Origin of the sequence: Rhodococcus sp. OK611 (assembly GCF_003050885.1) — a bacterium.
GTDB lineage: Bacteria > Actinomycetota > Actinomycetes > Mycobacteriales > Mycobacteriaceae > Rhodococcus_G > Rhodococcus_G oryzae.
This window is the reverse complement of record NZ_QAOZ01000021.1, coordinates 1-55,912: the sequence shown is the minus strand read 5'-3', so window position 1 is coordinate 55,912 and position 55,912 is coordinate 1. Positions and strand designations below refer to the sequence as shown.

Below are 55,912 nucleotides of genomic sequence, written 5' to 3'. Positions count from 1 at the left end.
CGTCGGCTTCTCCGTCCGGCACCTGATGGTCAGCAAGGTCCGCGGACGCTTCCAGGAGTTCTCGGGCGCCATCACCGTCGCCGAGGACGGCGCCCCGTCGGTCACCGCCGAGATCCAGGTCGCCTCCATCACCACCGACAACGAGCAGCGCGACAACCACCTGCGCGCGGCCGACTTCTTCGACGCCGAGCAGTTCCCGACCGCCACCTTCACCTCCACCGGCGTGCGCGCCAAGGGCGAGGACTTCGTGGTCGACGGCGATTTCACCCTGCACGGCGTGACCCGCCCGGTCGAGCTCAAGCTCGAGTTCAACGGCGTCAACCCGGGCATGGGCCACGGACCGGTCGCCGGCTTCGAGGCCAGCACCGTCATCAACCGCAGGGACTTCGGCATCAGCATCGACATGCCGCTCGAGGGCGGCGGCGCCGTTGTGGGCGACAAGATCACCATCACCCTGGAGATCGAGGCCGGCCTGCAGGCCTGATCCCCCACGCGCAACAACGCCCCCGTCGCGACCCACCTCCTGGGGTCGCGACGGGGGCGTTCTCGAGTGGTTAGCTGCCCGCTGCCATGTCGAGCACGGCGAGGTGGCTGAACAGCATGCTGGTACCGATCGGGTTGCCGCCACCGGGGTAGACGGTGCCGCTCGGCGCGGCCATCGTGTTGCCCGCGGCGTACAGGCCGGCGATCGGGTTGCCCGACTGGTCGAGCACCCGCGCCGCGGTGTCGGTGCGCAGCCCGCCCTTGGTGCCGAGGTCGGAGATGCCGAACGCGGCCGCATGGAACGGCCCCTGATCGATCGTGACCAGCGGCGGCTCGCCGCCCGAGAACGCCCGGTCGTAGGCCTCGTCGCCGCGGCCGAAGTCCTCGTCGACGCCCTTGGGTACGAACTCGTTGAACCGCGCGACGGTGGCGGCCAGGTTCTCGGCGGGGACGCCGATCTTCTCGGCGAGCTCCTCGAGGGTGTCAGCGGTGTGCCACAGGCCCGCCGCCTGGTACTTCTCCGCCTCGACCATGGAGACGTTGGTGGCCTTGACCGGAGGAACCTCACCCTCCTTGTTGTCGTAGACCATCCAATACGGCAGCGTGACCGTGCCGTCCTCGAGCTGCCGGATCACGTCGCGACCGAGGCGGTCGTACGGCGCGGACTCGTTGACGAACCGCTTACCGTCCTGGTTGACGAAGATGCCGCCGGTGAACCACAGCGCGAACGCGGAGCGGCCATCCGGGTGGGTCATGCCCGGCGACCACCAGGCCTCGCCCATCAGGTCGGTGTCGGCGCCTGCCGCGATGCCGGCCTCGTGTGCCTTGCCCAGGTTGGCCCACGGGCCCATCGTGTCGCGGGCCTCACCGGGCACCCCGAACTTCTGCCGCAGCTCGTCGTTGCCCTCGAAGCCGCCGGCCGCGAGCACGACACCCTTGCGGGTGCGGATCGCGACGCGCTCGCCGTCGCGCTCGACGATTCCGCCGACCACGGCGCCGTCCTCGACCACCAGCTCGACCAGCGTGGTGTTCAGGTTCAGGGTGGCGTTCGGGTACTTCTCGATGGCCTTGAGGAACCGGGCGATCAGCGCGCGGCCGCCGATGAAGTAGTCGTCGGGCGCGGGGGTGCCGAGCCGGTCGACGTCCAGCGGTCCGCGGACCAGCTCGCGCAGCTCGGGGGCCTCCGACACCGGCAGCACCGACGGCATGGTGTGCCGCTGGCCGTCGAGGCGGGCCTTGGGGGCCTTGCCGAAGTAGTCGGGCCACGGCAGCATCTCGAACTTGAGGTTCTCGTCCTGCTCCAGGTACTCGATGAGCGGGCCGCCGCCGCGGACGTACGCGTCCTGCAGGTCACGAGGGGTGCGATCGCCGACGACTGCGTGGTAGTACTCGAGCGCGTCGTCGATGGTGTCGTCGGTGCCCGCGCGCCTGAGCACCGGGTTGCACGGGAACCACACCCCGCCGCCGCCGGAGTACGCCGTGGTGCCGCCGAACTTGTCGGTTGCCTCCACCAGGATCACGTCCAGGCCCTCGCGGGCCGCGGTGTAGGCGCCGGTGACGCCGCCGCCACCCGACCCGACCACCAGCACGTCACACGTCTCGTTCCACTGAACCATTCTCTGCACCTCTCACACCGCCGCCCGCCAGGGCGGCATTCGTCGGCTCGACCGGACCGTCTTGGTATGCCCAAGGTAGGCGGCGGCGAGACCTGCATCACATCAACGTCCCAGTCAGAGGGAACATCCCGGTTCGGCGCCTGGGGATCCGCGGCTTACCCTGGATCCGTGAACAAGCGCCCGCCCGTCCTGGCCGTCCTGGCCGTCGACATAGTCCTGGTGGTCGTGTTCTGCGCGATCGGCCGACGGAGCCACGACGAGGCGAACGCGCTCGCCGGGCTGGCGACCACGGCGTGGCCGTTCCTCGGCGGGCTGGCGGCCGGCTGGCTGGCCAACGAGGCGCTGTACCGCAACAAGTCGTTCCCGGCCTCGGTGGTTCCGGCCGGGGTGATCATCTGGCTGAGCACGGTGGTGGTCGGGATGATCCTTCGGGTCATCGGCGGTCAGGGCACCGCGTTCAGCTTCATCATCGTCGCGACCAGCGTGTTGGCGGCCTTCCTGCTCGGCTGGCGCGCGATCTACGCCGCGGTCCGGAAGCGCTCGGCCGCCGCCTAACGAGTTGGCGTCGAGTCCCACCCCGCACCACCCACTCATGAGAAAGTTTGGCGATGAGCGAAATCACTTCGCCACCCCGTGATCCCAAGGCCGACCGCGGCTTCTTCGGCCAGCCAGTGGCGCTCGCGAACCTGTTCGGCGTCGAGATGTGGGAGCGGTTCTCGTTCTACGGGATGCAGGGCATCCTCATCTACTACCTGTACTACTCGGTGGCCGACGGCGGGCTCGGCATCTCCCAGGCCGCCGCGACCAGCATCGTCGGCGCGTACGGCGGCACCGTCTACCTCTCCACCATCCTCGGTGGCTGGATCGCGGACCGCATCCTTGGGTCCGAGCGCACCCTCTTCTACAGCGCGGTCCTGGTCATGTGCGGCCACATCGCCCTGGCCGTGATCCCGGGCCTGGTGGGCGTCGGGGTCGGCCTGATCGCGATCGCCGTCGGCAGCGGCGGACTCAAGGCGAACGCCACCTCCCTGGTCGGCGACCTGTACGCCGAGAACGACGACCGCCGCGACGCCGGGTTCTCGATCTTCTACATGGGCATCAATCTGGGCGCGCTGGTCGGCCCGCTGCTGACCGGGTGGGCACAGAAGGAGTGGGGCTTCCATGTCGGCTTCGCGCTCGCCGCGATCGGCATGGCGCTGGGCCTGATCCAGTACACGCTCGGCCGCAAGCGGCTCGCCGGGATCGGCGAGCGGCCGCTGAACCCGATGCCGCACGCGCAGCGGCTGCGGTACGCGGCCCTCGGCGCCGTCGCGATCCTCGGGATCCTCGTGCTCTGCCTGATCGGGCTCATCACCACCGACAACCTCTCCGACGTGGTCGTCGGCCTGACGATCGTCGCGTCGATCACCTATTTCCTGGTGATCCTGACCAGCAAGAAGATCACGAGCACCGAGCGCAGCCGCGTCATCGCCTTCATCCCGATGTTCCTGGCCAGCGCCGCGTTCTGGTCCCTGTTCCAGCAGCAGTTCACCGTCGTCGCGATCTACTCCGACAAGCGCCTGGACCGCAACCTGTTCGGCTGGGACTTCCCGGCCTCCTGGGTGCAGTCGATCAACCCGGTCTTCATCATCATCTTCGCGGGCGTGTTCGCGGCGATCTGGACGAAGCTCGGCCCCCGCCAGCCATCCTCACCGCTCAAGTTCGCGGCGGGCACCATCATCATGGGCCTGGCCTTTCTCGCGTTCCTGCCGTTCGCGGGCGGCGGGCCGAACAGCACCCCCCTGTTGGGACTGATGTTCATCCTGCTGCTGTTCACCTTCGCCGAGTTGTTCCTCTCCCCCGTCGGGCTCTCACTGTCGACCAAGTTGGCGCCCAAGGCATTCCACACCCAGATGGTCGCGCTGTTCTTCCTCTCCGTGGCGCTGGGCTCGTCGATGGCGGGCACCCTGGCGAAGTACTACAACGAGAACGACGAGGTGCCGTACTTCACCTGGGTCGGCGCGGCCTCGATCGCGGTCGGCGTCGTGATGATCCTGCTCTCGCCCTGGATCAGCCGGATGATGCGCGGGGTGCACTAGCACCCTCCGGCGGCAGCACCCTTGTGCATGGTGTCGCATCGGGCGGACGATGGTTGGGAGCCATGAGGGGTGGCTCGACCGCAGGTTCGTCCCAATCAAAAGGTGTGAGCACAATGTCCACCAAGATCACGAAAACCCTCGCTGCGACCGCAATCGCCCTGACAGTCGGAGTCTTCGCGGCCCCTGCCGCCTCCGCGAGCGACACCGTGGCCGCTACCCCCGCCCTTGGCTCGGTTGCCCTCTGCTTCAGCGTCCCGCTCGGGTCCGCCGCACTCGTCTGGTGCATCTGAGCCGCGCCGCGAGACGCCCCTGTCGAGCGATCCAGGGGCTAGATCAGCCGTAGAACCGCCGACCCGAACACACCCGTCGGCCGCATCGCCGTCACCGCGGGATCTGGGCCTGAATCGGTCGTAGGAACCGTCCGGCCGCATCGACCGCGGGGGCCGAGCTGTCCGCCCCCGCGACGAACACCGCGAAGGCCACATCGCCGTCGATGCCGACGAACCAGCCGTGCGCGGGGGCGTCACCGACCTCGGCGGTGCCGGTCTTGCCGCGCAGGTCGGCGATGTCCGCGAGCTGGGTGGCGGTGCCCCCTGTAACCGTTTCTCGCATCATGGTCCGCAACTGCTCGGTGACCTGCGGGGGCGCAGGGGCGGGAGTCGTGTTCGCGACGCCCGGCATCCCCGCGACCAGCATCGGCGCGGGCGTGGAGCCCTTGGCGATGGAGGCCGCCACGAGCGCCATCCCGAACGGCGTCGCCGTCACCTGCCCCTGTCCGATCGCGGATTCGACACGCTGCGCCGGGGTGTCCGCGGGCGGCACGCTGCCGGTGACCGTGGTCAGCCCCGGCGTCACGTAGTCCACACCGAGACCGAACTGCAGGGCGGCATGGGGCAGCGCGGTCGGCGGCAGCGCGACCGCGAGCGCGCCCATGGTGGTGTTGCAGGAACGGGCGAACGCGGTGTGCAGCGGCACCGAACCGAGGTCGAAGTTGTCGTCGTTGGGGATGGTGCGGCCCTCGATGTTTGCGCTGCCCGGGCACGGCAGCACAGTGTCGGGGGTGACCGAACCCGATTGCAGCGCTGCGGAAGTGGTGACCGTCTTGAAGGTCGACCCCGGCGGGTACAGGCCGGTCAGCGCGATCGGGCCCTGCGCGGTGGCGGCCGGGTTCTGCGCCACCGCGAGTACCGCCCCCGTGGACGGCCGCAGTGCCACGATCGCGGACTGTTGCGGGAGATCGGCGATGGCCGCCTGGGCTGCGCCCTGGATCGTGGGGTCGAGGGTGGTGGCGATGTCGGGCTGAACCGTGCCGTCTTCACCGGCCAGCCGCTGCGCGGATCCGTTGGCGGACACCAGCTGTACCGCCCAGCCGGCGGAGGCATCCTGGCCCTGCTGCCACAGCTCCCGGAGCCCGTCGAGGGTCGGTGAGGTCATGGCCTTGTCCGCGGTCAGCAGCCGGGCCTGCTTCACCAACTGCACACCGGGGATCGCGGCGAGCCGATCGGCGATCGGCTGGAAGTCCGCGTCCCGCAGCGTGATCGCGGTGACGGTCTTGCCCTGGGATCCGGCCAGGTCCGCCTGCAGCGAGGCCGGGGTGACCGTGGGGGCCACCGGCCCGACCAACTGAGCGACCGCGGCGGCGGTACCGGCCGGGTCTGGGATCGTCGCCGGGTCGAGATTGACCAGGGTGACGGTCTGCTCGGTCATCAGCGGGCGACCTGCGGCGTCGAGCACCTGCGGGGAGCCACCGGCGAGTGTGGTGTAGCGCAGCGTGCTGTCCGCCGTCAGCCCCGGCGCCAGCAGTTGCGGGTCCCATGGGATCTTGCCGCCGTCGGCGACGGCCTGGCCGCCGCCGGTCGTGGTGTAGCTCCAGGACTGTGCCGAGTCGGACTCGGTGGCCGCCGCGGTGGTCGTCGCCCCGGCGCTGGGGATCGTGGTGGATTCCGCCTCGGGTTCGGGTTCGGCGCCGAGGGTCCAGTCCGCGTCGAGGGTGAAGGTGCCCGCGTCGCTGTCGGTGCCCGCGACCACGAAGGTCGCATCCCGGGCGGCGAGGCCGTCGAACATCTGGGTGATCGCGGCCGCCGCGGCCGCCGGGTCGCTGGTGAGGTCCGCGGCCGCCTGCGCGTTCCGCTGGGTGAGCGCGTCGGCGAACTGCTGCGCCGCGATCTCCGTTTCCGACTCGGTCTGCCCGATGGTGCATCCGCCCAGCACCAGCGCCGACACCGCGATCCCCGCCACACTCAGCTTCATCCGCATGGCCTCGAGGTTAGGCGGCCCCGCCGCCGGCGCGCAGTTTTCGCACCTCGCGCGGCCGAGGCGGCGCCGATCCTGGGGTGGCGAGGATCCATTCCCTGGGTGGCCTGCGCCGCACCCTTGGGTCGCTTCTGGGTGATGCCCGGACTGGGCAGAGTTGTCCCTGTCACCGACGCACCTCACCCCCATCACCCCAGGAGATACTGAATGTTCAACGCCCGTCGCACCTTTGCCGTCGTCGCTATCGCAGCCCTTCCGATCCTGAGCGCCTTCGGGGCGGCGTCCGTCGCCAATGCCGAGCCCAGCACCCCCATCGGTCCCAACGGTCCGACGGGGCCGTGCCCGATCGTCAACACCGACGATCAGGGCAACGAAACGGTGATCAACAAGAAGCCCGGCGATGTCAGCCACGGCCTGGTCTGCGGCGCGGACGGCGAATGGCACATGCCGGCGAAGGCAGGCGGCGCCGCCGGTGGTCCCGGGAAGATCCAGACGCAGCCGGGGCTGTCGCAGGGCTAGGAGATCGTTCGCCCCCGCCCCGATCTGGCAAGGACCCCGCATCGATACCGATGCGGGGTCCTTGGCGTCGGGCGACCTCTAGCGCATCCTCAGAAACAGGCGTATGACTGTAATCAAGTAATCATCGCAACCTTAGAGGTGAGCTCGATGGGATACACGGGACACGGCGGCCGCAGGTTCGGGCGGCCCGGCGGCTGGCAGCAGGCGGACACCCCCGACGCGAGCGACGCGAGCGAGTGGTTCGCCGGACGACTACCCGAGGACTGGTTCACCGGACCGGCCGCGGTGGTGGTGGACCGCGAGGAGATCGTCGTCACCGGCGAGCTGCCCGCACCGGAGGAGAACTCCCAGGCAGCCGTCGACGGCCGGATCTCCCGGTTCCGGGAGACCACAAGGGCGGACCGGATGCGGATCGCCGACGAGGCCGAGGCCCGCTACGGGCGCAAGGTGGCCTGGGGCGTCACCGTGGGCGAGCGGCACGTGCTGTTCACCCACCTGGCGGTACCGGTGATGACCCGGCTGCGCCAGCCCGAGCGCCGGGTGCTCGACACCCTGGTCGATGCCGGGGTGGCCCGGTCAAGGGCGGACGCGCTGACCTGGGCGGTCAAGCTCGCGGGTGAGCACAGCGAACAATGGCTCGCCGAGCTGCGCGAGGCGATGGGCCGGGTCGACGAGCTGCGGTCCGAGGGGCCGAACATCTGAGGCGCCGCTCATAATTCCCTTGCCGAACGACCGGTGTCGTCCTATCGTGGTGGCCGTCTTGTTGTCGACGATCGGAGAAGGGCCCTTGCTCATTCAGAGGTAGTGAACGCATCGCGTCGCGTGCTCGTGCACGCCGTCGCCCCGCACCCACCTCTAGGAGCACCCATGGCCCAGCCCTATCTCGCCCTGTCCGATCTCACCTTCAGTTGGCCCGACGGCGACCCCGTCTTCGATGGCCTCGACGCCGCGTTCGGCAGCGGCACAACCGGGCTCGTCGGCCTGAACGGCGCAGGCAAATCCACGCTGCTCCGGCTGATCGCCGGCGAGCTGGCCCCCGACCGCGGTTCGGTGACCGTGCACGGGTCGTTGGCGTACCTGCGCCAGGACCTGGCCCTCGACCCGAACCGACGGGTGGACGCCATTCTCGGCATCGAGTCTGCGCGAAAGGCACTGCACCGCATCGAATCCGGTGCGGGAACGGACGAGGACTTCGCCGTCGCCGCCGGACACTGGGACATCGAGGAACGCGCCGTCGCCACCCTGGACCGACTGGGGCTCGCACACATCGCCCCCTCGACGGAGGCGCTCGGCCGGACCGTCGGCACGCTGTCGGGCGGGGAGACGATGTTGCTCGGCCTCACCGCCGCGCTGCTCGGCGACCCGCAGGTGCTGCTGCTCGACGAGCCGACCAACAACCTCGACCTGGCCGCGAAGGCCCGGTTGTATACGGCGGTCGGACAGTTCCCCGGCACTGCGATCGTCGTCAGCCACGACCGCGAGATGCTCGAGCGGATGGACTCCATCGCCGAGCTGCGCCGCGGGGAGGTGCGGATGTTCGGCGGCAACTTCAGTGCCTACCGGGCCACCGTCGACGCCGAGCAGGAGGCGGCCCGCGCGGCCGTCCGCGACGCCCGCAGCGACGTGCGCAAGCAGGGCCGCGAGCTCGTCGAGGCGCAGACCAAGATCGCGCGCAGGGTGCGGTACGGGAAGAAGATGGAGGGCAGTGTCCCGCGGATCCTGGCCGGCGAGCGCAAGCGCCAGGCCCAGGTGTCGGCGGGCAAGCTCCGCGGCAGCCACATCGACAAGCTGGAGGAGGCCAGGCAGACGCTCACCGAGGCCGAGGAGCTGATCCGCGACGACCGCGAGATCCGAATCGACCTGCCGGACACCGCCGTCCACCCGGGCCAGCAGGTGATCGAGCTCGAGGACGTCACGCTGGCCTGCGGTCCCACGGTGTCGCTCACCGTGTCCGGGCCGGAGCGAATCGCGTTGGTCGGACGGAACGGGATCGGCAAGACCACCCTGCTGCGCGCGATCGCCGATGCGGGCCCGCGGGTGCCATGGCGGTCCCTTCCGCAGCGGCTCGACATCTTCGACGGCGACCGCACGGTGGCGCAGAACGTTGCCGATGCCGCACCGCACGCGACGCCGGAGCAGATCCGGGCGCGGCTGGCCCGGTTCCTGTTTCGCGGCGACGCGGCCGACACGCGGGCCTCGGCGCTGTCCGGCGGGGAACAGCTGCGCGCGGCGCTGGCGATGATCCTGCTCGCCGAGCCTGCGCCGCGACTGCTGATGCTCGACGAACCGACCAACAACCTCGACCTGCCCAGCCTCGCGCACCTCACGTCGGCGCTGGCCGAGTTCCGCGGCGCGCTCGTGGTCGCCAGCCACGACCTGCCGTTCCTCCGGGAGTTCGGGGCGACCCGGTGGCTCGAACTCACCGAGGACGGGCTGCACGAGGTGGATCCGCGTTAATCTCGGAGTCGGCCGGCCACACCGCCTGCCTGCCGTGCCTGCAACCCCGATCCGAGGGCACCCGATGACCGACGACGCACGCATCCACGCCTTCCGCGACGACGCCATCGGCGACCTCGACGCCACCGGCATCGCGGAGCTGATCGCCTCCGGGCAGTTGTCCTCCCACGAGGCGGTGATGGCGTCAGTCGAACGCGCCGAGTCGGTCCGGGACTCGCTCAACGCGATTGCCTTCCCCGACTTCGATCGGGCCCTGACCCGGTCCGCTGGGCCGCACACGGGCGTCTTCGCGGGTGTCCCGACGATCGTCAAGGACAACGTCGACGTCGCGGGCCTGCCGACGAATCACGGCAGCGCGGCGTTCGTGGCACGGCCCGCCCGCGCGGACAGCGACTTCGCCAGGCAGTTCCTGTCCACCGGCGCGGTAGCGATCGGCAAGAGCAGGCTGCCGGAGTTCGGGTTCAGCGCCTCGAACGAGTACGCGACGGCCGAGCCCGTGCACAACCCGTGGAATCCGGCGTTCTCCTCGGGAGCCTCCTCCGGGGGATCCGCGGCGTTGGTCGCGTCCGGGGTACTCCCGTTCGCGCATGCCAACGACGGCGGCGGATCGATCCGGATCCCCGCGGCCGCCTGCGGCCTCGTCGGCCTCAAGCCGACCAGGGGGCGCACTGTCGCGGATCCGGCGGACCGGTCGATGCCGATCCGCATCGTCGCCCAGGGCATGCTGTCGCGGTCGGTCCGGGACACCGCGCGGTTCTATGCCGCGGCCGAAAGCTATTACCGCAACCCGAAACTCCCACCCATCCGGCTCGTCGAGGGCCCCGGCCGCACCCGCCTACGCATCGGCGTGATCATCGATTCGATCACCGGCATCCCGACCGACGACGAGACCCGGGCCTCCGTCACCGCGACCGCGAATCTGCTCGACGAGCTCGGCCACCATGTCGAGGAGGCGCCACTGCCGGTCGATCGGTCGTTCGTCGAGGACTTCTCGAACTACTGGGGGTTCCTGTCGTTCGCGATCTGTGCGGGCGGAAAGCGGATGCTCGGCCCGGACTTCGACAAGTCCAAGACCGACAATCTCACCCGCGGGCTGGATGCGATGTACCGCAAGAACATCGCGAAGACGCCGCAGGTGCTGTACCGGCTGCGGCGCACCCATCGGCAGTACGCGGAGGTGTTCCAGAAGTACGACGTGCTGCTCTCGCCCGTCCTCGCGCACACCACCCCGAAGCTCGGATACCTGTCTCCGGCACAGAGTTTCGAGGAACTGTTCACCAAGCTGGTGAACTACACCGCGTTCACCCCGCTGAACAACGCGTCCGGCGGACCCGCCATCTCGCTGCCGCTGCACGAGACCGCTGCGGGGCTGCCGCTTGCCTCGCATTTCTCGGCCGACCACGGCGACGAGCGGACCCTGCTCGAGCTCGCGTTCGAGCTGGAGGAGGCCCGTCCGTGGCGGCGGATCCAGGACTGACACCGACCGACGGGGCGCGGCTCACTCCCGCCGCAGCGGCTGGGTGGTGCACCGGAACGACCCGCCGAAGCCGCGGGTGATCGCGAAGTCCACGTATTCGACGGTGACGCCGTGCGCGGCGATCCGGTCACCAATGTGTCGGAAGGCCGGATCGGTGACGTAGACCTCCGGACTGATGGGCAGACCGTTGGTGCCGAGGTCGATACCGTCTCTCTCGCTGATCTCGATCCGCTCCCAGCCGCGCAGCGCGGCGGGCAGGCCGTCGAGGAGTGCGTCCGGGCACGCGACCAGCAAGCCCTCCCGGATCAGGCCGAGGGCACAGTCGAGGTGCAGGAAGTTCGGCGCGAGCCGGACGGTTTCCACGGTGTAGCCCAGTGGGGTGAGCAGCTTCTCCAGCCAGCGGATCCCGAGGGCGTTGGACGCCAGCCCGGAGCTGCCGACGAAGACGCTCTTGTCGTACACGAGCACGTCGCCACCCTCGAGGAAGGGCCCGGTGCCCAGGTCGCCCGGCGCCCCGTCGGGAACCGCAGGCTGCGGCAGCGCCAGGTAGGAACAGCGCCCCTCGAGCGCCCTGGCGGTGAGGAGGTCGCGGCTGGGCAGCACCTCGCGTCGGCGGTGGGGCAGCCTCAGGTTCCCCTCGATGACGATGTCTCCGATGGTGAACCAGGGGTCGCGGACGAAGAAGTTCGCGTAGCCCTTGGAGCCCCCGGCCGCCTTCTCGGTGTCGGTCAGCATCCGCGGCCGCAGGACCTCCACACCGTGGCGTTCGAACACCGAGCACAGGTTCTCGCGTTCGGCTTCCCAGAGCCGCTGGCGGTCGGGATAGACATCACCGTGATCGCGACCGAGCATGCGCTCGAGGATCGGCAGCGCCTCGGGAGCGAGGAACGACGCCTCGCTGTCCGACATCTCGTCCGGAGCGCGGAACTGCGACCGGGCGACGGCGACCGTCCGGAGCGGCGCGAACTCACTGCGCACCATGACTCGGCCATGGTCGGCCACTGCTGCGGTCGACTCCGTGACGGCTTCCATCGAGTCCCTCCACCCTCAGACATCGTGACCGGTACCGATGCTAGTTGGCCGCGGCGGCCTGGCACCCTGGTCGGGTGAACTCGTACTGGGCGCAGTGGTCGGCCTACCTCCCCATCGCCATCGCCGCCGCCATGGTCCTCTTCGGTCCGTTGTGGTCGTTGACCCGGCACGCGGTGACGCTCGTACACGAGGCCGGGCACGCGATCGCCGCTGTCGTGACGGGCCGACGGCTCACCGGGATCCGGCTGCACTCGGACACCTCGGGCCTCACGCTCTCGCGCGGCAAGCCACGCGGCCCCGGCATGGTGCTCACCGCTGCGGCCGGCTTCCTGGCGCCCTCGCTGCTCGGACTGGCAGGCGCGCTCCTGATCGCGGCAGGCCAGCTCCCGGTACTGCTGTGGGGCGCGGTCGCGCTGATCGTCGCGATGGTGCCGTTCATCCGCAACGTCTTCGGGCTGCTGGTGCTGGTGGTCTGCGGATCGGCGATCGGCGTCGTCGCGTACTACGGATCCCCCACGCTGCAGCTGCATTTCGCGTACACCGCGATCTGGCTGCTGCTGTTCGGCAACCTGCACACCATCGTCGAGGCCGCCCGCACCCGTTCCGGCCGTTCGGATCTCGACCAGCTGCGGTCACTGAGCCACCTGCCGCGGTTCGTGTGGGTGCTGCTGCTGGTGGCCGTCGCTGTCGGGACCGGGGTGCTGGCGTGGCGGGCGCAGTATCTCGGCTAGCAGCCGTCCCCGCACACCTTCTGGCGAGAACGCACACCCTTTGTACGTCCACAAGGGGTGCGACCTTGCCAAAGAGTGTGCGACGCCGACCCCGCGCTCACTCCGCCGCCTCGTACGGCCGCATCGTGTAGTCGTCGAGCGGGAAGCTCCTCGCCTCCCGGAACGCGTTGACCGTCGAGGTCGGGCGCAGGATCGCCGCCTCCCCGTGCTGGTTGAAGTAGTAGCTGCGCGCGGTCTGGCAGCTGCCGCCGTAGAACACCGAGTCGTCCAGCTTCTCGGTCATCCGGTCCAGGAAGCCGGCATTCGCCTGCTCGGTCACCTCGAAGACGTCGGCGCCGCGCCGCCGCAGCTCACCGAACAGCCGGTTCATGTGCGCCATCTGCGACTCGATGGTGGTGAAGTACGAAAGCCCGCTGTAGGAGTACGGGCTGGCCAGGCTCAGGAAGTTTGGGAAGTGCGGCACCGCCACCCCCTCGTACGCCTGGAACCGATTGTCCCGCCACCACTTACCGAGGTTGCGCTCCTCCCGACCGATCACCTCGATGGCCGGGAAGTTCACGTCCCACAGGTTGAAGCCGGTCGCAAGGACCAGCGTGTCGATCTCGGTCTTGCGTCCGTCCGCGGTGACGATGCCGTCGGGCTCGATGCGCTCGATCGAGTCCGTCTCGAGGTGCACGTGCGGCTTGGTGAAGGTGCTGTAGTAGCTGTTGGAGAAGGTCGGCCGCTTGCAGCCGAAGTCGTAGTCCGGGGTCAGCTGACGGCGCAGCTTCGGGTCACGGACCTTCGCGCGCAGGAAGATTCGCGAGACCGCCGCGGCGCCCTTGTTCAGCAGCTTGGTCTGCCGGTAGTGCAGCACGGCGCTCACCATCACCGCCTCGAGGATCCCCGAGCTCACCCCGCGGGCCGCGCGCTGGACCGCGGGCACCCGGGCGAACAGCCGCTGCACCGGACCCGGGATGGGGGTGTCCACCTTCGGCAGCACCCAGATCGGGGTCCGCTGGTACACCGTCAGGGCGGCGGCCTTGCGGGCCACCTCGGGGATGAGCTGGACCGCGGTCGCCCCTGTGCCGATGATCGCGGTGCGCGTACCCCTCAGGTCGTAGCTGTCGTCCCATGCCGTCGTGTGGATGACCTTGCCCTCGAACGAATCGATGCCGGGGATGTCGGGCTTGTGCGGCTGCGACAGGAACCCGGTCGCGGTGAGCAGGTATTTCGCGGTGACCAGTTCGCCGCCCTCGATCGCGACCTCCCACCGCTGCGCGTCCTCGTCCCAGCGGGCACCCTCGACGACCGCACCGAAGCGCATGTGGCGGCGCAGGTCGTACTTGTCCGCGACGTGCTCGGCGTACCGCTTGAGCTCGGCGCCCGGCGCGAACAGCCGCGACCAGTGCGGGTTCGGCTCGAAGGAGTAGGAGTACGTCACGGAGGCGATGTCGACGGCGAGACCCGGGTAGCGGTTCACGTGCCAGGTGCCGCCGAGGTCGTCCTCGCGTTCGAGGATCGCGAGGTCGGCCAGGCCGAGCCGCTTGAGCTGGATAGCGGCACCCATGCCGCCGAATCCGGCACCGACGATCACCGCGTCGTACTGCACGTTCTGGTCCACAGGTCCAACCCCTTCGCCGATGTGCGTTACAGCCAGTATCACGCACTTTCCGCGGCGGCAACACCCCCCTTCGGCTGCACACGGGTTCCAAAACCCTCCTCGCGGTGGTATGCCGGAACAATGACCGCGACGATCGACGACCTCGACCGGGCACTCGACGCGACGGGCACGCTGGTAGCCGGCGTCGCCGACGACCAGTGGTCCGCACCCACACCCTGCACCGGGTGGTCCATCCGCGACGTCGTCAACCACGTGACGGCAGGCAACCACCTGTTTGCCTCGTCCCTGCGGGGCAAACCGCTGCCCGTCACCGTCGTGGGCGCGCCACCCGACCTGCTCGGTCCGGACCCCGCGGGCTCCTTTCACGCCTCTGCCGACGCACTGGTGCAGGCATTCGCCCTGCCGGGGGTGCTGGACCGGGAGATCACCCTGCCGATGGGTCAGGTTCCGGCCGTGCAGGCCCTGAACATGCGCATCACCGAGATGCTCGCGCACGGCTGGGATCTCGCTCGCGCGTCGGGGCAGACGCCGCGCTACCCCGACTCGGTGATCGAGGACCAGATCGCCTTCAGCCGGGTACTGCTGCCGAATCTCCCGGCAGGACGTACCCCGTTCGCACCGTCACGGCCGGTGCCCGAGGACGCTTCGCCCCTCGACCGACTGGCCGCGCTCCTCGGCCGGACTCCATGACCCGTCGGCCGTTCGGCAGCCCTTGTTACGTTCATTTGAACAACTGAGCAATTGTTGAGATGGCTGGTTATGCTCCGCCCGTGAACAGCCCGAACGACGCCGTCCTCGCGATGCACATGAGCGACGGCCTGGTGGACGCGCCGACCTCGCTGCTGTTCGGGTTCGTCGCGGTCGCGGGCATCACCGTGGCCGCATGGAAGGCCCGAACCGAACTCGACGAGCGGACCGCGCCGATGGCCGGCCTGGTGGCCGCGTTCATATTCGCGGTGCAGATGGTGAACTTCCCGATCCTGCCCGGTGCCAGCGGCCACCTGCTCGGCGGCGCCCTGGCGGCCATCCTGGTCGGCCCCTACACCGGCGCGTTGTGCGTGGCCATCGTGCTCGTGGTGCAGGCGCTGCTCTTCGCGGACGGCGGCATCACCGCGCTCGGCACCAACATCACGAACATGGCACTGATCGGCGTCGGGGTCGGCTACGCGGCGGCCGTCGCCCTGCGGCCCCTGCGCCGCCGGTTCGGCGATGCCGGCCTCGCCGCACTGGCTTTCGTTGCCGCGCTGGCGAACACGCTGGCGGCCGCGTCCGGGTTCCTGCTCGAGTACGCGCTCGGCGGCGCCGGGGAGACGACGCTCGACACCGTCGCCTGGTACATGCTCGGCACCCACACCCTGATCGGGGTCGGCGAAGGCCTGATAACCGCGCTCACCGTGGTCGCCGTCGCCAGGGCCCGGCCCGACCTGGTGTACCTGCTGCGCACCGCGCCCCGACCGACCACGGAGGTACCGGCATGACATCCCGAAGGTCCTGGTTCCTGGCCGGTTTCGCCGTCGTCGCCCTGTTGATCGCCGGCGTCGTCAGCTACCTCGCCAGCTCGAGTCCCGACGGCCTGGACTCCACCACCCTGCGCGGCTGCACCGTCATCGAGACGGCGGCGGGCGAGGAGCTGACCGGCACCTGCATCGCGCAGCACGCCGGGGAGCACCACCTCGCCGACGGACCACTCGCGGACTACACCGTCGCGGGCAACGACAACCTGTCCGGAATCGCCGGGATCCTGGGCGCCACCGCGACGTTCGCGGTCGCGGGCGGCCTGTTCTGGCTGATCGCCCGCTCGGGCCGCACCCGCAGGACCTGACGATGGGCGCCGGTCACGCCCACCCGCTGTACCGCGCGGACGACTCCCCCGTGCACCGGTTGCCGGTCGAGGTGAAGATCGTCGCGGCGACGGTGGGGGTCTTCGCGGTGGTCGCGACGCCGCGCGAACAGATGTGGGCCTTCGGCCTGTATGCCCTTGTCCTGCTGGCAGTGTGGCAGATCGCCCGGATCCCGCTGCGCTGGATCGCGCCACGGATGCTGATCGAGGCGCCGTTCGTCGTGCTCGCGGCGCTGCTCCCGTTCGGAGAGGGCGCCGAGCGCGTGCGATGGGCGGGACTGTCGCTGTCGGTCGCCGGCCTGTACGCGGCGTGGGGCATCCTGATCAAGGGCACCCTCGGGGTCCTCACCTCGCTGACCCTCGCGGCCACCACCCGGACCGCGGACCTGCCGCTGGGACTGACCCGACTGCGGGTGCCCGCCCTCGTCACCACGGTCGTCGTCCTGATGCTGCGCTACGTGGATCTGCTTGCCGCGGAGGCGAATCGGATGCGGATCGCGCGAATCTCCCGCGGTGACGATCCCCGCACCCTGCGACAGATCGGCGCCACCGCACGCGGGGTGGGTGGGCTGTTCCTCCGGACCTACGAGCGCGGCGAGCGGGTCCACCTGGCCATGGCATCGCGCGGGTTCACCGGCGCCATGCCCGATCTCGGTGCACCCGCGGCCACCGCGCGCGGCTGGCTGCTCGGCCTCACCCCCGCCGTCGGCGCGGTCGCCGTCTGCCTGACGGCCCTGGCGGTGGCCGGATGAGCCCGACGGCGGCGGTGCGGGTGCGCGACCTGGGCTTCGCCTACCCCGACGGCCGGATCGCGCTGCGCGGCATCGACCTGGAAGTCGCTGTCGGCGAGCGGATTGCGCTGCTCGGCCCCAACGGCGCAGGCAAGACCACCCTCATGCTGCAGTTGAACGGGGTGCTCTCCCCCACCGCGGGCCACGTCGAGATCGGCGGCAACCGGGTCGAGCGGGGCACCCTGCGCGAGGCCAGGCGTCGGGTCGGGATCGTCTTCCAGGACCCGGACGATCAGCTGTTCATGCCGACGGTCGCGCAGGACGTCGCGTTCGGTCCGGCGAACTTCGGCGTCACCGGCGACGAGCTGCGCGCGCGGGTGTCCGATGCGCTGGCGGCGGTCGGCATGAGCGAGCACGCCGATCGGTCACCGTCGCACCTGTCCGGCGGGCAACGTCGGCGGGCCGCCCTGGCCACGGTGCTGGCGTGCAGGCCGGACGTGCTGGTACTCGACGAGCCGTCCGCGAATCTCGACCCGGTGGCCCGCCGCGAGCTGGCCGAGGTGCTGCTCGGGCTGGACACCACCCTGATGCTGGTCACCCACGACCTGCCCTACGCCGCGCAGCTGTGCGACCGCGCGGTGATCATCGACGACGGCGGGCTGGTGGCGGACGGCCCGGTGCTCGAGCTGCTCGCGGACGCGGAGCTGCTGGGCCGACACCGGCTGGAGTTGCCGTGGGGGTTCGAGGTCCCGCACGGCTGACGGCGCCCGGATTGCCGAGTGTGCACCTACCGGCTCGCCCTCTCGGGCGATGCCCCGGCAGGTGCACACTCGGCGGAGTTAGTTAGTGCGCGATCTATTCGTGTACGCTCTACTGCATGTCCACCGTCGAACAGTCACCGGCGACCGGGGTCGACCCGCTCGCCCTCGACCGCCAGGTCTGCTTCGCGCTGGCCGTCGCCAATCGCGCGGTGCTCTCGGTGTACCGCCCGCTGCTCGAGCCGATGGGCCTGACGCACCCGCAGTACCTGGTGATGCTCGCCCTCTGGGGCGAGGCGCCGATGTCGGTGAAGGCGATCGGCAGCGCCCTGCAGCTCGATTCCCCTACGCTCTCGCCGCTACTCAAGCGGCTCGAGGGGTCGGGCCTGATCACCAGGTCCCGCAGCAGCGAGGACGAGCGGCAACTGGTCGTCGACCTGACCGAGGCCGGGCGGGCCATGCGCGCCCAGGCGGAGCTGATTCCGCCCGCGGTGGTCGAGCGCCTCGGCGTCGGCCTACCCGAGCTCGAGGAGCTGCACGACGTTCTCACCCGGATCAACCGGGCCGCACTCAAGGCAGGAGCACTGAATCAATGAGCGCCACCCGACCGAACCCGATTCAGTGGATCGCGTACGCCTGCGGCGCCAAGCTGCCCGCCTCCATGAACGACTGGGTGCTCAACGACATCACCGGCGACCACTACGTCGCCCGGCACCTCGTCCGCGCGATGGTGCCGTTCATCCCGCTGTTCGTGATCTTCATGCTCTTCCCGGGGCCGCTGTGGCTGCGGGGGTCGATGGTCCTGCTCGGGATCCTGCTGGCGTTGTTCTACTCGGTCGTCTACATCCACCAGAACCGCGCGCGGCGCCTGCAGAAGAACGGCCTGCCCATGGACCTGGACAACCCGCGCCGCAAGGCTGCCCGCGAGGCCGAGGAGGACGCCTACCGCCGCCTGTGGGCTCGGTAGGCGCCCGGCGGGTTATGCGCCGGACTCCACCGATCGGCCGGAGTTGATCCACGCGTCCGTGCCACCCGCGACGTTCACCGCGTTGATGCCCGCGGCCCCCAGCAGGGAGGCGCCGTGCGCACTCCGGCCGCCCATCGCGCAGATCACGTAGACGGTCGGCGCGGCAGGCACCTCGTCGATGCGGGACACCAGCTCGCCGAGCGGGATCAGCCGGACCCCCGGCACGTGCCCGCGGGCGTACTCATCCGCTTCGCGCACGTCGATGACCGGCGCGCCGGCGGCCAGGGCGGCGTCGAGCGCCACGAGATCCACTTCCTGCATGAGGTTCCTCTCCTCGTCGAATGCCCAGATCATACCCAAGGGGGTATTGAGGGAGAGGTCAGTAGCGCGCGACCGCCCCGTCCACCGCGCGCTGCAGGCCTGCTGCCACCAGCCGCGCGATATCGGCGGGCTTCTCCGGGATCTCGGTGACCGGATTGTCGAGGTACACGCTCGCCCGGGTCTCCTTGCCGGGCACCGGACCGTAGCTGATCCCCATGTAGACCAGCACCGGGCGGACCCCGAGCTTCACCGCCCGGCTCATGATGTGGCCGATCCCGCTGCCGACCTTCTGCAGCCGGGTCGGATCCTCCAAGTTGCACGTCCCCTCCGGGAAGATTGCCAGGTCATCGCCCCGCCGCATCCGCTCGGCGCAGACGTCCATCATCCGCTGCCCGGCCGCGTTGACCGCGCGCATCCCGTGGTTCTTGCCCCGGAAGACGGGGATCCCGCCCATCAGGTCCACCCGCTCGCGCCGCTTCGGCTCGAGGAACAGTTCGTCCTTAGCCAGCACCCGGGTCCGGCCGATCGCCGGGCGCAGCGCGCTGGCCGACGCCGCGGCGGCCACCGTGTACGGATCGCTCTGACTCAGGTGGTTGACGGCGAGAACCAGCCGGGAATCCGACCGCACAAGGGCCCGGACCTGCTCCTTCGCCCCATCCGCGTATGTCACCCTCGGCCGGAACTTCAGCGCGAGCAGCCCGTAGGCGGCCTTCGCGCCCAGGCGGTTCTGCTGGTGACGCAGGTAGAAGTCGTAGACCTCGTCGCAGTTGTCAAGGGCAACCTCGGGCTTGTCCATGTCCACACTGTACGGAGATAACGGGTACCGCGCCCGATAGAGCGATACCCTTGTATGACAACAGAATTCAGCCCTGAATTGAGGAGAACCGAACTGAACGCACGTCCGGATGGCCACGCCGGGGTGCGCCGAACTAGCATCATGGAATGAGCATCGCCTTCGTTCAGTCCACGTGGCACCGACCCATCGTCGACCGAGCACGAGACGCCTTCGTCGCGCAGTGGCGGACACTGGGCCACACCTCCGGCGAGATCGAGTTCTTCGAGACCCCCGGCGCCTTTGAGATCCCTTTGCACGCATTGCGGCTCGCCCGTACCGGCCGGTTCCAGGCCATCGTCGCCGCCGGACTTGTGGTCGACGGCGGCATCTACCGGCACGAGTTCGTGGCCTCCGCGGTCATCGACGGACTGATGCGGGTCCAGCTCGACACCGACGTCCCGGTCTTCTCCGCCGTGCTCACCCCGCACCACTTCCACGAGCACGAGGATCACGCCGTCTTCTTCGCCAACCACTTCGACAAGAAGGGCGCAGAGGTCGCTCAGGCCTGCTCCCTCACCCTCGCCTCGCTGGACACGATCAAGTAGTCAGTCCGCCGAGGAACTCGAGCATCGCCGAGTTCACCTCGGCGGGCTTTTCCATCTGCACGAAGTGCCCGGCGTCCGGGATCACGTGGGTGGAGACCAGCCCAGGAACCAGCCGACCCATGGCCGCGAACGGGTCGCTGCCCATCATCTCGAGCACCGGGTCCTTGGCGCCGGCGATGAAGGTGACCGGAATGTCCACCGGCTTCGCGTGCAGCGACTCGTTCTGCGCCCAGACGGCATCCTCGGCGCGGTACCAGTTGAGGCCGCCGGTGAACCCGGTCCGCTCGAATTCCGTTACGTAATAGTCGAATTCGCCCTCGTCGAGCCATCTCCACGGCAGGGCGGGCGGCTCAGGGAGCACATCGAGGTAGCCATTGCCCTCGGAGGGGAACTCCCAGCAGTCGAGGTAACGGTTCGCACCGCTGAGCGCGTGGAAGATCTTGGCGAGGAACGCCCTGGTGTTGTCGCCGAGCTCCCGGTCCGCGACGCCCGGCTCCTGGAAGTAGTGCACGTGCGCGAAGTGCTTGGACGCCAGGTACTCGAACCCGACACTCGGCTGCACCGGCAGTCGAGGCGCGCGGGGGACGCTCAGCTGCATCAGCGCGGACACCCGATCGGGCGCCCAGGCCGGCAGATCCCAGGTCAGGTGGGCGCCGAAATCGTGGCCCGCGAACACCGCCCGCTCGATGCCGAGCGCGTCGAGGAGGCCGACCAGGTCACCGACCGTGTGCGGCCGGTCGTACTCGGAAACCTGCGCGGGCGCGCTCGTCCGTCCGTACCCGCGCATGTCCGGGGCGATGACGCGATAGCCCGCGACGGACAGCGCCGCGATCTGGTGACGCCAGCTGAACCAGAGGCCAGGGAACCCGTGGCAGAGCACCACCGGCTCGCCCTCGCCCTGCTCCACGAAATGCAGGTCGATCCCGTTGACCGCGACGGTCCGGTGCGTCGGCTGCCCCATGCTCATTCCTCCTCGCCGTCGTCGGCAATTCGCCACCCTAGCGGGCGACTGCCCTCGACAGTGGCGATCGAAGGGGAACGCCGGTCACCCGGTTACGGCGCGGGCGGCGTCAGCTTGACGACGGTGCCGAGAAAACTGGTGGCGTACAGCGCGTTCGGGTCCCAGCCGGGCCCCGACCCGAACCGGACCGACGAGACCAGCGGCAGGCCGGCGGCGATGGTGCACTGCGCGCCGGTGGCCGGGTCGAGTCGCACGACCGTCCCCGCCACGTTCAAGGCGACGTAGACCGGTCCGTCTGGCCCGACCGTGAGATCGTCGGCAGAGTTGATCGGGCCGACCCCCGGCAGGTCGAACCGCCGCGGCGACGCGTCCGGGTGGTCGATGTCGACGGCGGCGACGGTGGTGACCGGATTGAAGGTCGTTGCGACATACAGTCGCCGGGTGGTCTCGTCGTAGGCCACTCCGTTGGTCGAACTCAAGCTGGGCGCGAACCCGGACGGGAGCTCGGCACTCCCGGGCACACGGATGAGTCCCGTCGACTGCCCGATGTCCCGGCTGACCACGAAGTCCCCGTCGGGGAGCTGCGCGAGCCCGTTGGGCATGGTCAACGCGGTCTCGACCGTGGTGACGGCGCCCGTGTCCAGGTCGAGCGCGTCGATCGTGCCGTCACTACGACCGAGAAGTCCCGAGACGAACCCGTTCCCGGTGGTGAAGTAGGCGGTGTCGCCCACGACCACGATCGCGCCCGGCGCCTTCACCTCGGGGACCGCGGTGGTGCGGGATCCGTTCGCCTCGAGTCGCCGGATCGCGCCGTCCGACCCGGTCAGCGACGACTCGGACAACAGCATTCCGCCGCGCCCGTCGAATGCGAGGTTCTCGAGCGTCCCGTATCCCTCGGCCACCCGCTCGGTCGTCCACGGGACGCAGCCGGGTGCCGCCGCGGCGACGGCAGGACCGGAGACCGCGACCAGACCCGCGGCGACTCCGGTCCCCGCTGCCGCGGCCAACCGCGCGGCGATTCCTGCAACCTTCATCCGATCTCCCCCGTCTCGAAGCCAGCTGCGGTGGACCGACGGCCCGTGACGAACCCTAGGCGCCGAGTGGCTTTCCGAACAGGAGGGACGGGCACGAGCCAGTCGGGGTTGGATTGCTCGGTGTACAGGACGTGCGCAGCTCCGCCGCGTGCCCGGTGGGCATCGATCCACCGGAGTAGCCGATCATCCCGACCCTCGTCGACCCGCCGTCCAGCCCCATCGGCGCGAAGTCCTCGGCCATCTGGAAAGACAGCAGGGGTCTCGGCGTTCCACCCTCTACGTCGCCGCGGGGTTCGAAAGAAATCCCGGTGAACTCGGCCCACACCGCGTCCACCGGCCTACGGTAGAAGGGCGTGCTTGTCCCGGCAGAGCGTCACGTCGATGAGTTCCAAGACCGGTTGCTCCGCAACCGGGAGAGGAAGCGAGGCCCGGAGTTGAGCGTGAAGCTGCAGGACGAATCGATCGGCGACCTGTTCGATACGGGCTTGTTCATCGACGGAACCTGGGTCCGCTCCAGTTCCGGCGACACCCGCGATTGCCTCAATCCGGCCGACGGTTCGGTGGTCGCCACGGTCGACGAGGCCGTGCCAGAGGACGCCACCCGCGCCATCGCGGCGGCGCGCGCGGCCTTCGACGAGGGCACCTGGCCCCGGACACCCGTCGCGGAGCGCACCGCATTGCTCGCCACCATCGCCGACCTGCTCGAGCGCGACAAAGAGAAGTTGGCCCGGATCGAAACCCTCGACACCGGGAAGACCTTGGCGGAGAGCAGGATCGACATCGACGACGTGGTGTCGGTCTGCCGGTACTACGCGCGGCTCGCCGCGATCGAGTCGGATCGGCTGGTCGATGTCGGTCGGCCCGACGTGATCAGCCGGGTGGTGCACGAGCCGATCGGCGTCTGCGTCCTGATCGCACCCTGGAACTACCCGCTGCTACAGATCTCGTGGAAGATCGCGCCCGCACTGGCCGCCGGCTGCACGATGGTCGTCAAACCGAGCGAGGTCACCCCGCTCAGCACCATCGCCTTCGTCAAACTCATCGAGGAGGCCGGGGTGCCGCGGGGCGTGGTGAACCTCGTGCAGGGCAGCGGCGCCGTCCTCGGCGGCGCGCTGACCGACACCCCGGACGTCGATTTCATCTCGTTCACGGGCGGACTGGTCACGGGACGGGTCATTCTCGAGACAGCCGCCAAGCATGTCACCAAGGTCGCGGTGGAGCTCGGCGGGAAGAACCCGCACATCGTCTTCGCCGACGCCGACGGTGACGACTCGGTCGACCAGGTGCTCACCGGGGTCTTCCTCCACTCCGGGCAGGTCTGCTCCGCGGGCACCCGCCTCATCGTCGAGGACTCGATTGCCGACCGCTTCGTAGCGGCTCTCGCCGCGCGAGCCGAGAAGATCCGGATGGGCGACAGCCTCGATCCCGCCAGCCGAACCGGGCCGCTGGTGTCCATGGCGCATCGGGAGAAGATCGAACGCTATGTGGCTCTTGGCATCTCCGAGGGCGCCGAACTGGTGACCGGCGGATCCCGCCCTTCGGACCCGGACCTGGAGCGGGGCAGCTTCTACCTGCCCACGATCTTCGACCGCTGCGACCGGAACATGCGCATCGTGCAGGAGGAGACCTTCGGCCCCATCCTCACCGTCGAGCGGTTCACCACGGAGGAGGAAGCCCTCCGGCTCGGCAACGACACCGAGTACGGACTGGCCGCGGGGGTCCGGACCGCCGACAGCGCCAGGGGCGAACGCATGGTTCGCGGCCTGCGCCACGGCACGGTGTGGCTCAACGACTTCGGCTACTACACCGCAGCAGCCGAATGGGGCGGCTTCAAGAGATCGGGAAACGGGCGCGAACTGGGCCCCGCCGGACTGTCCGAGTATCAGGAGATCAAGCACATCTGGCACAACACCGCGCCGACTGCGGCGGGTTGGTTCGACAACGACTGACCGAACCCGGGGAGGCGCACGGACATGACCACTCAGCGCGACATCGCGGTTGGAGACAGCGGACTCGGCGATTTCGGTTACAAGGAGTCCCTCGACCGGAGCCTCGGCAAATTCGCCAGCTTCGCCGCCGGGGTCAGCTACATCTCCATCCTCACCGGCACCTTCCAACTGTTCTATTTCGGGTTCGGAAACGCGGGACCCGCGTATCTGTGGTCGTGGCCGATGGTCTTCATCGGCCAGCTGGCCGTCGCGCTGTGCTTCATGGAACTGGCGGCCAAGTACCCGGTGGCGGGTTCCGTGTACAACTGGGCGAAGATCCTGGGCAGCCGGATCGTGGGATGGACGTCCGGCTGGCTGATGCTCACCGCCTCGATCGTGACGCTCTCGGCCGTGGTCCTCGCGTTGCAGCTCAACCTGCCGAGGATATGGAGCGGCTTCCAGATCGTCGGCGACGGCACCGGCGAGTACGACTTCGCCACGAACGCGGTCATTCTCGGCACCGTCATGATCGCGTTCACCACCTTCGTCAACGCCTACGGCGTCAGGTTGATGGCGAGGATCAACAGCGCGGGCGTCTTCATCGAGCTGATCGCCGCCGTCCTCATCGCGGTGATCCTTGCGGCGAACATCACCAGGGGCCCGGAGGTGTTCTTCTCCACCCATGGGTACGGCGCGGGCGAGAGCGGCGGATATCTCGGGGCCTTCCTCGTCGCCTCCCTGGCGTCGGGCTACGTGATGTACGGCTTCGACACCGCGAGTTCCCTTGGCGAGGAGACCGTCGAACCGCGCCGGACCGCACCCAAGGCGATCTTCCGCGCGATCCTGGCTTCCTTCGTGATCGGTGGAGCGATCCTGGTGTTCGCCGTCATGGCGGCGCCCGATCTCGACGATCCGCTGCTCGGCAGCCCCGAGGGCAGCCTCCAGTACATCGTCGAGCAGGTGATGTGGGGCCCGCTGGGCACGATATTCCTCATCTGCATCGTGATCGCGATAACCGTGTGCTCCCTCGCCGTGCACGCCGCTGCGATCCGGCTGACGTTCGCCATGGCTCGCGACAACGCGCTGCCGTTCGGGGAGAAGCTGGCCCGGGTGCATCCCAAGCACCAGACGCCCGTGGTCCCCGCGATCGCGATCGGCGTGCTCGCGGCCCTGATCCTCGTGGTGAACATCGGCCAACCGCAGATCTTCACCGTGCTGACCTCGATCGCCATCATCATGATCTACCTCGCCTACCTGATGGTCACCGGACCGCTGCTGAAGAAGCGATTGAAGGGCGAATGGCCGCCGCCGGATCTGCGGGAGGGCGGCTACTTCACCATGGGCAGGTGGGGCCTGCCCGTGAACATCCTCGCCGTGGTCTGGGGCGTGGGGATGGCGCTGAACCTGGCCTGGCCGCGCCCCGAGGTGTACGGGACGCCCTGGTACAACACCTGGGGCGCCTTCGTCTACATCGGTGCGATCCTGTGCCTCGGCCTGCTCTGGTACGCGCTGAAGGGTCGGCACCACCTCGGCACCCTGGCCTCACACGCGGCCGCCTCGCGCACCACGGCACCGGAGGGCGAACCATCGTGACAGACACCGTCTTCGACTATGTGATCGCGGGTGGAGGCACCGCGGGATGCGTGCTCGCCGCCAGGCTCAGCGAGGATCCGGCCGTGACGGTCTGCCTTCTCGAGGCAGGCCCGTCGGACGTGAACGACCGCAACATCCTCGAACTCTCGCAGTGGATGCACCTCCTCGACTCCGGGTACGACTGGGACTACCCGGTCGAACCGCAGGAGAAGGGCAACAGCTTCATGCGACACGCCAGGGCCCGTGTCCTCGGCGGGTGCTCGTCACACAATTCGTGCATCGCGTTCTGGCCGCCGGCGGAGGGTCTCGACGAGTGGGAGGCGATGGGCGCCACCGGATGGGGTGCCGAGAGCACGCTGCCGTTCGTGGCCCGGGTGGAGAACAGCGATGTCCCCGGCCTGCAGCACGGTCACAGCGGCCCGGTACGGCTACGCGATGTCCCGCCGAACGATCCGTGCGGCGCCGCCGTACTGGAGTCGGCAGCCAAGGCCGGACTACCCACCGTCCAATTCAACAGGGGTGCAACGGTACTCAACGGAGCAGGCTGGTTCCAGATCAACGCCGGCGAGAACGGCAATCGCATGTCGAGCTCGCATGCCTATCTCCATCCCATCCTGGGGACGCGGAACAATCTCGAGGTCAGAACCAACTGCTGGGTCAGCGAACTGCTGATCGACGACAGTCTGACGGCCACCGGGGTGCGGTACCAACGTCCGGATCTCACGGGCTATGACACCGCGACCGCCCGCCGCGAGGTGATCGTCACTGCCGGTGCGATCGATACACCGAAGCTGTTGATGCTCTCGGGAATCGGGCCCTCGGTGCATCTACGCGAGATCGGGATCGACGTGCGGGTCGACTCGCCCGGTGTCGGCGGCAACCTCGATGACCATGTCGAAGGCCTGGTGTTCTGGGAGGCGTCGAGGCCCATGGTGACGACGTCATCGCAGTGGTGGGAGATCGGCCTCTTCGCCACCACGACCCCCGGGCTGACGCAGCCGGATCTGATGATGCACTACGGCAGCGTGCCCTTCGACATGAACACGCTGCGGTGGGGATATCCCACCACCGACAACGGATTCTGCCTCACGCCGAACGTGACGCAAGGACGATCCCGCGGCACGGTCCGGCTCCGTTCCCGCGACTTCCGGGACCGACCGAAGGTGGATCCGCGATACTTCACCGATCCCGAGGGCCACGACGAGACCGTGATGCTGGCGGGCATTCGGTTGGCGCGCAAGATCGCCGAGCAAGACCCCCTACGGGGCTGGGTGGCACGGGAACTTGCGCCCGGGCCCGCCGCGGTGAGTGACGAGGAACTGCTCGACTACGTCCACAAGACGCACAACACCGTCTACCACCCGGCAGGAACCGCACGGATGGGATCGATCGAGGACCCGCTCGCCGTGCTCGATCCGCAGCTGCGGGTGAAGGGCATACAGCGCCTGCGGGTGGTCGACGCGTCGGCGATGCCGAAGCTGCCTGCCGTCAACCCGAACATCACGGTCATGACCATGGCGGAGAAGTGCGCGGATCTCATTCGCAACCCCCCGGGGTGACGGCGTGGACCTCCAGCTCGACACCGCGACCTTCCTCTCGAAACACCCACCGTTCCAGTACCTGACGCCGGGTGAGCTCAGCGAATTGGCGGGAGCGGCCGTTCTCGATGAATATCCAACGGGTGCAGTGATTCTCGGCTCGATACAGCGGCCAGCTGATGTGATCTGGGTGGTGCGGAGCGGACAGGTCACGCTTCTGCACCCGCACGACGACGGGATCACCGGTGTCCCCATGGACACCGTCTATCCGGGTGGCGTGTTCGGCTACTCGGCGCTACTCACCGGCTCCGACGTCGCCTTCACCGCCAGGGCGAGCCAACCCACCACGGTGTACCGCCTGCCGGGGGAGCTCGTGCGGCCGCTGTTCGCCAGGCCCGCAGGCCTGGCCTTCCTCGCGGAGGCTGCGGAGAAGGCCACCGGCGCGACTCCCGTACCGGTCGAACAGATCCCGTCCCGACGCGCCGTTGGCGATCTGGTGCGGGGCGAACCGGTCCTCACCACGCCGGGGACCTCCGTGCGCGACGCCGTCCGGCAGATGAGCGAACGCCGCAGCTCATACATCCTGATCCCGTTGCCGGGTGGCGACCTCGGGATCTTCACGGACCGGGACCTGAGGACCAAGGTGGTGGCCGCCGGGGTGGACCTGAGCACCCCGGTGGCGGAGGTGATGAGTACGCCTGCCCAGACCGTCACGGAGGACAGGTTGGCCGCCACCGTGTTGATGGACATGCTCGAGAGCGGCCTACGGCACATGCCGGTACTCACGATCCGTGGCGCGGTGTTGGGTGTCCTCGAGGAGGCGGACCTGCTCGCCGCGGCCACCCGCAAGAGTTTTGTGCTGCGCCGATCGATCGCGCTGTCACCGAGCCCCGCTGCGCTGCAAGAAGTCTGCTCTGGGATCCCCGATCTGGTGGTGGACCTGTTCCGCGGCGGCACCGAGGCATCGGCGACCAGCGGGATCCTCTCGGTGGTCATCGACAGCGTCGTTCGACGCGCGGTGGAGTTCGCATTGGCGGACGACGAGGACCTGCCGCGGATGGGGTTCGCCTGGCTCTCGCTCGGCAGCATCGCGCGTCGCGAGGCGATGCCGTCATCCGACATCGAGAGCGCACAGTCCTGGGTGCCCGAGTTGTCTCCCCAGTCGGGACGTCTCATGGGGATGGCGGCGACCGTGCATGCCATCCTCGACGACTGCGGGCTTCCCGCCGACGCGAACGGTGCGGTCGCGAGCACACCGAGGTTCGCGCGGTCGGTCGCCGACTGGCGCCGCACCGCGGCACGGTGGTTGGACGATCCACTGCAGGACCGCGGGCTCGTCATGTCGGCGCTGCTGCTCGACGGGCGCGTGGTGTGGGGTGAGCGCTCGCTGCACACCGTCCCGACGGCCTACCGGAACATGCGGACCGACCATCCCGACGCCCTGCGACTGCAGCTGCGTGATGCGTTGGCCGGGCGCGCACGCACCCGCTCGCTCCGGGACGTGCTCTCGCGACGCGGGGGCACCTTCGACCTCAAGACACACGCGCTGACACCGATCGTCAACCTCGCCCGGTGGGGTGGCATGACAGTGGGGGTCACCGCCGCCTCGACGCCGGGTCGGTTGCGGGCCGCGGCGGGGAACGGCCTACTCACAGAACGGGATACGACGATCCTCACCGAGGTGTTCACGCTGCTCCAGCGGCTGCGGTTGACCCACCAGGTGGATCAGATCACCGCGGGTCTCGCCCCTGGCGACATCGTCACCATGCCGGAGCTGTCGCCCCTGAACCGGAGTCTGCTCGGCGACGGCGTGCGCGAGATCGCGGCCGTGCAGCGCAGGGTGGGGTACCTGGCATCCGACTCCGGAGTGCCCCTGCGCCGGTGACCACGGCTCTCATCCCTTGAGGCGCGAGCCCAGCCACTCGACCACGTCGTCGAGCACCTGCTCTCGCTCCGGCTCGTTGAACACCTCGTGGAACAGGCCGTCGTACTCGGTGTACGTCAGATCCTGGGAGCCAACGATGTCCGCGATCATCCGGCTGCCGTTCACGTTCGCCAGCCCGTCCTCGCTGCCGTGCAGCAGCAGCAACGGAACCTGCAGTGTCGGCAGCCGGTTGGGCAGCGACTCGGCATTGACGATCATCCCGCGGGCGATACCGGCGGGAACCCTGCCGTGGTGCACCAGCGGGTCGGAGTTGTAGGCGGCCACCACCGCAGGATCACGGGAGACCAGATTGGCGTCCAGCGACTCGACGGGTACCCGCGGCGCGTACCGACCGAGGAATTTGCCGACCTCGACCACCACCTTGGGCACCCCGGTCGTCACGTCCACCGCCGGGGCGGACAGGATCAGCCCGGCCAGGTCGCCGGGGTGATCGAGCGCGTAGGTCAGCGCGATCGCGCCACCCATGCTGTGGCCGAGCAGGTACCGGTCGAGCCCGGGATGCTCGGCGGTTGCGATCCCGAACAGCCGCCCCAGGTCATCGGTGAAGTCCGACCAGTCCTTGAGCTCGACGCGCTTGCCGCCCGAGCGACCGTGACCGCGATGGTCGGGCGCGTACACCACTAGGCCCAGTCCCAGCAGGCGTTCGACGACATGGTCGTAGCGGCGGGCGTGCTCACCGAATCCGTGCGCGAGAACCAGGACCGCGCGCGGCTCGCCGTCCGGCGTCCAGACGTCGTAGTCGATCCGGGTGCCGTATTTGCTGGTGAACGAGGACTCGGTGTGGGCCACGGATCCGAGTCTAGTGTCTCGTGCCCGAAGTCCATCGATGGTTGCCGGGGATCCACGTGGATGCATCGCCAGGCGGAGGAGTCCCAGGTAGCGGGGTTCTACCTGGGACTCCGACAACGCAGCGAGGCGCCGCGTGGGCCACGGCAACCGCGAGAAGACTTCGGGCGCGGGGCACTCGGTGGCAGACTCGGATGGGCATCGACGATTCCGGGGAGCATTCACCGAGGGAGCCACGATGACCGAGACGACGGCGACCGACGCGTGGCCCGCGCTGCGCCTCGACGACTGGACCGACACCCGCGACACCCTGCACATGTGGACGCAGATCGTCGGGAAGATCCGGCTCCAGCACGCGCCGCTGCTCAACCACTGGTGGCAGGTGACGCTGTACGTCACCGCCAGGGGGCTGACCACCTCGGCCATCCCGTGCGGCTCCCGGCTCCTCGAGATCGAGTTCGACTTCTGCGACCACGAGCTGCGCATGCGCACCAGTGACGGCGGTGCGCGCCGGATCGCGCTCGAGCCGAAGTCGGTGGCCGAGTTCTACGCCCAGACCGTGGCGGCACTCGGGGAACTGGGGGTCGAGGTGCGGATCCAGGCCGCCCCCAACGAGGTCGTGACGGCGATCCCCTTCGCGGAGGACGAGGTCCACGCCTCGTACGACGCCGCGGCCGCGAACCTGTTCTGGCGACAGCTGGTCCAGGCCGACCGGGTGCTGACCCGGTTCCGCTCACACTTCGTCGGCAAGTGCTCGCCGGTGCACTTCTTCTGGGGCGCGATGGATCTGGCCTGCACCCGGTTCTCCGGGCGCGGCGCGCCCGTCCACCCCGGCGGGGCCCCGAACTGTGCGGACTGGGTGATGGTCGAGGGCTATTCCCGCGAGCTGAGCAGCTGCGGGTTCTGGCCCGGCGGCGGCGAGGAGGGCGGCTTCTACTCCTACGCCTACCCGGCGCCGGACGGTTTCGCCGACCATCCGGTCGGCCCCGCTCAGGCGCGCTACAGCGCCGAGCTGGGCGAGTTCGTGCTGCCGTACGAGGCCGTACGCACCGCCGCCGACCCGGACGCCGCGCTGATGGAGTTCCTGCAGAGCACCTACGAGGCCGCCGCGTCGCTGGGCAACTGGGACCGGTCCGCGCTCGAATCCGACCCGGCCCGTTTGGCTCGGCAGAACTGAGCCGCGCCTGTCAGGCCGCCGGACCCGACGGGCGCCGCCGCAGCGACCACACCAGCGCACCCGCGAGCGCCGCGGTGGTCGCCGCGAACAAGATCGCGAGGTTCCTGGCGGTGAACAGTTCGACCGCGCCGTCGGATCCGCTTGTCTGGACCACCGCGACCGGCGCGCTGAGCACGGTCGAGATCCGATCCTGCTGCGCGGCATTGCGGGCGGGAATCGAGTTGACCCCCTTCGTCAGCTGCTCCCCGATCTGCGTCGAAACGGACTTGAGCTGGCTGACGCCGGTGAGGATCTGGTCCTTGGTGGTACCCAGCAGCGCGGGCGCCTGCTCCGCGATGGGGCCGATCCCGGCCTGGAGCTGGTTGCCGGCATCGGTGAGCTGCGCGGACACGTCCTGCAGCTGGCCGAGCCCGCTGCGCAGCGCGCCGCCCAGGTCGGTGTCGGGCCCGGCGTCGGCGCTCAGCAGCCCGGTGATCGCCGTCAGCTGACCGGACACCAGCGCGAGATCGGTCTTGGTCTGCTCCAGCGTCCGCACCATCTCGGGCTGGAGCCCGGTGGCACGCAGGGCCGCGGCCGCGGCGTCGAGACCGCCTTGTAGCTGCTGGGTGGAGCGGGTGACGTCACCGAGGGTGACGCCGAGTTCGGTCAATCGACCGGACACCTCGGTCGCGGGGCCCACAGCGCCGTCCACCATCGTCGAGACCTGCCCGGCGACGTCGACGAGCTGGTTGGCGCCGTCGTTCGCCGTGGCCAGGAGCGGCAACACCTGGTCGGCCTGACCGAGCAGCTGCTGGACCTGCTTGTCCGCGGCGGTGGTCGCGGCCGTCAGCAGCTGGGACGGCAAGAGCGTCTGCTGCAACTGCGCCCGTGCCGAGGCGATCCCGGCCAGGACGTCCTTGATGCCCTGCGCCCCGGTCTGATCCGAGACGGTCGCCATCAACGCCGACATCGACTCCGTGTCCGCCGGCGAGCCGTCGCCGTTGTAGTGCACCGCGAGTTCCGCCTGCCGGGGCGCATTGGTGGAGAGCGAGTTCACCGAGTCGGAGAAATCCGCCGGGATCGTGACGGAAGCCAGGTACGTGTCGGCCGATCCCTCATCGGCCGATACCGTCGCCCATTCGAAGTCACCCGATTCCTGCAGTGCCGCGACGACCTGGTCGCCCGCATTCATCGGCTTGCCGTCGACTACCGCGCCCGCGTCCTCGTTGACGATCGCGACGGTTCGCGTCGACTCCCCCTCCGGTGCAACCAGGAAATAGACCCCGACGGCGGCGGCGAGGAGCGCCGTCACCGAGGCGATCACCCACGGCCCACGTCTCGAACTCGCATGTGCGGCAACCATAGGCCCGGACCGTACAGGCAGTCTCTGGCACCAGGGTGGCGCGAGTGTGAGAAGACTGTGAGGAAAGGGCGCTCAGCCGACGTCGTAGACGACCGCGACCGACACCGTGAGCTCCTGGCTGCCCGGCTCGATCGGCGTCGAGGGGGCTCGGTCGAAGGCGGCTCCGGGGTACGGGGCCGGCCCGGTGGCGGGCACCTCGGTGATCGAGCGGACCTCGCCGAGGCCGACCCCGGCGGCCTCCGCGATCTGCCTCGCCTGGGCCTGCGCCTGCTGCACCGCGTCGGCCCTGGCCTGCGCGCGCAGGTCGCTGTCGTCGGCGATGGAGAAGGAGGTCTGCTGGACCCGGACGGCATCGCCCGCCGCGGCCGCGGCGGCGTCGATCAGCCCGCCCGCCGCGCTGACATCGTGCACGGTCGCGGTCACCTGGTTCGTCACCTGATAGCCGGTGATCGCCGAGGAGTTCGGGTCATATGTCGGCTGCACGGACAGCCCGCTGGTCTGGATGTCCTCCGCCCGCACCCCCTTCTCCTTCAGGGTGTCGATGAGGGCGTTCGCCCTGTTCGCGTTGTCCTGGAGGGCGCCGGCCGCGTCCGGTGCCTGCGTCTGCACGCCGAGCACCACGCTCATGGTGTCCGGCGTCCCGCTGACCTTCCCGGTGGCCTGGGTGCTGATCCCCGGGGGAGCACCGGTCCCCGCCTGCGCGTCAGACCCATCTGTGCAGCCGGCGGCGAGCAGTCCGACGGCGGACACCGCCAGTGCCGCGGCGACGGTGCGTGTTCGTTTGGCGGCCACGCACCCACTATGGCCGATCCCCACGGGGGAACCGGCGGGTTTCGCGTCGCCGCGCCGTGCGCCACGAGAAACAGGTACGTGCCCCCGTGTTTCCACCGTGGTCCCGCGGGCCGCCCGAGGGAACAGTGTGATCCACACCACTGCCGAGCACGTCGAGGTTCCGATGACGCACCACCAGCCCCCGCCCCCGCGCATCCTCCATCCCGATCCGCGCCCCACACTGACCTCGCTGGACTCCGAGCTCGACGGGCGTTCCCTCGCCTACGGCGTCGCGGGCGAGGGCCCGCCGCTGGTCTTCCTGCACGGATGGGGCTCGAGCCATCGCACGTACCGGCAGTCACTGGAACGGCTCGCCCGCAACGGCTCGCGCGTGTTCGCGCCCTCGCTCCCGGGGTTCGGCGGGACGGCCGAGCTCCCATGCGGTGAGCGGCACCCCGCCGGTCACGCCCGGTGGCTGGGCCGATTCATCGACTCCGTCGGCGTCAACGAACCGGTCACCCTCGTCGGGCACTCCTTCGGTGGCGGCGTCGCCATCCAGACCGCCCACGACCTCCCCGACCACGTGGCCCGCCTCGTTCTTGTCAACTCGATCGGCGGCGGCGTCGGCCCCCGCGCCGCGGAGAACGGGCACGCGATCCGGGCGGGACTGCCGCACGAATGGCGCGCCACGACCGGCGGCGGCGACCAGACACTCCAACTCGACCGCCTGGCGGAACGCGGTCTTCCGGTGACGCTGCTCTGGGCTCGCGGCGATCAGGTGATCCCGAGGGCAGGCCTCGAGTCGCTGCGCACGGCGCTTCGTCGTCCGCCGGTGTTCACGGTCGCCGGCTCCCATGAATGGCCGGTCGGCGACCCGCACGGCTTCGGACACGCCATGAGGACCGTGCTGGCGTGGCCGCCGAGGGTCGCGGCATGACCGCGCAGGGCACGGCGCAGGCCCACCCGTCCTCGCTGATGATCAATCGCTGCGTGCGCTGCGCAGCACTGCTCGCGCCGCTGATGGCATCCTGCCCGTCCTGCCAGGGCTCCGAACTCCGCTCGGTACCGTCCTCCGGCGCCGGGTCGATCGTGTCGTGGAAGGTGGCCGACCATCGGCCGGACGAGGCGCGCGGGGACTCCGCGCCCTCGGCCGTCGGGATCGTCGAGCTCGACGACGGCCCGCGGATCTACACGTGGATCGACGGCGAGGTCCCGGCAGGAACCGACCGGGACGTCCGCGTCGAGTTCCGGCCCACAGCGGAGGACGGCCGGTTCCCGGTGTTTGCCGTCCGGCAGGCCTCCTGACCGGCTCGCGCGGCGGACGGCCGCGCCGGGAATACCTCCACCCCGCGGGTGTTGAGTCAGATGCACTAGTTGAACAGTCAACTAACTGAGTCGGAGGAGCACCCCATGCCTGCCGTGACCGTCGACAACATCCTCGCCCTGCCCCGCATCACCGAGACCGCGCCCGAATCCGCCGCAAGGCCGGTGCTGGCGGTGACCACCGCCCCCGTCGGCTACGAGGGCGAGGGCTTCCCGGTGCGCCGCGCGTTCGCCGGCGTCGACCTCAAGCACCTCGACCCGTTCATCCACATGGACCAGATGGGCGAGGTGAACTACGCGCCCGGTGAGCCCAAGGGCACCCCGTGGCACCCGCACCGCGGCTTCGAGACCGTCACCTACATGATCGACGGGATCATGGAGCACCAGGACTCCAACGGTGGCGGCGGCACGATCGGCGGCGGCGACACCCAGTGGATGACCGCGGGTGGCGGCATCCTGCACATCGAGACCCCACCCGAACACCTCGTGATCAGCGGGGGCCTGTTCCACGGCGTGCAGCTGTGGGTGAACCTGCCCCGCGACAACAAGATGGCCGCGCCCCGCTACCAGGACATCACCGGCAACAAGGTCGCGCTGCTGTCCTCGCCGGACGGCGGCGCCCTGGTCCGCGTCATCGCGGGCGAGGTCGACGGCCACCAGGGCCCCGGCTCCACCTACACCCCGATCAGCCTGGTGCACGCGACCATCGCCCCGGGCGCGCGACTGAACCTGCCCTGGAACCCCGAGTTCAACGCGCTCGCGTACGTCCTCGCGGGCGAGGGCACGGTCGGCGCCGAGCGCAGGCCGGTGCGGATGGGCCAGACCACGGTGTTCGGGCGCGGCGACACGCTGACCGTCGCGGCCGCGGACACCCAGGACTCCCGGACCGAGTCCCTCGAGGTCTTCATCCTCGGCGGCAAGCCGATCCGCGAACCCGTCGCGATGGCCGGGCCGTTCGTGATGAACACCAAGGCGGAGGTCATCCAGGCGTTCGAGGACTTTCAGGCCGGACGGCTGGGCTCGATCCCCGCCGCCCACGAGACGCTGGCATAGCGATGTCGTCGATGGCGGTCCAACGCGCGGGCGACCGCGCGCACCAGCGCTACGGCTGGCTCGAGTCCTGGAGAGCTTCCCCTTCGCGGGCAACTTCGACCTGGCCGCGAACGCGCACGGGCTGCTGGCTGTCAACAACGAGGACATCGTCGACGCCGGGTCCGGATTCGACATGCACCAGCACCGGGACGCGGAGATCGTCACCTGGGTGCTCAGCGGATCCCTGGTCCACCAGGACTCCGAGGGGCACCCGGGGGTGGTCCTCCCCCAAGCACTCCGTGCAGGGGGTACCCCCACCCGGACTCGCGCAGCGGATGAGCGCGGGCCGCGGCATCCTGCACTCCGAGCGCAACGACCGCTGGCGGGCGGACGGCACCCGGGGCACCGAGCCGGTGCACGTGGTGCAGATGTGGATCCCGCCGGACGAGTTCGGCATCGAGCCGAGCTACCAGGAACTACCCATCGACGCGGAGCTCGACAGCGGCCGGCTGGTCGCGGTGGCGTCGGGGCTGCCCCGGCACCGCGATCACGCCGCGATCGGGCTGAACAACCGGCACGCGGGGCTACACGCCGCCAGATTGCGAACTGGACAGTCGGTAACAGTGCCGGACGCGCCGTACGTCCACGTGTTCGTCGCGCGCGGATCCGGCGATACCGAAGGGTTCGGCCGCCCGACCAAGGGGATTCATTGCGGCTCACCGGGATCGGCGGCCAGCAGTACACCGCGGCCGAATCCACCGAGCTGCTGATCTGGGAGATGCATGCCGCGCTCAGGTGAGTCCGCGACAAGGACCGCGGAACAGGGTTGACAGCAACACTTTTCAAGGAGATCGAGCATGATCGACGTCCCGGTTCGCGCCCACCGAAACGGGTCCGTCGTGCAACGGTCCCGCATCGGAGCCGACAACTGTGCACCGTGTCCTTGACGCCCTCGTACTCTGGAAACCCGAAGCACCACAAAGGAGGACGCCCATGACGGCACCCACCACACCGCACGTCGACATCCACCGCGCGGGCGATCGGATGAAGACCCGGATCTCCTGGCTCGACTCGAAGCACTCCTTCTCGTTCGGGCAGCACTACGACCCGGACAACACCCATCACGGCGTACTGATGGTCAATAACGACGACATCGTGATGCCGGGCCAGGGCTTCGACACCCATCCGCACCGGGACATGGAGATCGTCACCTGGGTGCTGCGGGGATCGCTGGTGCATCAGGACTCGATCGGGCATTCCGGCGTCATCTACCCGGGCCTGGCTCAGCGGATGAGCGCCGGCACCGGCATCCTGCACTCGGAGAAGAACGACTCCTGGCGCCTGGCCGGATCCCAGCACGACGAGCACGCCGAGCCGGTTCGATTCATCCAGATGTGGGTGCTGCCCGACGAGCCGGGCATCAGCCCCGGCTACGAGCAACTCGAGATCGACGACGAGCTGATGCGCGGCGGGCTGGTACCGGTGGCCTCCGGCATGCCCGCACACCGCAACCAGTCGGCCATCACGATCGCGAACCGGGGCGCCGCGCTGCATGTGGCGCGCCTGCAGCCGGGCGGCTCCGTACAGCTCCCCGAGGCCCCCTACCTGCATCTTTTCGTCGCCCAGGGCGAGGTGTCACTGGAGGGCGCGGGGATCCTGTCCGAGGGTGACGCGGTCCGGCTCACCGCGTCGGGCGGTCAGCGATTGTCCGCCGACGCCCCGGCCGAGGTGCTGGTCTGGGAGATGCACGGCCGCCTCGGCGGCTGATCGGCGCGCCGGTCGGTGCAGGCCGCTCACCGGGACCGCGCGGCCGATCGTCGCGGCCCCGGTGATAGAGAAGACGCATGACCACCACGGAGAACCAGCGGCTCGACCGGCTCAACGAGCTGATGGGCGTGCAGGCCGTCGAACTCGCCCCCGGCCTGATCCGGTTCCGACAGGAAGTCGGCCCGCGGTTCCACGATCATCGCGGTCGGACGATCCTCGGGTCGATCGGGGTGCTGGCCGACAACGTGCCAGGCCGTGCGATCGGGAACGCGGTCCCCGAGGGAACCCAGGTCGTGTTGTCACAGGTGGTGGCCGCGCTCGCCGGCCCACTGCCCCCGACCGGCACCATCGAGGCGAGGGGCAAGGCGGTCCGGATCGACAGCGCGGCGGGCACCGGACTGGCCACCGGCGACATGCGCGGACCCGACGGCGAGGTGCTCGTGGCGTTGCAGACCCGCGGGATGGTGGTCACCCGAGAGGCCGCCAACGCCGAGGCCGTGCTCCGGGGTGACGCCCTGCCCGTCGAGGCCGCCGAACCGGTCGCGGACGCCGCCGAGCTCGCCGACCGCCCCGGGCTGGAGATCGTGGAGAGCATCGGACGCGGCGCGCTGGCACGGGGCCCGCTCGCCGGACTGCTGGGCATGGGGCTGACCGAGGTCGCCCGGGGGCGCGTGATCGGCGAGTTCGCGCCGCGGAGCTGGATGAGCAACCCGCTCGGATCCATTCAGGGCGGGGTGCTCATCACCGCGGCCGACCTGATCACGGGTCTGGCCGCACAGACCCTCACCGCCCCCGGTCAGAGCTACGAGGCGCTCGACCTGAGGATCGACTTCGTCCGTTCCCCCGCGTCCGACGGCCCTCCGATCCGCGCCGAGGCCGAGGTACTCCGGGCCGGGCGGCGGCTGGCGCTGATCGAGTCGCGACTCGTCGATCCCTCCGGACGCTTGCTCGCGCGGGCGGCGGCCAGCGTCCAGCTGCGCTGACCGGGGTCGCGGCAATACGGTCTATCGAACCTCCAACACGACTAGTCTGCGGGTGACTTGGCTTTTCCGGTGCCCATGGGTGAATCCGAGGAGAGACGATGACGAATCAGCCGCCGAACGGAACCCCGCCGCCGGAAGACCAGCGGCCGCCGAACCCCCCGGAGGGAACCCCGCCGCCGGAAGGCCAGCCGCCGTACCCCGGTCCGCCGCAGGGCCAGCCGCCGTACCCCGGTCAGCCGCAGGGCGGCGGACCCCAGTACCCGGGCCAGCCGCCGTACCCCGGTCAGCCCTATCCGGGTCAGCCGTACCCGGGTCAGCCCTACCCAGGTCAGCCGTATGCGGCGCAGCCGTACCCACAGCCGCCCGCGCAGCCCCGCAACGGCGCGGGCATCACCGCGCTCGTCCTCGGCATCTTCTCGGTGCTGACCGTGTGGACCATCATCGGCGGCATCCTGCTCGGGGCCGTCGCGATCATCGTCGGCCTCGTGGGCCGATCGCTGTACAAGAAGCGGCAGGCCACCAACGGCGGGGTGTCCCTCGCGGGCATCCTGCTCGGCCTCGCCGGGCTGATCATCTCGATCGTCCTGGTCGTGGTCGGGGTCGGTCTGTTCAACCATGTCGGCGGCAGGGACTTCGTCGACTGTATGCGGGACGCGGGTAACAACCGGGCCGCCCAGCAGCGGTGCGAGGACGAGTTCCGCAGCAACCTCGAGGATCGTTTCTCGGTCACGTTCGAGGCGCCGACCATGGTCCCGCCGCGCTGATCGCAACCGGCACCCAGGCACCTCGCAGCCCGCTGCCAGGGTGCTCACAGCCACCCGGTCGACGATGGGAAAACCATCTACACCGAGCGGAGATCAACGTGAACGAGGACATCGAGCGCAGCCGCGCCCGCGTCAGCCGACGGGGCGGGTGGGAGTGTTCCCGGCGGTCCCGGCGGCAACGCGACGGACTACTCCGACGGCTCGTACAGCAAGGGTGACAGCGAGTCGGCCACCACCGACGACGGCACCTACCTGCGCGGAGCGCAGACCACCGACGCCGACGGCATCGCGAGGTTCACCACGATCTTCCCCGGCTGGTACCAGGGCCGCACCACGCACATCCACCTCAAGGTGCACGTGGACAAGGCCACCGTGCTCACCTCGCAGCTCTCCTTCGAGGAGGCGCTCATCGACGAGGTGAACGCGTCGGCGCCCTACAACGAGCACACCGGGCGGGAGAACAACGTCGACAACGCAGGCGACGGCATCTTCGATGAGTCCGGCATGGTGACGGCCGTCCGGGACGGAGACGGATACCTCGGCGCCATCAACATCGGGGTGTAGCGCCGCGCACCCGTGCGCGTGTTTCACCCCACCTGGGTACAACTCACGCACGGTCGGCGGGGTCGCGGTAGAAATAGAGGCATGACGACGCCCGCTTCCGGAATCGACCTCACCCACCTCGACCAGGGCATCCGCGCGCAGGACGACCTGTTCGTCCATGTCAACGGCAAATGGCTGGACGACTACGTGATCCCCGCCGACCGAGCGGTGGACGGTGCCTTCCGCACGCTCTACGACCAGGCCGAGGTCGACGTGCGGGCGATCATCACCGAGTCCGCGGAGGCCCGCGGCGCGGAGGGCACCGATTCGCAGCGCATCGGCGACCTCTACAGCTCGTTCATGGACGCCGACGCCGTCGAGCGGGCCGGGCTGGAACCGATCGCGGGCGAGCTCGCCGCGATCGACGCGGTGAGCGACCTGTCCGCGCTCGCGGGACTGCTCGGTGAGCTGCAGCGCACCGGCGTCTCCGGGGCGATCGGAAACTACGTCGACACCGATGCCAAGGACTCCACGCGCTACCTCGTGCACCTGACCCAGTCCGGGATCGGGCTGCCCGACGAGTCCTACTACCGCGAGGATTCCTACGCCGAGACCCGCGCTGCCTACCTCGACCACGTGCAGAAGATGCTCACCCTCGCAGGCAGGCCCGACCCGGTCACCGACGCGCAGACGATCCTCGACCTGGAGACCCAGATCGCCGCCGGCCACTGGGACGTGGTGCGCAGGCGCGACGCCGAACTCAGCTACAACCTGGTCACCATGGCCGACCTGTCCGCCGAGAATGATGGATTCGACTGGGCCGCTTGGGTGTCCGGCCTCGGCGGCACACCTGATACCTTCGCGGAGCTGGTGGTCCGCCAGCCCAGCTTCCTGACCGCGCTGACCGCACTCTGGACGCAGCGCCCCCTCTCCGAGTGGAAGGCGTGGGCTGCCTGGAAGGTGATCCACTCGCGGGCCGAATACCTGACCGCGGACCTGGTCGCGGAGGACTTCGCGTTCTACGGCACCACCCTGTCCGGTACCGAGGAGAACCGCGAACGCTGGAAGCGCGGCGTCTCACTGGTGCAGGACCTGCTCGGCGAGTCCGTCGGCAAGCTCTACGTCGAGCGGCATTTCCCCGCAGAGGCAAAGGCCCGGATGCAGGAGCTGGTCGCGAACCTGCAGGAGGCGTACCGCCGCAACATCTCCGAGCTGGAGTGGATGAGCCCGGACACTCGGAGCGCGGCGCTGGCCAAGCTGGAGAAGTTCACCCCGAAGATCGGCTACCCCGACAAGTGGAGGGACTACTCCGGTTTGGTCATCACCGCGGACGACCTGGTCGGCAACTACCGTCGCGGGTACGCCGCCGATCACGACCGCGACCTGGCCAAGCTCGGCGGACCGGTGGATCGCGACGAGTGGTTCATGACCCCCCAGACGGTCAACGCCTATTACAACCCGGGAATGAACGAGATCGTCTTCCCCGCAGCGATTCTGCAGCCGCCGTTCTTCGACGCCGCCGCGGACGACGCGGCGAACTACGGCGGAATCGGTGCGGTCATCGGACACGAGATCGGGCACGGCTTCGACGACCAGGGCGCCAAGTACGACGGCGACGGCAACATGATCGACTGGTGGACGGACAGCGACCGCACCGAGTTCGGCAAGCGCACCAAGGCGCTGATCGAGCAGTACAACGAGTTCGAGCCGAAGGCGTTGCCGGGCCACAAGGTCAACGGCGAGTTCACCATCGGTGAGAACATCGGCGACCTCGGAGGCCTGTCCATCGCGGTCGAGGCGTACCGGATCGCGATGGACGGCAAGGACTCTCCCACCCTCGACGGGCTGACCGGCCTCCAGCGCGTCTTCTTCGGCTGGGCGCAGGTGTGGCGAACCAAGGCCAGGAACGAGGAGGCCATCCGCCGCCTCGCCGTCGACCCGCACTCGCCGCCGGAGTTCCGCTGCAACGGCGTGGTGCGCAACCTCGACAGCTTCCACGAAGCGTTCGACGTGACGCCCGATGACGCGCTCTACCTCGAACCCGAGCGCCGCGTCCGCATCTGGTGATGCGTCTGCGGCGCAGTGGTGCGGTCACGGGGCCTCAGGTCTCCGTGACCGCGCTACTGCGGCAACGCCGCACTTCCTCGTAGTCCAGCCGGTTCTGCTCGCCGTAGACCACCGCGAAGTCCGCGATGGCCTCATCGAAAACGGCTCCGTTGCCCAGGTATCCGGCAATCGCGGCCGGATCACCGGTGCGGGCGTGGGCTCTGGCCAGCGCAATCGCACACAGCCGCGCGTACGCCCGCAGCCCGGACGGGTCCATCGCCGCGATGCTGAAGGAGCCCTTCTTGTCCCGCAACTGCCGGACATAGAAGTCGCGGCCGAACGGACCGGGCCCGCTAAACCATCCGAGGAACGGGTCGCTCGCGCTCTGGATCAGCCGCTGCCCCTCGACCACCCGCCTGCCCTGGTCACGGTGCGGCGAACCGGGAACGTACGGCGCAAGCACCGACGGCTGCGCCTCCTTGATCTGCAGGAACAGCGGGTCCTGGGCGCTCTCGCCCACGAACAGCGCCATGAAGCCGAGCATGCCTACCGATCCGACCCCGACGACCTTGCTGGCGATGTCCTGGAATCGGTAGCGCTCCACCAGTTCCCGCCGATCCCCCGCAAGGGTCCCGAGATAGCGCTCGAAGGAAGCCCGGAGCAGATCCGTCACCTCCGCATGCCGCTCGTGCGGGAGCCGGGTGATCAGGGGTGGCTCGTCCTTGATGAGGAACCGGCCGTTCTCGTACCTGGCGAACCGCTTGAGCGAACCGAGCTGAGTTCGCCTCTCCGCCTTGGCCATCACTGCCTCGGCCGCCCCGACCTGACGAGCGGTGATCCGATCCCGCAGCCCGGCCAACATCGCGTCCGCCTCGATCCGCAGATACCAGACGTCCAGCGCGGGCATCTGCGCCGCGTGACGGATCGTCTCCCGGTATGCGGCACCCACGATCAGTGCCGCGGCACGCGCATCCGACGCACTGTGACCGTTCGTGGTCGCCGCCACCAGCACCGAGGTCGCCAGCCGCTTGAGGTCCCATTCGAAGGGCCCGCGATGCACCTCGTCGAAATCGTTGAGGTCGAACACGAGCCGCCGGTCCGGGCCTGCGAACAGACCGAAGTTCGCGAGGTGGGCATCCCCGCTCGCCATCACCGTCAGGTCAGTTCGTGCGCAGTGCGCCAGATCCCACGCCATGATGGCAGCCGAACCACGCAGGAAGGTGAACGGCGAGGCCAACATTCGCTCGAATCTGAGCGGAACCAGTTCTGGAATCCGATTCGCGTTCTGCCGGTCGAGGATCGACACCGGATCGGGCCGACACGAGGACGGCTCCCATGAACCGTGCGCCCCGCGCGGGATCCGGGCACGCAGATGCTTGCCTCGCCGCCGGCGTTCGGCGGCGGGCTCGGACGTATCGAAGGCTGCGACGGCCACCGTCCGAGCCTACCGCCGCCCTACACGGCGACCTTGAGGTCGACCCCGATTCGCAACGCGGTGACCAGTTCCCGGTAGAGCTGGTCCGACTCCATCAGCTCCAGGTGGGTACCGCGTGCCCGTACCCGGCCGTGCTCCATCACCAAGATGGTATCGGCGTCGATCACGGTCGAGAGCCGGTGCGCGATGGTCACCACGGAACCCGTCTGAGACAGCTCCCGGATCATGTCGTGGATGGCGGCCTCGGTCCGGCCGTCCACCTGCGCGGTGGCCTCGTCGAGGAGCAGCACGTCCGGGCGGCGAACGATGGCCCGCGCCAGAGCGATTCGCTGCCGCTGCCCACCGGAGACGTTGGTGGAGGACAGATCGCTGTCGAGTCCGTCGTCGAGCGCACGCACGGTCTCGTCGAGGTGCACCGCACGCAGCGCGTCCCACACCTCCTCCTCGGTTGCCTCGGGGTGGGTGAACAGCAGGTTCGACCGGATCGTGCCCGGTACGATGGGCGTCTCCTGCTCCACATACGCCAGCCGGGAGCGAACCTGGTCGAACGGCAGTTCCGAGTAGGGCACGCCGTCGAGCAGGATCTCACCGCTCTCCGGGTGGAGGAACCGCAGCAACAACGAGAACAGGGTGGTCTTGCCCGCCCCGGACGGCCCGACGATCGCGGTGTGTCCGCGCGCCGGGATCTGTGCGCTCACCCCGCGCACGGACGGCTCGGTACCGGGGGCATACCGGGCGACGACGTCGACCAGCTCGAGCACCGGCACGTCGGGGGACGGTCGCAGCGGCTGGACCTCGACGGCCGCGTGCTCCTCGACCTCCATGTCCTGCACCTCGCGAATCCGGCTCGCCGCGGCGATCCCGGACTGGACGAGCGAGACGTTCTGCGCCATCGCGGTCACGGGGGCGGTCAGCAGGAAGGCGTACAGCAGGAACGCGACCAGCGCGGAGACCGCCAACGCCCCCGTGCTCACCCGGTACGCACCGAAGGCGAGGATCCCGATGATCGCGAGCTGCATGCCGCCACCCGCGATGATCCAGACGAGAGCGGTGACCCGAACCGCCTTGACGCTGTGCAGCTGTGAGTCCTTCGCGTCGATGATGATCCGCTCCGCCTCGCGGGCCTCCGCGCGGCTGGACTTGACCGTCCGGATCGCGCGCAGCGCCCCCTCGAGCACACCGCCGAGTCGCCCGACCGATTCCTGCGCCCGCGCCTGCGACTTCGCGACCTGCGGCATGAGAACGAGGGCGAGGGCCCCGACGACCAGGAGGGAGGCCACGGTCGCCCCGAACAGGACGAGGTCGAGCATCGCCATCAGGACGAGGGTGCCGATGATGCTCACTGCGCCGTTGAACAGCTCGACCAGGCTGGACGAGGTCGCTTCACGCAGCAGAACGGTGTCCGAGGTGACCCGGGTGACCAGTTCGCCCGACGGCCGCGCCGTCAGGCTGCCGACCGTGGAACGGAAGTACCTGCGCACGATGGATTCTCGCGCGTCGTAGACCACGCGCGCGGCCAGTGTGCCGAGCAGGATCCACTGGAAGTACCCGACGACACCGGTGAGCACGAGCACGCCGAGGAGCGTGAGAACGGGCGTGAGCATCGAGCCGTTGCTGCTGAGCGTGTCCAGGATCTGCTTGATGACCATCGGCGTCGCCAGCCCCGAGGCTGTGACGATGATCCCCAGCACCAAGCCCAGGCCGAGGACCTTCCGGTGCGGTCGAATGAAGGACCACAACAGGCGCACGTTCGGCCAGCTCACAGACGCCGGAGACTCACTCATGTCCACCAGTGGAACATTCACGTCCCATTTCTGTCAATGAAAGTTCCATTTGGGAACAATCCACTGCTACCGTGAGGACATGTCGACCGTGACCGTCCCCGAATCGGGCACCAAAGCACGCACCCGTCGCGCCATCCTCGACGCGGCCGTCGATGTGCTCGGCAAGAACGCGGCCGCCTCCCTCAGCGAGATCGCGGCGGAGGCGGAGGTGGGTCGCAGCACCCTGCACCGTTACTACCCGGAGCGCATCGATCTGGTCCGCGCCCTCGGCGAGGACGCCCTCGACAAGCTCGGCGCGGCACTCGAACGGTCCCGGCCCACCGATGGCCCCGCGGACGCGGCGCTGCGCCGGATGAGCCACGAGTGCTTCGACCTCGGGCCCCTGCTCTCGCTCATCTTCGGCGACCCGCAGGCATTGTCGAACTCGGCGTTCTGGGAGGGACTCGGCGCGGTCGACGCGCCGCTGCTCGCGCTGATCGAACGCGGCCAGGCCGACGGCACCTTCTCGTCGGAGCTCAAGGTCCGGTGGATCCGCCGGATGCTGTGGTGGTGCCTGCTGACCGGGTGGGAGAGCTTCAACAAGGAGGGCTACTCGCGTACCGACGCGATCGAGTCCATCGACCTGACAGTCGCCCGTATCACCAATCCCGATCTGTAGCCCGCCCCATACGAACGATGCGTGCACGATCACCGGGTGATCGTGCGCGCATCTCCCGCGCTGAAGACTCCGCTACCGGTTCCAGTCCCCCAGACCGTCGGAGCCGTTGAGCGTCCCGCCACTGGTGTTCGTCACGATCACCGGGTCACCCTTCTTCGCGTTCTCGAAGAACCACTTGCCGTCCTCGGTGCTCACGTTCAGGCAGCCATGGCTCGTGTTGCTGCTGCCCTGCTGGTTCACCGACCACGGCGCCGCATGCACGAAGATGCCGCTGTTGGAGATGCGGGTCGCGTACTCGACGTAGGTGCGGTAGCCCTCCGGCGCGTCGATCGGGACACCGTAGGTCGACGAGTCCATGTACATGTCACGAAGCTGCTCGCCGACGATATAGGTGCCGTTCGGGGTCTCGTGGCCGGTCTTGCCCATCGAGGTCTGCATGGTCTTGACCACCTCGCCGTTGCGGGTGATGGTGATCTGCTTGGTGTTGTCGTCGGCGGTGGCCACCAGCGCGTCGCCGATGTGGAAGGCCGAGCGCGCTCCGCCCGCCTCGACCACGACGTCGGTACCTGCCGGCCAGAACTCGGCCGGCCGCCAGCGCACCTGGCTGTCGTTGATCCAGTAGAAGGAGCCGTCAACCTTCGGGCTGCTGCTGATCTTGATGGCCCGCTCCGCGGTGGCGCGGTCGTCGATGGCCTCGTCGAACCGGATGATGATGGGCTGCGCGACGCCGACCACCTCACCCTCGGACGGGTTGAGGCTGGGCGCGGAGAAGTTGGCGGGCCCGACCTGCGGCTCCACCGGAGGCAGCGGCGCGAGGGGCGCCGCGGGTGCAGGCAGTCCGGGCAGGGTCGGCAGGGTGGGCAGAGGGATGTCGGGACCACCGGGAAACAGCGGTACCGCCTGCGCGGGGACGACCAGCGCCGTGCCTGCTACCGCGGCACCGATCAGGGCCGTCGCGACCCGATTCGTCCAGCGCCGACGACTTGTGGTCCCGGTCTCGATCTTGCGCATTCACGTCCCATCATCCGACTGCAGAAGAGCTCGGCTGATCCCGCGTTCGCAGGCGTCGCCGATTCCAGTAGACACAACAGCTTCGCCATTGGCCAGGAGCCACTCCGCCCAGACGGCCTGGTCGAACGGCTCCGGTCCAGGTCGCGCGGGTTGCGACCCCGGTAGGTGATCCGCCTCTCAGCCGCCGGATCACCGCGCCGGCAGCCAGTCGTGGCACTAGCGCCCACGCACCGTTTTCTGCGCCACCGCGCCGAGCCGGGCCAAGCGCAGGTCGCCAAGCGCGGTCAGCGCGTTGCCCATCCGATTGGTGACGAAACCGAGGGCGAGGCCGGTCTCCGGGTCCGCGTACGCCCCCGACCCGCCGACCCCGTAATGGCCGAACGCGGCCCTGGGCTGGGACCGGTTCGCGATGAACACCGGGTGATAGCCGAGCCGCCAGTTCACCCGGGCGCCGAGGACATAGTCGCGTCCGAAGGTCTGCACCTCGCCCATCCGCTCGATGGTGTCGGAGGAAAGGAAGCGCCTGCCGTCGATGACGCCGTCGTTCGCGATCGCCGCATACATCTTCGCGAGTGCACGCGAGGTGAACACGCCGTTCCAGCCCGGCATCACCGCGTCGTGCACTATCGGGTCGCGGACCAGCTCATCGAACCCCTCCGGCATGCCTGCCTCCGCGAGCCCGTTGAACGGGCGCAGCCGCGTCATCACCGAGGAGGCCATGCCCCAGGACACTGCGCCGGGGCTGAGGTGCGGGAACAGCTTCGCGATCCGGTGCCGATGCTCGGGCGGTACCCGGTACCAGAACTCCTCGACGCCAAGCGGCTCCGCGATCTCGGTACGCACCACATCGGTGAAGGCACGTCCGGTCGCCCGCGCCACCGTCTCCGCGACGATCCACCCGTACGTGACCGCGTGGTACCCGGGGCCGCTGAGCCGGCGCGGGTCCGGCCGCGCCGCGGCGAGCGCGGCGACCACACGGTCGTAGTCGAGGAGCCCGGTCTTGCCCGGCACCAGCCCCCGGATCCGGTGCAGGCCCGCCCGGTGGGTGAGCATGTCCCGGATCGTGATCCGCTCCTTGCCCGCCGAGGCGAACTCCGGCCAGTAGGTCGCCACCGGTTCGTCGTAGTCGACGACACCGCGGTCGGCCAGCCGGTGCAGCACCGTGCTGGCCACGCCCTTGCCAGTGGAGAAGGACAACGCGACGGTGTCGCGCCGCCAGCGTCGGTCGCGGTCCGCCCAACCCGCCCAGATGTCGAGCACCAGTTCGCCGTTCACGTAGGCGGTCAGGGCTCCGCCGCCGTTGTTCGGCTGCCGGTACATCGCGAAGAACCGATCGGCCAACGGCAGGAATTGTGCGTCGACGTGCATCTCGGTCGGTGCGCTCCCGCCGCCCGCGGGCAGGCGGGAGCGACCGCCACGCCTACTCATGCCGGTCAGACCACTCCCGCACGCTTGGCTGCGGAGCGGAGCTGGAATGCCCCGGCCACGAACACGATTCCGAAGATGATGGCGAAGAAGCCGACCAGCCAGACGAGGCTACTGACGCCCTCGACCGGGAAGATGACCAGCAGCAACCCGAACAGGACCGCGAGGAGGCCGGCAATCAGGAGCCACACCCACTGTCCGCCGACGGATTTCACCTTGAACGAGCCCATGATCTCGAGGATGCCGACCAGGATCGCCCAGAATCCGATCACGTACACGGCCACGAGCACGGTGACCTCAGGCCACGCGAAGGCCACGATGCCGGCGAGCACGGACACGATGCCGCCGATCAGCCACCACACCCAGCCGGTGACGATCTTGCGCGCCTGGATCGACCGGACCACCTCGACGAGGCCGTCGACGATCGCGTACACGCCGAAGACGACCACCATCGCCCACACGGTGACGCCAGGCCAGACCAGCGCAACGATGCCGAAGATGACGGCGAAGATGCCGCGGATCAGCAGCAGCCACCAGATGTCCTTGCCGATCTGCAGCATTGCCTCGTTGCTGTCAACGATAGGGTTCTCCGTCATCGCATCCTCCGATGCTCGTGCGTGCCTGAACAGCTGATTCGGAGCCTAGTACCTCGACCTCGAAGTCTCTCGACGATTCACGCCGGATCCGTCGGGGGCGCGGGCGTGACGCTATTTCCGGTCCCTGTCCTTGCTCGGCTGCACCCGCTTCGGTTCGCCCGGCATCTTCGGGTACTGCGGCGGATACGGCATGTCGCCCAACCCGTTCGCCGCATCCCGCTCCGCCATTTCCAGCAGCGCGTCCAGCGAGTAGGCGATGTCATCGATCCGGGCGGCCGGGTCGCCGCGTCTGGCCACCAACTCGGGCACGGTGGCGATGGTGAAGTCGTCCGGCTCGACGTCCGGCAGTTCCGCCCAGGTGACCGGGGTCGACACCGTCGCCCGCGGGGTCTTGCGGACCGAGTAGGCCGACGCCACGGTCTTGTCCCTGGCCGTCTGGTTGAAGTCGATGAAGATCCGTTCGCCGCGTTCCTCTTTCCACCACGCGGTGGTCACGCGCGTCGGGTCGCGGCGCTCGATCTCCCTGGCCACCGCGATGGCCGCGCGGCGCACCTCGATGAAGTCCCAACGCGGTTCGATCCGGACGTACACGTGGACCCCGCGGCCGCCGGAGGTCTTCGGGAACCCGACCAGCCCCAGTTCCTCGAGCAGCGGTGCGAGGACATCCACCGCCACGGCCCTGGCCTCCTCGAACCCAGTGCCCGGCTGCGGATCCAGATCGATGCGCAGCTCGTCGGGCCGGTCGGGGTCGGCACTCCGCACCGGCCACGGATGGAAGGTGACATTGCCCATCTGCGCAGCCCAGACGATGTCGGCGGCGTGCCGCACCCGCAGCGCGTCGGCCGTGCGGCCGTTGGGGTTGGTGACCGTGCAGGTGTCCAGATACTCGGGCCGCTTGGCGGGCAGTCGCTTCTGGTAGATCTCCTCGCCCTCGATACCGTCCGGGAAGCGCTGCAGGTGCGTTGGCCTGTCCCGGAGGGCGGTCATGATCCCGGACCGTCCGCCGTCGAAGAGCGCGATGGTCCGGTAGTACTCGACCAGATCACGCTTGCTGCCGCCCTCCGCGCCGAGCTGCGGGAAGTAGATCTTGTCGGGACTCGAGAGCCGGACCGCGATGCCGTCCACGTCGAGTTCCATGGCCGGTGCCTTTGCCGCCATCAGTCCTCCCCCGCCAACACATCACTCAGGTCGTAACGCACCGGGACCTCCAGTTGCTCGTAGGTGCATTCACGCGCCTCGCGGTCGGGCCGCCATCGCAGGAACCGCGCGGCGTGCCGCAATCGATCCCCCTCCATCTGGTCGTACGCCACCTCCACCACCAGCTCCGGACGCAGTGGTACCCATTGGCGATCCTTGCCCGCCGACCACCGGCTGGCCTCGCCGTCGTACACCACGTCCTCACCCTCGCGGTAGGGCTGCAGCAACTCGAGCATCTCGATCCGCTTGGCCGCGGTGAACGCGGAGGCCCCTCCGATCATGTGCAGCTCGTCGCCGTTGTAGAGGCCGAGCAGCATGGATCCGATACCTGGCTGGCTCTTGTGTGGCCGATAGCCGATCACCACACAGTCCGCGGTCCGGGCGTGCTTCACCTTGATCATCTCGCGCTTGTTCGGAAGATATTGCCCCGCAAGCTTCTTCGCGACCACTCCGTCGAGCCCGGCGCCCTCGAAGGCGTGGAACCACTCCTGGGCGAGCGCGGCGTCGGTGGTGGCGGTCGTGACGTGGCAGGACGGGCCGCCGCCGACATGGTCGAGCAGGATGTCGCGACGCTCGCCGAACGGCCGCTTCGTCAGGTCCTCGTCCCCCAGCGCGAGCATGTCGAATCCGATCAGCTGCGACGGAGTCCGCTCGGCCAGCAGGGTGACCCGACTCTCGGCCGGATGGATCCGCTCCGACAACGCCTCCCAGTCCAACCGGGTGCGGCCATCGATCTCGCGCGGCACCACCAGCTCACCATCGAGCACACAACGGACGGGCAGCTCGGCCCGCGCCGCCGCGATCATCTCGGGAAAGTAGCGGCCCAGGTCCTTTCCGCTCCGGGAGCTCAGGACCACCTCGTCACCGTCACGAAAGACGATGGCGCGGAATCCGTCCCATTTCGGCTCGTACGACCACACCGGCTCCTCGCCGTCGGGCTGAGTCGGGACCGCAGGCGCGGCCTTCGCCAGCATCGGTTGCAGGGGCGGTGTCAGCGGCAGCTCCACGCACCCATACTTGCGCACCGGGCCGGTATTGGCGAGGGAACGCGCCCTGGCCGCCGCCGATCCTCCAGCAGGCGCGGTCACGCGCCGCGCTCCCGTCGGATCGGCGCCATCGTCGGCACCGGTTCGGTGGTCAGGAATTCCAGGATGATCCGGTTGCAGAGTTCGGGCTTCTCCACCAGCAGGCCGTGCGAGGTACCCGGTACCACCGCGAGCTCGGCATTCGGCAGGCCGCGGTACAGCTCGAGCGTGTGCTCGAGGGTCACCTCGTCGTCGTCACCGACCATGACCAGCGTCCGGCCGGTGGCCCGTCGCAGGTCGTCCACGGTCAGCGTCGGCTCCTCGAGGTGCAGCCGGTTCAGCTTCGCGGCCACGACCGGGTGGTGCCCGGCACCGTCCGGTGACACCTCGGCGTACATGTCCGCGAGGAAGGCAGGCGACGGCTGGTCCGCATCCACGACCCCCGGTTCCCAGCCGTCCCGGTGAAAGACGCCCGCGACGCAGACCAGCCGCCGGACCAGGTCGGGCCTGCGCAGGGCCACCAGCAGTGCCACGGTGGCGCCGTCACTGCACCCGAGCAGATGGACAGGCGCGCGTGGGACCGATTCGAGGAACGCGATGGTGTCCCGGGCCATCAGGTCGAAGGTGATGGGACCGGGCGCGTCCGGCGTGTGTCCGTGACCGCGACGCTCGGGGGTGAACAGCCGAAACCGGCGGGCCAACCCGTCGATGTTCGGCCCGAAGGCGCGGGCGTCGACGCCGCCCGGGTGCAGCAACACGAGCGGATCGCCCTCGCCGTGCTCGTCGTACCAGGTGTTCAGGTCCCCCAGTCGCCCATAGCCCGCCACCGCCGGCCTCCCTCTGCATCAAGTCACGGCACCGCCGTGGTCGGCGTTGCCGTAACTATGACCACGCGGGGAGCCGGAACTCATCGGTCGGCGCGCGGGAACCCGCTCATTCGGCGTCGAGCCTGAACCCCAGTTTGAGGGTCACCTGGACGTGCCCGATGGCGCCGTCCTGGATGTGTCCCCTGGTGCCCACCACCTCGAACCACTCGAGATTGCGGACGGTCGTACTCGCCCGGGCCACCGCCTGCGCGATGGCGTCGTCGATCCCCTTGCTCGAGGAACCAACGACCTCGGTGACGCTGTAGACGTGATCGCTCATCGGTCTTCCTCACTCGTCGGTGACGGAAACTCCCCGACCAGCGTATGGCGGCCCCGCCGTCGACGGGAGGGGTTTCCCGGTGCGGACAGGACGAGCGGCGGCCGGGTCGGGGCCGGGTGATTCAATTGCACAATGACGCTCAACCGCCTCCAGCGTGGACTCGCCGCCGCGAGCCTGATGCTCGCCGCCCTCACGCTCGGCGCCTGCGGCAGCGACATCACCGGCCGGGCGGTGCCCGAGGCCGGCGGCGTCGTGGCCGACACCCTGTTGCCTGATGTACCGGAGGCGGACGCAGGGGGCACCGTCGAGATCGACGTCGAGATCGGCGAGTGCGTCGAGCTGACCGGCACGGTCGACGATGCGAACGTGGCGAAGGCCCCCTGCGGCAGCGCCCCGGCGAACTACAAGGTGATCGGTAAGGCGCCGACCAACGCGCAGTGCGTGAGCGATGCCGATTCCTACTACTACGAGACCCTGATGGGCGACGAGCAGGGCGCACTCTGCCTCGACATCGACTGGGTGGTCGGCGGGTGCATGGATCTGGCCGACGATCAGCCCATCCACATCGACTGTGCGACCCCCACCCGCGAGGGCGTCCGGGTGGCGGAGATCATCACCGACGTCACGGACGTCGAGAAGTGCTCCACCCCCAGCGGATTCGTCTACGACGAGCGCAGGTTCGCCGTCTGCACCGACGACCTGTAGCCGCTCCCTAGAGCCAGCCGCGGCGTTTGAAGATCGTGTACAGGGTGATACATGTGAGCGCCATCATCAGCAGCGCCATCGGGTAGCCGCCCACCCAGTGCAGTTCCGGCATGCTGTCGAAGTTCATACCGTAGACGGTGCCGATCAGCGTGGGGGCGAACAGGATTGCCGCCCATGCGGAGACCTTCTTGATCTCCTCGTTCTGTGCGTAGCTGGCCTGGGTGAGCGCCGACATCTCCTCGTTCTGGGTCTGCGACACCAGGGTCGCGTTCACCGTGAGGATGTTGCCGAGCAGCTGCCGGAACCCGTCCGCCCGCTCGACCACCGTGGTGGCGTGGTCGGTGACATCGCGCAGGTACTTCTGCAGTTCCTCGTCGGTGTTGTACTTCTCGAAACCCGCGGACAGCCCGCGCAGCATGTCGAGCAGCGGCTTGGTGGCGCGCTGGAACTCGATGACCTCGCGAGAGAGTTCGTAGATGCGCCGCGACACCTTCGGGTCGCCGCTGAAGACCTCGGTCTCGATCTCGTCGATGTCGTTCTGCAGTCCGGCGACGACCGGGGCGTACCCGTCGACCACCGCGTCCAGGATCGCGTAGAGCACCGCCTCCGGACCGAGCTTGAGCAGCTCCGGGTCGTTCTCCATTCGTCTGCGCACCGCGGAGAGGTCCGGCGATTCGCTGTGCCGCACCGTGATCACGAACGTCGGACCACAGAAGACGTGCAGTTCGCCGAAGTCGACCCGCTCGGTCTCGTCCAGGTAGCGGGCGGCCCGCAGCACCACGAACAGCGTGTCGCCGTAGCGCTCGAGCTTGGGTCGCTGATGCGCGACGATGGCATCCTCGACCGCCAGCTCGTGCAGCCCGAACTGCTTGGCTGCGGCCTGCAGCTGCTCCTCGTCCGGCCGGTACATCCCGATCCACGCCATGGACGACTCGTCCGGCAGGCTGCGCAGTGCCTCGGCCAGGCTGGCAGGCGTCTCGATCCGGGCGCCGTCGCGGTAGACCGCACTGTTGACCACGCTTGCCTCCACCGGCACCACGGCAGGGGCGGGCGGCGTCGGATGCGGTGCCATCGAGTGCTCGGGGACGATCAGATCGCTCGAGGGGTTGGCGGATCGGCTGGGAAGCAGCGGACGGAAGGGTCGCTTTTCACGCATGAGGGCGGCTTTCGCATGAGTCGGATGCACGGGCGCGTGCCGCGGACTGGAGCGGCGCGGGTGTGATCGGAGAAGTCGCCTGGCGTGGGCAGAGGGTGCCCGACGGGGCTAGCGGCGACTTCGGTAGGTACTCGGAGGTTGGCTCTTCACGGCAAGCCACACCTCCTCTTCCCTCGACTCTTTCGGACCCCGATACCTTACTCCCCCGAACACACCCTCGGCACACGTGCGCAATTCACCCCGCCGGGGGCGCCACAGCGTGCACACTTGTCCTGCGTTCAACGGACAAGATTGTTTAACCGAAACTGAACGCTTGGGTCACTCGCCACATTAGGCTCCGCGCCATGACCACAACCATCAGCGCACCCGGCGGCCTCAAGCGGCTGACCACTGCCTTTGGCGGCGCGATACTTGCACTGTTCCTGGCAGCGTTCGGTGCACTGGTGATGCCCGCAGCCGCGCACGCCGACCCCACTTCCCTTCAGTACTCCGCGGACAACTCGGTCTGGGGCGACATGTCCCTGATCCCCGACTTCCACGGCGAGCTGATCCCCGGCGGAGAACTCACCACCACCTTCTACGCCAAGAACCCGACCAGCCAGGGCGGCACCCTTCAGGTGTACCTCGGGAACTGGACTAAGACCGCCCCGGACATGCAGGCGTACGTGCGCGTGGAGGTCAACGACGCCTCGGGCGCCATCGTGGACCTCACCAACAACCTGGCCGCGCCGGGCACCGAGCTCCAGTCGACCCACCTCGGCGCCGGGCAGACCGCCAAGGTGATGCTGGTGGTCGGCATGCCCGCCGGGGCAGGCAACGAGTCCCAGAACCAGTCGGTCAACCCGGACTTCGCGCTCGACTTCGAGCAGGACGCCGCGGCGGTCGCAACCACCACCACGCTGACCGGACCGGCCACCGCCAACTCCACCACCGCGTTCGAGCTGACCGCGACCGTGGCCCCGGCCGGCGCAACGGGCACCGTCCAGTTCAAGGACAACGGCGCCATCATCGGTAACCCGGTGCCGCTGACCAACGGTGTCGCGAAGCGGACGCAGACCCTCACCACCGCGGGCGCGCACAGCATCACCGCCGTCTACAACGGCGCCGACGGCTTCATCGCCTCCACCTCCGAGGTCCTCACCGTCACCGTCACCACCACCCCGGTCGAGCCGGGCACCGGCTCCGCCGGATCCTCCTCCGGCTCGCTCGGCGATCTGGGCAGCATCTTCGGCTCGTAATCGGCCGAGCCCCAGGGCTTCACCGCAAAACGCCCCTCCCCGTCAAGGTGGGGGGCGTTTCGTGTGCGCTCCGATGGTTGCGCTTACCGGTCATCGCTCTATCGCCATGACTGTTCAAGGGAAATCCGGTCGGGCAACACCCTTGCCATAGAACATATGTTCGATTAGGCTTCGAACATGGATCTCGACGAGATGCTCACCGCGCCACCGGATGTGGCCGCGTGGCAGCTCGCAGACACCGAGCTCCTGAGGCTGATTCCCGAGCTCTCGCTGCGGATGCGGCAGCTCGAGGCGCTACGGGTGCGGTTGATGCATCAGGTCGATCAGCGGTGCGTGGCCGAACAGGTCGGGGCCTCCTCCCCCGGCAACTGGCTCGCCGGCGCGGCCACCATGACCCCCGGCCAGGCCAACAGGATCGTCAAGCTCGGACGGGAGCTGTCGAAGCATCCGGAGGTGGCCGCCGCGTTCGACGCCGGTGACACCGACTGCGACCAGGTCCGGGTGATTGTCGAACTCTTGCACAAGGTGCCCGACCCCGATGCCCCGGCACGCAGCGACGACAACGTCGCAACCGAGACCGATGCGGACGGCGGCGGTGTCGATGACGGTGAGAATGTGTTCGACATCGTCGGAACCGACGCCACCCGAACCGAGGCCTGCGGCCGCTACCTCCTCTACGCCGCCCGCACCGAAGACTCCACCACCCTCGCCCGCCGAGCCAAGGCACTCGATCAGATCCTCAACGGCGACAAGAAGA

55 protein-coding genes and 2 pseudogenes (1 of these 57 cut by a window edge) are annotated in these 55,912 nt (G+C 69.1%); 35 read left to right on the top strand and 22 right to left on the bottom strand.

The genetic code is table 11. From position 1 onward, the window contains the following. Positions 1-484, top strand: the 3' portion of a protein-coding gene (locus C8K38_RS23670) for a YceI family protein (RefSeq protein WP_097213823.1). 68 nt of this gene lie to the left of the window's left edge; the window shows 484 of its 552 coding nt (coding positions 69-552); its start codon lies off the left edge, out of view; the stop codon is at positions 482-484. Positions 485-554: 70 nt separating this feature from the next. Here C8K38_RS23670 and C8K38_RS23665 read toward each other — a convergent pair whose 3' ends face one another. Next, positions 555-2,099 (bottom strand): FAD-binding protein, encoded by a 1,545-nt coding sequence (locus C8K38_RS23665; RefSeq protein ID WP_097213822.1) that lies wholly within the window; start codon positions 2,097-2,099, stop codon positions 555-557. Positions 2,100-2,267: 168 nt separating this feature from the next. On the opposite strand from C8K38_RS23665, the gene C8K38_RS23660 reads away from it, so the two are divergent. The 3 genes from C8K38_RS23660 (at position 2,268) to C8K38_RS27310 (ending at position 4,467) form a co-directional block, all read left to right on the top strand. Next, positions 2,268-2,654 (top strand): DUF3054 domain-containing protein, encoded by a 387-nt coding sequence (locus C8K38_RS23660; RefSeq protein WP_257017775.1) that lies wholly within the window; start codon positions 2,268-2,270, stop codon positions 2,652-2,654. 53 nt (positions 2,655-2,707) lie between these two features. Then, entirely contained in the window at positions 2,708-4,177 is a 1,470-nt protein-coding gene (locus C8K38_RS23655) for a peptide MFS transporter (protein WP_097213877.1), read from the top strand. A gap of 113 nt (positions 4,178-4,290) precedes the next feature. Next, a complete protein-coding gene (locus C8K38_RS27310; protein WP_027502587.1) occupies positions 4,291-4,467 on the top strand; it encodes a hypothetical protein in 177 nt (58 codons plus the stop codon). A gap of 91 nt (positions 4,468-4,558) precedes the next feature. Here the strand turns inward: C8K38_RS27310 and C8K38_RS23650 are convergent, their stop codons facing one another. After that, on the bottom strand, positions 4,559-6,427 hold the full coding sequence (locus C8K38_RS23650; RefSeq protein ID WP_097213876.1) for a penicillin-binding transpeptidase domain-containing protein: 1,869 nt from the start codon (positions 6,425-6,427) through the stop codon (positions 4,559-4,561). A 210-nt stretch (positions 6,428-6,637) separates the two neighbouring features. Here C8K38_RS23650 and C8K38_RS23645 point away from each other — a divergent pair, with 210 nt between their 5' ends. The 4 genes from C8K38_RS23645 to C8K38_RS23630 all read left to right on the top strand — a co-directional run bounded on the left by C8K38_RS23645 (position 6,638) and on the right by C8K38_RS23630 (position 10,883). Next, entirely contained in the window at positions 6,638-6,949 is a 312-nt protein-coding gene (locus C8K38_RS23645) for a hypothetical protein (protein WP_097213820.1), read from the top strand. 147 nt (positions 6,950-7,096) lie between these two features. After that, the gene (locus tag C8K38_RS23640) at positions 7,097-7,651 is read left to right on the top strand and encodes a hypothetical protein (RefSeq protein ID WP_097213875.1); all 555 of its coding nucleotides are present in this window, start codon (positions 7,097-7,099) and stop codon (positions 7,649-7,651) included. A 165-nt stretch (positions 7,652-7,816) separates the two neighbouring features. Continuing rightward, on the top strand, positions 7,817-9,406 hold the full coding sequence (locus C8K38_RS23635) for an ABC-F family ATP-binding cassette domain-containing protein (RefSeq protein WP_097213819.1): 1,590 nt from the start codon (positions 7,817-7,819) through the stop codon (positions 9,404-9,406). A gap of 64 nt (positions 9,407-9,470) precedes the next feature. After that, positions 9,471-10,883, top strand: coding sequence for an amidase (locus tag C8K38_RS23630; protein ID WP_097213818.1), 1,413 nt, complete (start codon positions 9,471-9,473; stop codon positions 10,881-10,883). A gap of 21 nt (positions 10,884-10,904) precedes the next feature. Here the strand turns inward: C8K38_RS23630 and C8K38_RS23625 are convergent, their stop codons facing one another. Continuing rightward, positions 10,905-11,915: a dimethylarginine dimethylaminohydrolase family protein gene (locus tag C8K38_RS23625; protein WP_097213817.1), complete on the bottom strand. Its 1,011-nt coding sequence runs from the start codon at positions 11,913-11,915 to the stop codon at positions 10,905-10,907. Positions 11,916-11,989: 74 nt separating this feature from the next. On the opposite strand from C8K38_RS23625, the gene C8K38_RS23620 reads away from it, so the two are divergent. Then, a complete protein-coding gene (locus C8K38_RS23620) occupies positions 11,990-12,646 on the top strand; it encodes a M50 family metallopeptidase (protein WP_097213874.1) in 657 nt (218 codons plus the stop codon). Positions 12,647-12,743: 97 nt separating this feature from the next. Here C8K38_RS23620 and C8K38_RS23615 read toward each other — a convergent pair whose 3' ends face one another. Further along, positions 12,744-14,249 carry a flavin-containing monooxygenase gene (locus C8K38_RS23615; RefSeq protein WP_097213816.1) on the bottom strand — a complete coding sequence of 502 codons (1,506 nt, stop codon included), beginning with the start codon at positions 14,247-14,249 and terminating at the stop codon, positions 12,744-12,746. Positions 14,250-14,369: 120 nt separating this feature from the next. Here C8K38_RS23615 and C8K38_RS23610 point away from each other — a divergent pair, with 120 nt between their 5' ends. From C8K38_RS23610 to C8K38_RS23580, 7 genes are all read left to right on the top strand, one after another. Then, positions 14,370-14,939 (top strand): TIGR03086 family metal-binding protein, encoded by a 570-nt coding sequence (locus C8K38_RS23610; RefSeq protein WP_097213815.1) that lies wholly within the window; start codon positions 14,370-14,372, stop codon positions 14,937-14,939. 110 nt (positions 14,940-15,049) lie between these two features. Beyond that, positions 15,050-15,727 carry an energy-coupling factor ABC transporter permease gene (locus C8K38_RS23605; RefSeq protein WP_097213873.1) on the top strand — a complete coding sequence of 226 codons (678 nt, stop codon included), beginning with the start codon at positions 15,050-15,052 and terminating at the stop codon, positions 15,725-15,727. Next, the gene (locus C8K38_RS23600; protein ID WP_097213814.1) at positions 15,724-16,071 is read left to right on the top strand and encodes a PDGLE domain-containing protein; all 348 of its coding nucleotides are present in this window, start codon (positions 15,724-15,726) and stop codon (positions 16,069-16,071) included. Before C8K38_RS23605 ends, C8K38_RS23600 begins: the two co-directional genes overlap by 4 nt. Positions 16,072-16,073: 2 nt before the next feature. Next, positions 16,074-16,841, top strand: coding sequence for a cobalt ECF transporter T component CbiQ (gene cbiQ, locus C8K38_RS23595; protein ID WP_097213813.1), 768 nt, complete (start codon positions 16,074-16,076; stop codon positions 16,839-16,841). Further along, on the top strand, positions 16,838-17,581 hold the full coding sequence (locus tag C8K38_RS23590; RefSeq protein WP_097213812.1) for an energy-coupling factor ABC transporter ATP-binding protein: 744 nt from the start codon (positions 16,838-16,840) through the stop codon (positions 17,579-17,581). The genes cbiQ and C8K38_RS23590 overlap by 4 nt, the downstream gene beginning before the upstream one ends. Positions 17,582-17,697: 116 nt before the next feature. After that, the gene (locus C8K38_RS23585; RefSeq protein ID WP_097213811.1) at positions 17,698-18,174 is read left to right on the top strand and encodes a MarR family winged helix-turn-helix transcriptional regulator; all 477 of its coding nucleotides are present in this window, start codon (positions 17,698-17,700) and stop codon (positions 18,172-18,174) included. Further along, positions 18,171-18,545, top strand: a complete 375-nt coding sequence (locus tag C8K38_RS23580; protein ID WP_077040168.1) for a DUF5313 family protein — start codon at positions 18,171-18,173, stop codon at positions 18,543-18,545. Before C8K38_RS23585 ends, C8K38_RS23580 begins: the two co-directional genes overlap by 4 nt. 12 nt (positions 18,546-18,557) lie before the next feature. Here C8K38_RS23580 and C8K38_RS23575 read toward each other — a convergent pair whose 3' ends face one another. Together C8K38_RS23575 and C8K38_RS23570 are read right to left on the bottom strand one after the other, a co-directional pair. Continuing rightward, positions 18,558-18,866 carry a rhodanese-like domain-containing protein gene (locus C8K38_RS23575; RefSeq protein ID WP_097213872.1) on the bottom strand — a complete coding sequence of 103 codons (309 nt, stop codon included), beginning with the start codon at positions 18,864-18,866 and terminating at the stop codon, positions 18,558-18,560. A 58-nt stretch (positions 18,867-18,924) separates the two neighbouring features. Then, positions 18,925-19,662 (bottom strand): lysophospholipid acyltransferase family protein, encoded by a 738-nt coding sequence (locus C8K38_RS23570; protein WP_097213810.1) that lies wholly within the window; start codon positions 19,660-19,662, stop codon positions 18,925-18,927. A 146-nt stretch (positions 19,663-19,808) separates the two neighbouring features. Here C8K38_RS23570 and C8K38_RS23565 point away from each other — a divergent pair, with 146 nt between their 5' ends. Then, positions 19,809-20,246, top strand: coding sequence for a 6,7-dimethyl-8-ribityllumazine synthase (locus tag C8K38_RS23565; RefSeq protein ID WP_077040166.1), 438 nt, complete (start codon positions 19,809-19,811; stop codon positions 20,244-20,246). Here C8K38_RS23565 and C8K38_RS23560 read toward each other — a convergent pair. From C8K38_RS23560 to C8K38_RS28020, 3 genes are all read right to left on the bottom strand, one after another. Beyond that, positions 20,239-21,213 (bottom strand): alpha/beta fold hydrolase, encoded by a 975-nt coding sequence (locus C8K38_RS23560; RefSeq protein ID WP_097213809.1) that lies wholly within the window; start codon positions 21,211-21,213, stop codon positions 20,239-20,241. The two genes, C8K38_RS23565 and C8K38_RS23560, sit on opposite strands and share 8 nt — an antisense overlap. An 86-nt stretch (positions 21,214-21,299) precedes the next feature. Next, positions 21,300-22,241 carry an SMP-30/gluconolactonase/LRE family protein gene (locus C8K38_RS23555; RefSeq protein ID WP_097213808.1) on the bottom strand — a complete coding sequence of 314 codons (942 nt, stop codon included), beginning with the start codon at positions 22,239-22,241 and terminating at the stop codon, positions 21,300-21,302. Positions 22,242-22,296: 55 nt separating this feature from the next. After that, positions 22,297-22,482 carry a lipase family protein gene (locus C8K38_RS28020; RefSeq protein ID WP_143548513.1) on the bottom strand — a complete coding sequence of 62 codons (186 nt, stop codon included), beginning with the start codon at positions 22,480-22,482 and terminating at the stop codon, positions 22,297-22,299. A 205-nt stretch (positions 22,483-22,687) separates the two neighbouring features. Here C8K38_RS28020 and C8K38_RS23545 point away from each other — a divergent pair, with 205 nt between their 5' ends. Genes C8K38_RS23545 through C8K38_RS23530 form a run of 4 tightly spaced genes read left to right on the top strand, consistent with a single transcriptional unit; the run spans position 22,688 to position 29,185 of the window. Beyond that, a complete protein-coding gene (locus tag C8K38_RS23545; RefSeq protein WP_097213871.1) occupies positions 22,688-24,190 on the top strand; it encodes an aldehyde dehydrogenase family protein in 1,503 nt (500 codons plus the stop codon). A gap of 24 nt (positions 24,191-24,214) precedes the next feature. Beyond that, positions 24,215-25,762, top strand: coding sequence for an APC family permease (locus tag C8K38_RS23540; RefSeq protein WP_097213806.1), 1,548 nt, complete (start codon positions 24,215-24,217; stop codon positions 25,760-25,762). Beyond that, positions 25,759-27,321 carry a GMC family oxidoreductase gene (locus C8K38_RS23535; RefSeq protein WP_097213805.1) on the top strand — a complete coding sequence of 521 codons (1,563 nt, stop codon included), beginning with the start codon at positions 25,759-25,761 and terminating at the stop codon, positions 27,319-27,321. The genes C8K38_RS23540 and C8K38_RS23535 overlap by 4 nt, the downstream gene beginning before the upstream one ends. Positions 27,322-27,325: 4 nt before the next feature. Then, positions 27,326-29,185 carry a putative nucleotidyltransferase substrate binding domain-containing protein gene (locus tag C8K38_RS23530; protein ID WP_257017768.1) on the top strand — a complete coding sequence of 620 codons (1,860 nt, stop codon included), beginning with the start codon at positions 27,326-27,328 and terminating at the stop codon, positions 29,183-29,185. A 9-nt stretch (positions 29,186-29,194) separates the two neighbouring features. Here the strand turns inward: C8K38_RS23530 and C8K38_RS23525 are convergent, their stop codons facing one another. Then, positions 29,195-30,034 (bottom strand): alpha/beta hydrolase, encoded by an 840-nt coding sequence (locus C8K38_RS23525; protein WP_257017767.1) that lies wholly within the window; start codon positions 30,032-30,034, stop codon positions 29,195-29,197. Positions 30,035-30,269: 235 nt separating this feature from the next. Between C8K38_RS23525 and C8K38_RS23520 the strand changes: the two genes are divergently transcribed. After that, complete coding sequence (locus C8K38_RS23520) at positions 30,270-31,208, top strand: DUF5996 family protein (RefSeq protein ID WP_097213803.1); 939 nt, start codon at positions 30,270-30,272, stop codon at positions 31,206-31,208. A gap of 10 nt (positions 31,209-31,218) precedes the next feature. Here the strand turns inward: C8K38_RS23520 and C8K38_RS23515 are convergent, their stop codons facing one another. Together C8K38_RS23515 and C8K38_RS23510 are read right to left on the bottom strand one after the other, a co-directional pair. Next, positions 31,219-32,550, bottom strand: a complete 1,332-nt coding sequence (locus tag C8K38_RS23515) for a YhgE/Pip domain-containing protein (protein ID WP_143548512.1) — start codon at positions 32,548-32,550, stop codon at positions 31,219-31,221. Positions 32,551-32,622: 72 nt separating this feature from the next. Then, positions 32,623-33,342 carry an SIMPL domain-containing protein gene (locus C8K38_RS23510; protein WP_257017766.1) on the bottom strand — a complete coding sequence of 240 codons (720 nt, stop codon included), beginning with the start codon at positions 33,340-33,342 and terminating at the stop codon, positions 32,623-32,625. Positions 33,343-33,469: 127 nt separating this feature from the next. On the opposite strand from C8K38_RS23510, the gene C8K38_RS23505 reads away from it, so the two are divergent. The 9 genes and pseudogenes from C8K38_RS23505 (at position 33,470) to C8K38_RS23465 (ending at position 41,800) form a co-directional block, all read left to right on the top strand. After that, on the top strand, positions 33,470-34,258 hold the full coding sequence (locus tag C8K38_RS23505; RefSeq protein ID WP_257017765.1) for an alpha/beta fold hydrolase: 789 nt from the start codon (positions 33,470-33,472) through the stop codon (positions 34,256-34,258). Beyond that, the gene (locus C8K38_RS23500; protein ID WP_257017764.1) at positions 34,234-34,626 is read left to right on the top strand and encodes a Zn-ribbon domain-containing OB-fold protein; all 393 of its coding nucleotides are present in this window, start codon (positions 34,234-34,236) and stop codon (positions 34,624-34,626) included. The genes C8K38_RS23505 and C8K38_RS23500 overlap by 25 nt, the downstream gene beginning before the upstream one ends. 105 nt (positions 34,627-34,731) lie before the next feature. Then, positions 34,732-35,697 carry a pirin family protein gene (locus C8K38_RS23495; RefSeq protein ID WP_097213799.1) on the top strand — a complete coding sequence of 322 codons (966 nt, stop codon included), beginning with the start codon at positions 34,732-34,734 and terminating at the stop codon, positions 35,695-35,697. A gap of 2 nt (positions 35,698-35,699) precedes the next feature. Continuing rightward, a pseudogene (locus C8K38_RS23490) lies at positions 35,700-36,475 on the top strand (pirin family protein). 194 nt (positions 36,476-36,669) lie between these two features. Further along, positions 36,670-37,443 carry a pirin family protein gene (locus tag C8K38_RS23485; protein WP_097213798.1) on the top strand — a complete coding sequence of 258 codons (774 nt, stop codon included), beginning with the start codon at positions 36,670-36,672 and terminating at the stop codon, positions 37,441-37,443. A gap of 77 nt (positions 37,444-37,520) precedes the next feature. Beyond that, positions 37,521-38,426: a PaaI family thioesterase gene (locus C8K38_RS23480; protein ID WP_097213797.1), complete on the top strand. Its 906-nt coding sequence runs from the start codon at positions 37,521-37,523 to the stop codon at positions 38,424-38,426. Positions 38,427-38,524: 98 nt separating this feature from the next. Next, a complete protein-coding gene (locus C8K38_RS23475; protein ID WP_097213796.1) occupies positions 38,525-39,190 on the top strand; it encodes a DUF4190 domain-containing protein in 666 nt (221 codons plus the stop codon). A 135-nt stretch (positions 39,191-39,325) separates the two neighbouring features. Further along, positions 39,326-39,754: pseudogene (locus C8K38_RS28150) on the top strand (protocatechuate dioxygenase); the annotation flags it as partial. A gap of 81 nt (positions 39,755-39,835) precedes the next feature. Then, positions 39,836-41,800 (top strand): M13 family metallopeptidase, encoded by a 1,965-nt coding sequence (locus C8K38_RS23465; protein ID WP_097213795.1) that lies wholly within the window; start codon positions 39,836-39,838, stop codon positions 41,798-41,800. Between the two features lie 34 nt (positions 41,801-41,834). Here the strand turns inward: C8K38_RS23465 and C8K38_RS23460 are convergent, their stop codons facing one another. Further along, positions 41,835-43,214: a DUF2252 domain-containing protein gene (locus C8K38_RS23460; protein WP_097213794.1), complete on the bottom strand. Its 1,380-nt coding sequence runs from the start codon at positions 43,212-43,214 to the stop codon at positions 41,835-41,837. A gap of 20 nt (positions 43,215-43,234) precedes the next feature. Continuing rightward, positions 43,235-44,998 (bottom strand): ABC transporter ATP-binding protein, encoded by a 1,764-nt coding sequence (locus C8K38_RS23455; protein ID WP_097213793.1) that lies wholly within the window; start codon positions 44,996-44,998, stop codon positions 43,235-43,237. Positions 44,999-45,077: 79 nt separating this feature from the next. Between C8K38_RS23455 and C8K38_RS23450 the strand changes: the two genes are divergently transcribed. Next, positions 45,078-45,656, top strand: coding sequence for a TetR/AcrR family transcriptional regulator (locus C8K38_RS23450; protein ID WP_097213792.1), 579 nt, complete (start codon positions 45,078-45,080; stop codon positions 45,654-45,656). Positions 45,657-45,728: 72 nt separating this feature from the next. Here the strand turns inward: C8K38_RS23450 and C8K38_RS23445 are convergent, their stop codons facing one another. From C8K38_RS23445 to C8K38_RS23415, 7 genes are all read right to left on the bottom strand, one after another. Continuing rightward, the gene (locus C8K38_RS23445) at positions 45,729-46,667 is read right to left on the bottom strand and encodes a L,D-transpeptidase (RefSeq protein ID WP_097213791.1); all 939 of its coding nucleotides are present in this window, start codon (positions 46,665-46,667) and stop codon (positions 45,729-45,731) included. Positions 46,668-46,883: 216 nt separating this feature from the next. Next, positions 46,884-48,095 carry a serine hydrolase domain-containing protein gene (locus C8K38_RS23440; protein ID WP_097213790.1) on the bottom strand — a complete coding sequence of 404 codons (1,212 nt, stop codon included), beginning with the start codon at positions 48,093-48,095 and terminating at the stop codon, positions 46,884-46,886. Positions 48,096-48,100: 5 nt separating this feature from the next. Continuing rightward, positions 48,101-48,688, bottom strand: a complete 588-nt coding sequence (locus C8K38_RS23435; RefSeq protein ID WP_097213789.1) for an HdeD family acid-resistance protein — start codon at positions 48,686-48,688, stop codon at positions 48,101-48,103. A 111-nt stretch (positions 48,689-48,799) separates the two neighbouring features. After that, positions 48,800-49,846 (bottom strand): non-homologous end-joining DNA ligase, encoded by a 1,047-nt coding sequence (ligD, locus tag C8K38_RS23430; protein ID WP_097213788.1) that lies wholly within the window; start codon positions 49,844-49,846, stop codon positions 48,800-48,802. Beyond that, a complete protein-coding gene (locus tag C8K38_RS23425; RefSeq protein WP_097213787.1) occupies positions 49,846-50,892 on the bottom strand; it encodes an ATP-dependent DNA ligase in 1,047 nt (348 codons plus the stop codon). Before C8K38_RS23425 ends, ligD begins: the two co-directional genes overlap by 1 nt. Before the next feature lie 77 nt (positions 50,893-50,969). Next, positions 50,970-51,737, bottom strand: a complete 768-nt coding sequence (locus C8K38_RS23420; RefSeq protein WP_097213786.1) for an alpha/beta fold hydrolase — start codon at positions 51,735-51,737, stop codon at positions 50,970-50,972. Positions 51,738-51,843: 106 nt separating this feature from the next. Next, positions 51,844-52,056, bottom strand: a complete 213-nt coding sequence (locus tag C8K38_RS23415; protein ID WP_097213785.1) for a dodecin — start codon at positions 52,054-52,056, stop codon at positions 51,844-51,846. A gap of 132 nt (positions 52,057-52,188) precedes the next feature. Between C8K38_RS23415 and lppU the strand changes: the two genes are divergently transcribed. Then, positions 52,189-52,761 (top strand): LppU family putative lipoprotein, encoded by a 573-nt coding sequence (gene lppU, locus C8K38_RS23410; RefSeq protein WP_097213784.1) that lies wholly within the window; start codon positions 52,189-52,191, stop codon positions 52,759-52,761. A 7-nt stretch (positions 52,762-52,768) separates the two neighbouring features. Here lppU and C8K38_RS23405 read toward each other — a convergent pair whose 3' ends face one another. Next, on the bottom strand, positions 52,769-53,917 hold the full coding sequence (locus C8K38_RS23405; protein WP_097213783.1) for a magnesium and cobalt transport protein CorA: 1,149 nt from the start codon (positions 53,915-53,917) through the stop codon (positions 52,769-52,771). A gap of 344 nt (positions 53,918-54,261) precedes the next feature. Here C8K38_RS23405 and C8K38_RS23400 point away from each other — a divergent pair, with 344 nt between their 5' ends. Beyond that, positions 54,262-55,155 carry an Ig-like domain-containing protein gene (locus C8K38_RS23400; RefSeq protein WP_097213782.1) on the top strand — a complete coding sequence of 298 codons (894 nt, stop codon included), beginning with the start codon at positions 54,262-54,264 and terminating at the stop codon, positions 55,153-55,155. A gap of 177 nt (positions 55,156-55,332) precedes the next feature. Continuing rightward, the coding region (locus C8K38_RS23395) for a DUF222 domain-containing protein (RefSeq protein WP_143548511.1) at positions 55,333-55,912 on the top strand (580 nt) is incomplete at its 3' end.

Excerpts from the sequence above, each read along its gene's own strand:
- C8K38_RS23665 (WP_097213822.1), bottom strand. The coding sequence starts at position 2,099 with ATGGTTCAGTGGAACGAGACGTGTGACGTGCTGGTGGTCGGGTCGGGT.
- C8K38_RS23655 (WP_097213877.1), top strand. The coding sequence starts at position 2,708 with ATGAGCGAAATCACTTCGCCACCCCGTGATCCCAAGGCCGACCGCGGC.
- C8K38_RS27310 (WP_027502587.1), top strand. The coding sequence starts at position 4,291 with ATGTCCACCAAGATCACGAAAACCCTCGCTGCGACCGCAATCGCCCTG.
- C8K38_RS23650 (WP_097213876.1), bottom strand. The coding sequence starts at position 6,427 with ATGAAGCTGAGTGTGGCGGGGATCGCGGTGTCGGCGCTGGTGCTGGGC.
- C8K38_RS23645 (WP_097213820.1), top strand. The coding sequence starts at position 6,638 with ATGTTCAACGCCCGTCGCACCTTTGCCGTCGTCGCTATCGCAGCCCTT.
- C8K38_RS23640 (WP_097213875.1), top strand. The coding sequence starts at position 7,097 with ATGGGATACACGGGACACGGCGGCCGCAGGTTCGGGCGGCCCGGCGGC.
- C8K38_RS23635 (WP_097213819.1), top strand. The coding sequence starts at position 7,817 with ATGGCCCAGCCCTATCTCGCCCTGTCCGATCTCACCTTCAGTTGGCCC.
- C8K38_RS23630 (WP_097213818.1), top strand. The coding sequence starts at position 9,471 with ATGACCGACGACGCACGCATCCACGCCTTCCGCGACGACGCCATCGGC.
- C8K38_RS23625 (WP_097213817.1), bottom strand. The coding sequence starts at position 11,915 with ATGGAAGCCGTCACGGAGTCGACCGCAGCAGTGGCCGACCATGGCCGA.
- C8K38_RS23610 (WP_097213815.1), top strand. The coding sequence starts at position 14,370 with ATGACCGCGACGATCGACGACCTCGACCGGGCACTCGACGCGACGGGC.
- C8K38_RS23605 (WP_097213873.1), top strand. The coding sequence starts at position 15,050 with ATGCACATGAGCGACGGCCTGGTGGACGCGCCGACCTCGCTGCTGTTC.
- C8K38_RS23600 (WP_097213814.1), top strand. The coding sequence starts at position 15,724 with ATGACATCCCGAAGGTCCTGGTTCCTGGCCGGTTTCGCCGTCGTCGCC.
- cbiQ (WP_097213813.1), top strand. The coding sequence starts at position 16,074 with ATGGGCGCCGGTCACGCCCACCCGCTGTACCGCGCGGACGACTCCCCC.
- C8K38_RS23590 (WP_097213812.1), top strand. The coding sequence starts at position 16,838 with ATGAGCCCGACGGCGGCGGTGCGGGTGCGCGACCTGGGCTTCGCCTAC.
- C8K38_RS23585 (WP_097213811.1), top strand. The coding sequence starts at position 17,698 with ATGTCCACCGTCGAACAGTCACCGGCGACCGGGGTCGACCCGCTCGCC.
- C8K38_RS23580 (WP_077040168.1), top strand. The coding sequence starts at position 18,171 with ATGAGCGCCACCCGACCGAACCCGATTCAGTGGATCGCGTACGCCTGC.
- C8K38_RS23575 (WP_097213872.1), bottom strand. The coding sequence starts at position 18,866 with ATGCAGGAAGTGGATCTCGTGGCGCTCGACGCCGCCCTGGCCGCCGGC.
- C8K38_RS23570 (WP_097213810.1), bottom strand. The coding sequence starts at position 19,662 with ATGGACAAGCCCGAGGTTGCCCTTGACAACTGCGACGAGGTCTACGAC.
- C8K38_RS23565 (WP_077040166.1), top strand. The coding sequence starts at position 19,809 with ATGAGCATCGCCTTCGTTCAGTCCACGTGGCACCGACCCATCGTCGAC.
- C8K38_RS23560 (WP_097213809.1), bottom strand. The coding sequence starts at position 21,213 with ATGAGCATGGGGCAGCCGACGCACCGGACCGTCGCGGTCAACGGGATC.
- C8K38_RS23555 (WP_097213808.1), bottom strand. The coding sequence starts at position 22,241 with ATGAAGGTTGCAGGAATCGCCGCGCGGTTGGCCGCGGCAGCGGGGACC.
- C8K38_RS28020 (WP_143548513.1), bottom strand. The coding sequence starts at position 22,482 with ATGGCCGAGGACTTCGCGCCGATGGGGCTGGACGGCGGGTCGACGAGG.
- C8K38_RS23540 (WP_097213806.1), top strand. The coding sequence starts at position 24,215 with ATGACCACTCAGCGCGACATCGCGGTTGGAGACAGCGGACTCGGCGAT.
- C8K38_RS23520 (WP_097213803.1), top strand. The coding sequence starts at position 30,270 with ATGACCGAGACGACGGCGACCGACGCGTGGCCCGCGCTGCGCCTCGAC.
- C8K38_RS23515 (WP_143548512.1), bottom strand. The coding sequence starts at position 32,550 with ATGGTTGCCGCACATGCGAGTTCGAGACGTGGGCCGTGGGTGATCGCC.
- C8K38_RS23495 (WP_097213799.1), top strand. The coding sequence starts at position 34,732 with ATGCCTGCCGTGACCGTCGACAACATCCTCGCCCTGCCCCGCATCACC.
- C8K38_RS23485 (WP_097213798.1), top strand. The coding sequence starts at position 36,670 with ATGACGGCACCCACCACACCGCACGTCGACATCCACCGCGCGGGCGAT.
- C8K38_RS23480 (WP_097213797.1), top strand. The coding sequence starts at position 37,521 with ATGACCACCACGGAGAACCAGCGGCTCGACCGGCTCAACGAGCTGATG.
- C8K38_RS23475 (WP_097213796.1), top strand. The coding sequence starts at position 38,525 with ATGACGAATCAGCCGCCGAACGGAACCCCGCCGCCGGAAGACCAGCGG.
- C8K38_RS23465 (WP_097213795.1), top strand. The coding sequence starts at position 39,836 with ATGACGACGCCCGCTTCCGGAATCGACCTCACCCACCTCGACCAGGGC.
- C8K38_RS23455 (WP_097213793.1), bottom strand. The coding sequence starts at position 44,998 with ATGAGTGAGTCTCCGGCGTCTGTGAGCTGGCCGAACGTGCGCCTGTTG.
- C8K38_RS23450 (WP_097213792.1), top strand. The coding sequence starts at position 45,078 with ATGTCGACCGTGACCGTCCCCGAATCGGGCACCAAAGCACGCACCCGT.
- C8K38_RS23445 (WP_097213791.1), bottom strand. The coding sequence starts at position 46,667 with ATGCGCAAGATCGAGACCGGGACCACAAGTCGTCGGCGCTGGACGAAT.
- C8K38_RS23440 (WP_097213790.1), bottom strand. The coding sequence starts at position 48,095 with ATGAGTAGGCGTGGCGGTCGCTCCCGCCTGCCCGCGGGCGGCGGGAGC.
- C8K38_RS23435 (WP_097213789.1), bottom strand. The coding sequence starts at position 48,688 with ATGACGGAGAACCCTATCGTTGACAGCAACGAGGCAATGCTGCAGATC.
- ligD (WP_097213788.1), bottom strand. The coding sequence starts at position 49,846 with ATGGCGGCAAAGGCACCGGCCATGGAACTCGACGTGGACGGCATCGCG.
- C8K38_RS23415 (WP_097213785.1), bottom strand. The coding sequence starts at position 52,056 with ATGAGCGATCACGTCTACAGCGTCACCGAGGTCGTTGGTTCCTCGAGC.
- lppU (WP_097213784.1), top strand. The coding sequence starts at position 52,189 with ATGACGCTCAACCGCCTCCAGCGTGGACTCGCCGCCGCGAGCCTGATG.
- C8K38_RS23405 (WP_097213783.1), bottom strand. The coding sequence starts at position 53,917 with ATGCGTGAAAAGCGACCCTTCCGTCCGCTGCTTCCCAGCCGATCCGCC.
- C8K38_RS23400 (WP_097213782.1), top strand. The coding sequence starts at position 54,262 with ATGACCACAACCATCAGCGCACCCGGCGGCCTCAAGCGGCTGACCACT.